The 57,671-nt window shown below is 39.5% G+C and carries 52 protein-coding genes and 1 tRNA gene (2 of these 53 running past the window's edge); 34 read left to right on the top strand and 19 right to left on the bottom strand.

Annotated features, from left to right (window positions below):
• Positions 1-349 carry the 3' portion of an HIT family protein gene (locus GQR39_RS00765; RefSeq protein WP_024590072.1) on the top strand. Its footprint begins 56 nt before the window's first position, so 349 of the gene's 405 nt are visible here — the last part of the coding sequence; its start codon lies off the left edge, out of view; the stop codon is at positions 347-349.
• A gap of 41 nt (positions 350-390) precedes the next feature.
• On the opposite strand, the gene GQR39_RS00760 is transcribed toward GQR39_RS00765, so the two are convergent.
• Positions 391-2,091 carry a Zn-dependent hydrolase gene (locus GQR39_RS00760; protein WP_165734576.1) on the bottom strand — a complete coding sequence of 567 codons (1,701 nt, stop codon included), beginning with the start codon at positions 2,089-2,091 and terminating at the stop codon, positions 391-393.
• Between the two features lie 296 nt (positions 2,092-2,387).
• Here GQR39_RS00760 and GQR39_RS00755 point away from each other — a divergent pair, with 296 nt between their 5' ends.
• Positions 2,388-3,227, top strand: coding sequence for an HDOD domain-containing protein (locus GQR39_RS00755; protein ID WP_024590070.1), 840 nt, complete (start codon positions 2,388-2,390; stop codon positions 3,225-3,227).
• Positions 3,228-3,282: 55 nt separating this feature from the next.
• Here GQR39_RS00755 and GQR39_RS00750 read toward each other — a convergent pair whose 3' ends face one another.
• Complete coding sequence (locus tag GQR39_RS00750) at positions 3,283-4,965, bottom strand: amidohydrolase (RefSeq protein ID WP_165734575.1); 1,683 nt, start codon at positions 4,963-4,965, stop codon at positions 3,283-3,285.
• A gap of 172 nt (positions 4,966-5,137) precedes the next feature.
• Between GQR39_RS00750 and GQR39_RS00745 the strand changes: the two genes are divergently transcribed.
• On the top strand, positions 5,138-5,590 hold the full coding sequence (locus GQR39_RS00745) for an energy transducer TonB (protein ID WP_165734574.1): 453 nt from the start codon (positions 5,138-5,140) through the stop codon (positions 5,588-5,590).
• A gap of 57 nt (positions 5,591-5,647) precedes the next feature.
• Here GQR39_RS00745 and GQR39_RS00740 read toward each other — a convergent pair whose 3' ends face one another.
• The 4 genes from GQR39_RS00740 to GQR39_RS00725 form a co-directional block, all read right to left on the bottom strand.
• Complete coding sequence (locus tag GQR39_RS00740; RefSeq protein WP_007581557.1) at positions 5,648-5,884, bottom strand: calcium-binding protein; 237 nt, start codon at positions 5,882-5,884, stop codon at positions 5,648-5,650.
• Positions 5,885-5,893: 9 nt separating this feature from the next.
• Entirely contained in the window at positions 5,894-6,130 is a 237-nt protein-coding gene (locus GQR39_RS00735; protein ID WP_165734573.1) for an EF-hand domain-containing protein, read from the bottom strand.
• A gap of 187 nt (positions 6,131-6,317) precedes the next feature.
• A complete protein-coding gene (locus GQR39_RS00730; protein WP_007581559.1) occupies positions 6,318-6,545 on the bottom strand; it encodes a hypothetical protein in 228 nt (75 codons plus the stop codon).
• A gap of 24 nt (positions 6,546-6,569) precedes the next feature.
• Positions 6,570-6,803: a cag pathogenicity island protein Cag25 gene (locus tag GQR39_RS00725; protein ID WP_007581561.1), complete on the bottom strand. Its 234-nt coding sequence runs from the start codon at positions 6,801-6,803 to the stop codon at positions 6,570-6,572.
• A 330-nt stretch (positions 6,804-7,133) separates the two neighbouring features.
• On the opposite strand from GQR39_RS00725, the gene GQR39_RS00720 reads away from it, so the two are divergent.
• From GQR39_RS00720 to GQR39_RS00705, 4 genes are read left to right on the top strand one after another with little or no spacing between them, the layout of a single operon-like run.
• Positions 7,134-8,591 carry a HAMP domain-containing sensor histidine kinase gene (locus GQR39_RS00720; RefSeq protein WP_101217525.1) on the top strand — a complete coding sequence of 486 codons (1,458 nt, stop codon included), beginning with the start codon at positions 7,134-7,136 and terminating at the stop codon, positions 8,589-8,591.
• A gap of 1 nt (position 8,592) precedes the next feature.
• Positions 8,593-9,138, top strand: coding sequence for a hypothetical protein (locus tag GQR39_RS00715; protein WP_165734572.1), 546 nt, complete (start codon positions 8,593-8,595; stop codon positions 9,136-9,138).
• Between the two features lie 2 nt (positions 9,139-9,140).
• Complete coding sequence (locus GQR39_RS00710) at positions 9,141-10,490, top strand: sigma 54-interacting transcriptional regulator (RefSeq protein WP_165734571.1); 1,350 nt, start codon at positions 9,141-9,143, stop codon at positions 10,488-10,490.
• An 8-nt stretch (positions 10,491-10,498) separates the two neighbouring features.
• A complete protein-coding gene (locus tag GQR39_RS00705) occupies positions 10,499-10,999 on the top strand; it encodes a DUF1543 domain-containing protein (RefSeq protein ID WP_165734570.1) in 501 nt (166 codons plus the stop codon).
• A 30-nt stretch (positions 11,000-11,029) separates the two neighbouring features.
• Here GQR39_RS00705 and GQR39_RS00700 read toward each other — a convergent pair whose 3' ends face one another.
• A complete protein-coding gene (locus tag GQR39_RS00700) occupies positions 11,030-11,257 on the bottom strand; it encodes a hypothetical protein (RefSeq protein ID WP_007581571.1) in 228 nt (75 codons plus the stop codon).
• Between the two features lie 132 nt (positions 11,258-11,389).
• Here GQR39_RS00700 and GQR39_RS00695 point away from each other — a divergent pair, with 132 nt between their 5' ends.
• A complete protein-coding gene (locus GQR39_RS00695) occupies positions 11,390-12,640 on the top strand; it encodes a multifunctional CCA addition/repair protein (protein WP_165734569.1) in 1,251 nt (416 codons plus the stop codon).
• A 5-nt stretch (positions 12,641-12,645) separates the two neighbouring features.
• On the opposite strand, the gene GQR39_RS00690 is transcribed toward GQR39_RS00695, so the two are convergent.
• From GQR39_RS00690 to pdsR, 3 genes are all read right to left on the bottom strand, one after another.
• On the bottom strand, positions 12,646-12,810 hold the full coding sequence (locus GQR39_RS00690; RefSeq protein WP_007581574.1) for a hypothetical protein: 165 nt from the start codon (positions 12,808-12,810) through the stop codon (positions 12,646-12,648).
• A 273-nt stretch (positions 12,811-13,083) separates the two neighbouring features.
• The gene (pdsS, locus tag GQR39_RS00685) at positions 13,084-15,222 is read right to left on the bottom strand and encodes a proteobacterial dedicated sortase system histidine kinase (protein WP_165734568.1); all 2,139 of its coding nucleotides are present in this window, start codon (positions 15,220-15,222) and stop codon (positions 13,084-13,086) included.
• On the bottom strand, positions 15,222-15,911 hold the full coding sequence (pdsR, locus tag GQR39_RS00680; protein WP_165721075.1) for a proteobacterial dedicated sortase system response regulator: 690 nt from the start codon (positions 15,909-15,911) through the stop codon (positions 15,222-15,224). Before pdsR ends, pdsS begins: the two co-directional genes overlap by 1 nt.
• Positions 15,912-16,115: 204 nt before the next feature.
• Between pdsR and pdsO the strand changes: the two genes are divergently transcribed.
• Genes pdsO through GQR39_RS00665 form a run of 3 tightly spaced genes read left to right on the top strand, consistent with a single transcriptional unit; the run spans position 16,116 to position 19,537 of the window.
• Positions 16,116-16,847, top strand: coding sequence for a sortase-associated OmpA-like protein PdsO (gene pdsO / locus GQR39_RS00675; protein WP_165721074.1), 732 nt, complete (start codon positions 16,116-16,118; stop codon positions 16,845-16,847).
• A 45-nt stretch (positions 16,848-16,892) separates the two neighbouring features.
• Positions 16,893-18,914: a marine proteobacterial sortase target protein gene (locus GQR39_RS00670; protein WP_165734567.1), complete on the top strand. Its 2,022-nt coding sequence runs from the start codon at positions 16,893-16,895 to the stop codon at positions 18,912-18,914.
• A 17-nt stretch (positions 18,915-18,931) separates the two neighbouring features.
• Positions 18,932-19,537, top strand: a complete 606-nt coding sequence (locus GQR39_RS00665; RefSeq protein ID WP_165734566.1) for a class GN sortase — start codon at positions 18,932-18,934, stop codon at positions 19,535-19,537.
• Here the strand turns inward: GQR39_RS00665 and GQR39_RS00660 are convergent.
• Positions 19,432-20,391 (bottom strand): DMT family transporter, encoded by a 960-nt coding sequence (locus GQR39_RS00660; protein ID WP_165734565.1) that lies wholly within the window; start codon positions 20,389-20,391, stop codon positions 19,432-19,434. The two genes, GQR39_RS00665 and GQR39_RS00660, sit on opposite strands and share 106 nt — an antisense overlap.
• Positions 20,392-20,510: 119 nt before the next feature.
• On the opposite strand from GQR39_RS00660, the gene proB reads away from it, so the two are divergent.
• From proB to GQR39_RS00640, 4 genes are all read left to right on the top strand, one after another.
• The gene (gene proB, locus GQR39_RS00655) at positions 20,511-21,614 is read left to right on the top strand and encodes a glutamate 5-kinase (RefSeq protein ID WP_165734564.1); all 1,104 of its coding nucleotides are present in this window, start codon (positions 20,511-20,513) and stop codon (positions 21,612-21,614) included.
• A gap of 116 nt (positions 21,615-21,730) precedes the next feature.
• Positions 21,731-22,090, top strand: coding sequence for a glutaredoxin domain-containing protein (locus tag GQR39_RS00650; protein WP_007581591.1), 360 nt, complete (start codon positions 21,731-21,733; stop codon positions 22,088-22,090).
• Between the two features lie 39 nt (positions 22,091-22,129).
• Positions 22,130-23,614, top strand: a complete 1,485-nt coding sequence (gltX, locus tag GQR39_RS00645) for a glutamate--tRNA ligase (RefSeq protein ID WP_007581594.1) — start codon at positions 22,130-22,132, stop codon at positions 23,612-23,614.
• A gap of 181 nt (positions 23,615-23,795) precedes the next feature.
• The gene (locus GQR39_RS00640; protein WP_021032137.1) at positions 23,796-24,095 is read left to right on the top strand and encodes a hypothetical protein; all 300 of its coding nucleotides are present in this window, start codon (positions 23,796-23,798) and stop codon (positions 24,093-24,095) included.
• Between the two features lie 16 nt (positions 24,096-24,111).
• Here GQR39_RS00640 and GQR39_RS00635 read toward each other — a convergent pair whose 3' ends face one another.
• On the bottom strand, positions 24,112-24,504 hold the full coding sequence (locus GQR39_RS00635) for a hypothetical protein (RefSeq protein WP_024590055.1): 393 nt from the start codon (positions 24,502-24,504) through the stop codon (positions 24,112-24,114).
• 101 nt (positions 24,505-24,605) lie between these two features.
• Positions 24,606-25,487, bottom strand: a complete 882-nt coding sequence (locus GQR39_RS00630; protein WP_165734563.1) for a CPBP family intramembrane glutamic endopeptidase — start codon at positions 25,485-25,487, stop codon at positions 24,606-24,608.
• 112 nt (positions 25,488-25,599) lie between these two features.
• Between GQR39_RS00630 and GQR39_RS00625 the strand changes: the two genes are divergently transcribed.
• From GQR39_RS00625 to GQR39_RS00610, 4 genes are all read left to right on the top strand, one after another.
• Positions 25,600-26,301, top strand: coding sequence for a DUF3581 domain-containing protein (locus GQR39_RS00625; protein WP_165734562.1), 702 nt, complete (start codon positions 25,600-25,602; stop codon positions 26,299-26,301).
• A gap of 187 nt (positions 26,302-26,488) precedes the next feature.
• Positions 26,489-27,736: a DEAD/DEAH box helicase gene (locus GQR39_RS00620; RefSeq protein WP_165734561.1), complete on the top strand. Its 1,248-nt coding sequence runs from the start codon at positions 26,489-26,491 to the stop codon at positions 27,734-27,736.
• Positions 27,737-27,794: 58 nt separating this feature from the next.
• Positions 27,795-28,775 carry a sensor domain-containing diguanylate cyclase gene (locus tag GQR39_RS00615; protein WP_165721069.1) on the top strand — a complete coding sequence of 327 codons (981 nt, stop codon included), beginning with the start codon at positions 27,795-27,797 and terminating at the stop codon, positions 28,773-28,775.
• A gap of 16 nt (positions 28,776-28,791) precedes the next feature.
• The gene (locus tag GQR39_RS00610) at positions 28,792-28,989 is read left to right on the top strand and encodes a hypothetical protein (RefSeq protein WP_165721068.1); all 198 of its coding nucleotides are present in this window, start codon (positions 28,792-28,794) and stop codon (positions 28,987-28,989) included.
• A gap of 116 nt (positions 28,990-29,105) precedes the next feature.
• Here the strand turns inward: GQR39_RS00610 and GQR39_RS00605 are convergent, their stop codons facing one another.
• Positions 29,106-30,062 (bottom strand): methylenetetrahydrofolate reductase, encoded by a 957-nt coding sequence (locus tag GQR39_RS00605; protein WP_024597318.1) that lies wholly within the window; start codon positions 30,060-30,062, stop codon positions 29,106-29,108.
• Positions 30,063-30,321: 259 nt separating this feature from the next.
• Between GQR39_RS00605 and GQR39_RS00600 the strand changes: the two genes are divergently transcribed.
• The 3 genes from GQR39_RS00600 to GQR39_RS00590 all read left to right on the top strand — a co-directional run bounded on the left by GQR39_RS00600 (position 30,322) and on the right by GQR39_RS00590 (position 34,935).
• Positions 30,322-33,204 carry a pitrilysin family protein gene (locus GQR39_RS00600; RefSeq protein WP_165734560.1) on the top strand — a complete coding sequence of 961 codons (2,883 nt, stop codon included), beginning with the start codon at positions 30,322-30,324 and terminating at the stop codon, positions 33,202-33,204.
• Positions 33,205-33,400: 196 nt separating this feature from the next.
• A complete protein-coding gene (gene cysE, locus GQR39_RS00595; protein WP_024606056.1) occupies positions 33,401-34,219 on the top strand; it encodes a serine O-acetyltransferase in 819 nt (272 codons plus the stop codon).
• A gap of 35 nt (positions 34,220-34,254) precedes the next feature.
• Positions 34,255-34,935, top strand: coding sequence for a hypothetical protein (locus GQR39_RS00590; RefSeq protein ID WP_165734559.1), 681 nt, complete (start codon positions 34,255-34,257; stop codon positions 34,933-34,935).
• Here the strand turns inward: GQR39_RS00590 and xseA are convergent.
• On the bottom strand, positions 34,932-36,263 hold the full coding sequence (xseA, locus tag GQR39_RS00585; protein WP_165734558.1) for an exodeoxyribonuclease VII large subunit: 1,332 nt from the start codon (positions 36,261-36,263) through the stop codon (positions 34,932-34,934). The two genes, GQR39_RS00590 and xseA, sit on opposite strands and share 4 nt — an antisense overlap.
• 135 nt (positions 36,264-36,398) lie before the next feature.
• On the opposite strand from xseA, the gene guaB reads away from it, so the two are divergent.
• The 5 genes from guaB to rimI all read left to right on the top strand — a co-directional run bounded on the left by guaB (position 36,399) and on the right by rimI (position 40,767).
• Positions 36,399-37,868 carry an IMP dehydrogenase gene (guaB, locus tag GQR39_RS00580; protein ID WP_002958783.1) on the top strand — a complete coding sequence of 490 codons (1,470 nt, stop codon included), beginning with the start codon at positions 36,399-36,401 and terminating at the stop codon, positions 37,866-37,868.
• Between the two features lie 265 nt (positions 37,869-38,133).
• The gene (gene guaA, locus GQR39_RS00575; protein WP_007581618.1) at positions 38,134-39,711 is read left to right on the top strand and encodes a glutamine-hydrolyzing GMP synthase; all 1,578 of its coding nucleotides are present in this window, start codon (positions 38,134-38,136) and stop codon (positions 39,709-39,711) included.
• A 155-nt stretch (positions 39,712-39,866) separates the two neighbouring features.
• A tRNA-Trp gene (locus GQR39_RS00570) sits at positions 39,867-39,943 on the top strand.
• 64 nt (positions 39,944-40,007) lie between these two features.
• On the top strand, positions 40,008-40,313 hold the full coding sequence (locus GQR39_RS00565; RefSeq protein ID WP_165734557.1) for a hypothetical protein: 306 nt from the start codon (positions 40,008-40,010) through the stop codon (positions 40,311-40,313).
• On the top strand, positions 40,300-40,767 hold the full coding sequence (rimI, locus tag GQR39_RS00560) for a ribosomal protein S18-alanine N-acetyltransferase (RefSeq protein ID WP_007581622.1): 468 nt from the start codon (positions 40,300-40,302) through the stop codon (positions 40,765-40,767). The genes GQR39_RS00565 and rimI overlap by 14 nt, the downstream gene beginning before the upstream one ends.
• A gap of 75 nt (positions 40,768-40,842) precedes the next feature.
• Here rimI and GQR39_RS00555 read toward each other — a convergent pair whose 3' ends face one another.
• Positions 40,843-43,509: an ATP-binding protein gene (locus tag GQR39_RS00555; protein ID WP_165734556.1), complete on the bottom strand. Its 2,667-nt coding sequence runs from the start codon at positions 43,507-43,509 to the stop codon at positions 40,843-40,845.
• Between the two features lie 852 nt (positions 43,510-44,361).
• Between GQR39_RS00555 and prfC the strand changes: the two genes are divergently transcribed.
• From prfC to GQR39_RS00535, 4 genes are all read left to right on the top strand, one after another.
• Positions 44,362-45,951: a peptide chain release factor 3 gene (gene prfC / locus GQR39_RS00550; protein WP_007581628.1), complete on the top strand. Its 1,590-nt coding sequence runs from the start codon at positions 44,362-44,364 to the stop codon at positions 45,949-45,951.
• A 59-nt stretch (positions 45,952-46,010) separates the two neighbouring features.
• Positions 46,011-47,753 (top strand): arginine--tRNA ligase, encoded by a 1,743-nt coding sequence (gene argS / locus GQR39_RS00545; RefSeq protein WP_165734555.1) that lies wholly within the window; start codon positions 46,011-46,013, stop codon positions 47,751-47,753.
• Between the two features lie 534 nt (positions 47,754-48,287).
• A complete protein-coding gene (gene pdxH, locus GQR39_RS00540) occupies positions 48,288-48,926 on the top strand; it encodes a pyridoxamine 5'-phosphate oxidase (RefSeq protein ID WP_096793607.1) in 639 nt (212 codons plus the stop codon).
• A 21-nt stretch (positions 48,927-48,947) separates the two neighbouring features.
• A complete protein-coding gene (locus GQR39_RS00535) occupies positions 48,948-49,715 on the top strand; it encodes a TatD family hydrolase (protein ID WP_165734554.1) in 768 nt (255 codons plus the stop codon).
• Here the strand turns inward: GQR39_RS00535 and GQR39_RS00530 are convergent.
• On the bottom strand, positions 49,682-50,302 hold the full coding sequence (locus GQR39_RS00530; RefSeq protein WP_007581635.1) for an AhpA/YtjB family protein: 621 nt from the start codon (positions 50,300-50,302) through the stop codon (positions 49,682-49,684). The two genes, GQR39_RS00535 and GQR39_RS00530, sit on opposite strands and share 34 nt — an antisense overlap.
• Positions 50,303-50,454: 152 nt before the next feature.
• On the opposite strand from GQR39_RS00530, the gene serB reads away from it, so the two are divergent.
• On the top strand, positions 50,455-51,483 hold the full coding sequence (serB, locus tag GQR39_RS00525; protein WP_165734553.1) for a phosphoserine phosphatase SerB: 1,029 nt from the start codon (positions 50,455-50,457) through the stop codon (positions 51,481-51,483).
• A 20-nt stretch (positions 51,484-51,503) separates the two neighbouring features.
• On the opposite strand, the gene GQR39_RS00520 is transcribed toward serB, so the two are convergent.
• Positions 51,504-53,981 carry a PilZ domain-containing protein gene (locus GQR39_RS00520; RefSeq protein WP_010553175.1) on the bottom strand — a complete coding sequence of 826 codons (2,478 nt, stop codon included), beginning with the start codon at positions 53,979-53,981 and terminating at the stop codon, positions 51,504-51,506.
• A 362-nt stretch (positions 53,982-54,343) separates the two neighbouring features.
• On the opposite strand from GQR39_RS00520, the gene radA reads away from it, so the two are divergent.
• On the top strand, positions 54,344-55,729 hold the full coding sequence (gene radA, locus GQR39_RS00515) for a DNA repair protein RadA (protein ID WP_007581643.1): 1,386 nt from the start codon (positions 54,344-54,346) through the stop codon (positions 55,727-55,729).
• 75 nt (positions 55,730-55,804) lie between these two features.
• Complete coding sequence (locus GQR39_RS00510) at positions 55,805-56,737, top strand: hypothetical protein (RefSeq protein ID WP_165734552.1); 933 nt, start codon at positions 55,805-55,807, stop codon at positions 56,735-56,737.
• Between the two features lie 65 nt (positions 56,738-56,802).
• On the opposite strand, the gene argE is transcribed toward GQR39_RS00510, so the two are convergent.
• A protein-coding gene (gene argE / locus GQR39_RS00505) for an acetylornithine deacetylase (RefSeq protein ID WP_165734551.1) crosses the window boundary here: on the bottom strand, positions 56,803-57,671 show its 3' portion. It continues 292 nt past the right edge of the window; the window shows 869 of its 1,161 coding nt (coding positions 293-1,161); its start codon lies off the right edge, out of view; its stop codon occupies positions 56,803-56,805.

Raw genomic sequence — 57,671 nt, 5'->3', positions numbered from 1 at the left:
TGCCGATTGGCCACTGTGTAAAGTACTTTTATTGAACGACAGCCAATATCCGTGGTTTGTATTAGTGCCTAGGCAGGTTAACTTAAAAGAGATAATTGATTTATCTGAGGATGATCAAATTGTGTATTTAAAAGAGTCAGCCAAGCTAAGTAAATTATTAATGGATGTGTTTAGCCCTGATAAGTTAAATATAGCGGCTTTGGGTAATATGGTGCCGCAATTACATATTCACCATATTGCACGCTTTACTACTGATGCTGCTTGGCCTGCGCCAATTTGGGGTAAGTATCCAGCTGTGCCGTATACAGATGTACAAATTACAGAGTTAAAAAAAGCGCTGCAGTTTTAAGCTGCAACGCTTTTTTAGGGTTTAGCTAAGTTTAACTAAAACTACTTAAGCTCTAGTACTTCTTTACCTTGCTTAAACGTTACATCTACAGGGATATTTGCTTTACTTAGTTTTTCTAAGTCTTCAGCAAGTTCTTCTTTTATATCGCCATGCGTTGCAATTAGTTGATCTACTTTTTCGTAATCGCCATCACCTTGTAAGGTTAAAATTAAGCGAGAAAGCTTGGCCATTGCAATGCTCATTTTTTCCATATTAACGCGGTACAGGCCTTCTTCATTTTTAGAAAAAGCGCCTTCTTGAGCAAAAAAGTTAAAGCGAATCATATTTGCTTTACCATGCGCACTTGATGCTCCAAAACGAACTGAGCGGAATATACCCGCCATGAAGGTCGTGTAATAATCTTCAATAGTTCCTTCTGTAATTTCGCCCTTTTTAAGTAATTGCTCAATCATGTACAGGCCTAAAATGTCGGCTTTACCTTCTTCAAGCGCACTTGCGTGTTCTTGTAATGATTGACGAACAGTACCTTTACCTGTGATTGTATTTTTAATACCTAGCCCGTGAGCGACTTCATGGAACATCGTATTGGCAAAAAATGCATCAAAAGTAATATGTTTACGCTGCTCAGGTACAATTAACTGCTTTGAAATTGGTACTAAAATTTTATCAAATTTAGCACGCATCGCATTTTTAAGTTGCAGGCGACGAGTTCCTTTTTCTAGCTGTACTTGCTCATCGTTTGGTAAGTTAATTGCAATTGTTTTACTACCAGCGTTAGAGTGACCTGCGTAATAAACAACATCATAAGCGTTTAGGTCGGCGTCAGAGCCCGGTACTTCTTGTTTGTACTTAGCATCAACGGGTAAGCCTTTTTGAAGCTCAGGTAAAAATGCGGCAAACTTAGCTAAGCGTTCGCTCCATTTTAAATCTTTAATAAGTACGTAAGATTCATAAGCTGCGCGGTAACCAAATAATTGATCTTCATAGGTTTCAATTGGACCAATAACCACATCTACTGGGTTGTTTTTCATATCCATCCAAGCAAAGTCAGATACTTGGAAGTCATCTTTTTGTAGAGCATCAGCACGCAAGTTTAGATAGTTAGCAAACTCTTTATCGTCAGCAAGTTTGCTAGCTTGACGTAAAAGGTCAGCGGCTTTTGCAAGCTCATTAGCGTATTCTTTTGAATATGGCACGCTGTAAAGCTTACCTTGCTCATCACGCTTAATTACAGAGTAAAGGCCTGTTTTGTCTTCAACATCTGCATTGTTTAACTCTTCTTTGGTTATATCGGCAGGGTAAAACTGTGCGCCAAGAGGTTTTTCTTTATAGCTGGATAAAAACGCTTCATCGCCATTTAAACGATCCCATGGACCGTAGTTAATATCGGCAAATTTACGTACTTTGTCGTCGTTTAGTTTTGCTAAAAAAGCATCTTTATTTTCACCAAAAGATTGTTTCCAAAATAACTCGTCCATTATTTTTGAAGCATCAATAAGCTTTGCAACCATTGCTCGTTGGTTATCGCTTAAGTGCGATAAATCACTTTGTAAGCTAAAGTCGGTGTAAATATCTAAACGTTGATTATTTGCATTAATAAGCTCAGGGCCTAATTGTGCACTGCTTTTTTGAGCAAGCTCTGTGGCTGTGTTGTCGGTAGAAGACGGCGCTTGTTCAGAACATGCACTAAGAAAAACGACACCAGAGAGCATAATTGCTTGGCTAATTTTATTTAAGATCATTATATTGCCTGTTAAAAAGTAAGTTTAATAATTTGTACTGTTTTAGTTAAAAGACTAAATATGTACAAACGCTTCCTTATTGTGAGTGCATTAAAGCAAAACTAAATAGTAAATAGCAAGTATTTGGCGTTGTAAGGCAGGCATGAGCGATAAAGCATTATAAATAAAAATAAACTTCTATAATTTTCTTAACTTTATCGGTAAGTTAGACAATACTAATTATATTACTAATGCGAAAATTAACTGCCTGAGTTTGCAGTTACTTTACAGGCTGAACACAAAAGGACGGCAGCTTTATGTCTACAGAAAACGCTTTATTAACGATTCTAGTCGATAGAATAAATAACGATACGTTGGTTTTACCAACGCTACCTGAAGTAGCGATTAAGGTTCGCCAAGCTGCAGATAACCCTGATGTGAATTTAATGCAAATGTCAGATGTAATCTCACAAGACCCAGCGCTTTCAGCTCGAATGATAAAAGTAGCTAATAGTGCGATTATGGGACGTTCTGTAAAAGTATCTAATTTACAACAAGCAGTGACTCGCATTGGGTTGCGCCAAATTAAAAATATTGCAACAGCTATGGCTATGGAGCAATTATTTGTATCAAACAATGAGCTGATTAAAGGCTACATGGGCAAGGCTTGGCAAAAAACATTAACCGTTGCTAGCCATTCAATAACACTCATGGAGTTTTACTTAAAAAACAATAAACACACTTCATTAAATCGTGATTCAATTACATTAGCTGCGCTTGTTTACAATATTGGTGTATTACCAATCTTAACAGAAGCTGAGCGCCACCCTGAAGTGTTTGCCAACCCAAGCTTTTTAGCGCACGCAATTCAAAAGCTGAGTGGGAAAATTGGCTCGTCGATTATGCAAGCGTGGGAATTTCCTAAAGAGTTTGTTGATGTAGCTCTAAGCTGGGCAGATCCAAGTTACAAACCTGATAAAGTTAGTTACGTAGACTTTATTCGAGTAGGCGCTATTTTAGAGGGAACATTACAGGTTTCTGATAAGTCAGCAGCGCTGCAAACGTATATAGATAAAGGTGTAATACCGTCTATGCAATTATTCACAAGTGATGAATACAACGATATGCTAAAAGATGTGAAAAACATGTTTAGCTAAACATGTTTTATTACACAAACAAAAAGGGTTAACTTGCGTTAACCCTTTTTTAGTTTTATTTTTCGGTGGTATTTTCTGTTTTAGTTTTTTCGTACCGTTTTATTCCTGCTACCCATGTTTGCAGCACGTTTGTTTTGTATATCTCGTCAACAGGCACTTTAAAGTAGTCTTTATCAATTAAAATAAAGTCGGCCCATTTACCTTTTTCTAAACTACCCACCTTAAATTCTTGATGAGCTGCATAGGCGCCACCAAGAGTAAATGCACGTAATGCATCTTCGCGGCTTAGTACTTCACTTGCGCGCCAGCCGTTTTCCGGTAGTTTGTTATGATCCATGCGTGTAATGGCTGAATACAAACCATCAAATGGATTTGCAAGCTCTACAGGGTAATCAGAGCCTGCCGCAACCACCGAACCTTGCTGTAAAAATGTTTGCCAAGCATAGGCACCGCTTAATTGTTTTTCAGTTAAGCGTTGCTCTGCCATATGCATATCAGAAGTGGCATGTACTGGCTGCATTGAAGGGATTATTTTTAACGCTTTAAAGCGAGGGATATCCTCAGGCGTTACAATTTGTGCGTGCTCTATTCGGTTACGTAGTAATATACCGCCCGTTTTTTTAAACACATTTTGATAAGCATCAAGTACTACTTTATTTGCTTTATCGCCAATTGCGTGGGTATTTGCGCTAAAGCCGCTTTTAAAGCTTTGTGTAAAGAGCGCTTCGAGTTTTTCTTGTGTTTCAAGCATTAAACCATGGTGACCAGGTCTGTCTGCATATTCTTCAATCAGAGCAGCTCCGCGAGAGCCAAGTGCGCCATCGGCGTAAACTTTAACACTGCGAATTTCCATAAAGTCATTTTTGTCGTGGTATCGGCCTGCCTTTAACATTGCGCCTAAATCAGGGCTTGCACCACTTAACATTGCCACAATACGTAGCGGTAAATTACCAAGGTCGCCGCGCTCTTTGTAAACCTCCCATGTGGCTTTATCAATACCTGCATCGTGAGTAGAGGTAATGCCTAAACTTAATAAATGCTTACCTGCTGCATCTAGTGAGTCACTTATATCTTGCTTTGAAGGGGCTGGCATATGCTGGGTAATTAGCGATTCTGCTTTATCTACAAAAATACCTGTAGGATTGCCAAATTCGTCTTTAATTATTTCACCGCCTTCAGGGGCTTTTGTTTGGGCGTTAATACCAGCAAGTTCGAGCGCTTTTGAATTAACCCAAATGGCGTGACTATCAACCCGCGAAAGAACCACAGGTCGATCGCTCACTACTTTGTCTAAATCTTTAGCTGTAGGAAAGCGTGTATCAGCCCAAAGCTCTTGGTTCCAACCACGCCCTATAATCCAACCTTGTTTGTTATCGGCAAATACTTTTAGTTTATTTGTTACTTCATCAACCGATGTTGCGCCGCGTACGTCAAGTTGCGATAAATTGTCGCCAAGGCCAATAACGTGCCCATGAGCATCAATTAAGCCAGGTAATAAGGTATTACCGTGCGCGTCAATTAGCTTGGCATCTGGGTAGCTATCTTTAAGTGTTTCGCTACCGAGCTTAACTACCTTGCCATTTTTAATAACGAGGGTAGAAAACTGCTGTACTTCACCTTTGTATAAAGGGGTATAACCATTGGCGTTATAAATTACTTTTGTTTGTGCGAGAGTGTAGCTAGAACTAGCGCAAAGGCTGGCTAGTATGAGTGGTTTGATTATTTTTTTGAGTGGCATAGTTACTTAATTTTTATTGTTAATTTACTTACATTAACAAACTTGATTTTATAATACCAATGAATTGATAGACCTCATTTTAATGTTTTTCTCTATATTGACTGTTTACAAAATAGGTAATTAATGTGATTATTTAGTATGCAAAACAATCAATAAAGCATAAGGAAACGCTATGAAAGCCCTCTATTTATTACTCCCCTTGAGTATGATGCTAACAGCCTGTAGTTCAACGTCTGATAAACAAGTAAGCGATGAAATGCTGAGTTTTATTGATTTATCGAGTCCTGAACTGCGAAGTAAGGCAGGTGAATACTGGGATGTTGTTAAAAGAGTAGAGCCGCGATATCCGATAGAAGCTGCAAAAAGAAGTATTTCAGGTTGTGTTGAGCTTGCTATGTTAATTAATTCACAAGGTGAAGCTCAAGGGTATAAGGTTATCTCGTCTTACCCTGAGGGTGTGTTTGATAATAATGCGGCAGCTGCTGTGGGTTTATGGCGCTGGAAAGCGACAACTGAAAATACGAGTAAGCAACCTATTCTAACTTATCTCAAAATGGATTTTATGGTAAGCCCAAAACCTACTGATGCAGAGTATTTGGCGCATTGCTCTAAAAATAAAGCCTGAACGTAATTAATAGATATAAATATAATAAGCTAGGTGTTTTTTTACCTAGCTATAAAACTACTTACTTGCATATAAGCCATATTCATTTAATGCTAATTTACCGTCTTTGTCACTGTCGTAGCTTGAAAACCGTGACCACAAAGCCGGGTCTATAGCGGTTTCTGAACGTGATAAAAAACCGTCTTTATTCCTGTCTAGCTTTTTAAATTGCTTTGCAATGTCGTTACTTGCAGCAAAACTAAATGCGCTAAAAATACTAAACGCCAGCAGCGTTATATAGCTAATACTTTTCATACAAACCACTTAGTAAAGGTTGTTAGTTAGATAACTTTTAAATTCGACTAGCGAAATTTGGTTATCTTGGTTTTTGTCCCATTTTACAAAGGTGTTTAAAAGTTGTGGTTGGGGATCAAGTTCGTTGTGTGTTAAATAGCCACTTTTGTCACTATTTAGGTGATCAAAGCGCTGCTTTACATCAAGTGCCGCGGCATCAAAACTTAATAGCATTAAAATGCTTATAACAAGGGAAAGTATCTTCATGGTCTTCCTTCCAAAAGATGTATTAAAAGTTCGTGGCTAAAATAAAGTAAAAAGGAAAAAAGCACTTGCCGTAATTTAACTCCCAACATTAAATCCTTTTACACACTCCCTCAGGGATTATGGCAAATGCTTTTAAATTCAGTTTACTTGTAACAAGCTTAAGTAAAGCTTAATCAGTAATTACTCATTAAGGCTTAAAGCTTTCAAATTCTTTTTTTGAGACTTTTTCATCACCGTCTTCATCTAAGTCGGCAAATTGTCTCATTACTTCCTTGTCTTCCTTAGCTTCTACAATTGATATTTGCCCGTCCATATCCTTATCTAAATGGGCAAAGCGCACGTTTGTTGGCGATGCAATTACGGTGGCACTAATTGCTAAAAACATTAATGAAAAAGCGGCTATAAGTTGTTTCATAATCACGTTCCTTATTAAATGAGTTTATTGAATAAATTTTTTGAATTCATCTAGCGACAATTGCCCATCTTGATTAGTATCAATTTGTAAAAAATTTTCGTGTAGAACGGCATCTTCACCTGCTTCGGCTTCACTTAATGTGCCGTTACTGTCTTTATCAAGCTCGTTAAAAGTCGCGTGAACGTCCATTGCGTGTGCGTTAGCGCCTAAAAAGCCTAAAGCTAGTAATGATGAAATTACTAAAATGCGTTTGTTCATAATTATTTCCTTATTGATTAAAGTTATTACTCCTACTACAAAAATGATGCCAAAAATAATTGTTGTTAATTTTCAGCTGTTTATATTTTTAACTTGAAAGGGGTGGGAAGTTTTTACGGGGTTTAATGTAATTTTTGTATGCCTTTTGCAACACTATATAGTGAGATTAAAGGTAGGTTTTAAAAATCAATGGTTTACGTTGTCTCTATTTGGCGACACATTGTTTTTGTAGCGCTGGCTGTTAATCGTATTAAATATAATTGCTGGTTCAGCTAGTGTATAAGGTAAGCACTTAATAATAGAGCGCTTAACTTAAAAGGACTAAACGAAATGCCAGCAACCATAGCTAAAAAATACCATGCAATGCTTAACTGGCGGCCTAATTTAATTGGGCAATTTGCAATGAGTATGCTGCTTTCGTTACTCCCGCTTTCTATAGTGGTGATTGTATTTTTAAATGCGCTTAACAAGCAATTAGCAGTGACTCAAAGTATCGTGAGTAACAACTACCAAGTTACCAAATCGTTTAATACTCTAAAACAAGAACTCAACAGCCTTGAGCGCGCCACTAGGCAAAACTGGGTATTAAAAAGCGAATCGTTAGATAAGCTCATTGTCGATAAATGGCAATCATCCCTGCAAAGTATTGATGAACTTAAATTTGTAAACACGGATAAAGATTACACCCACCAATGGCAACGCTTATATGTCACCTTACAAACAGCGCATGTAGAGCTTGTTGAGCAAAAACAACAGCAAGCGGAGCTATTTGTGCCAGTGAGCGATTTAGTTGCTGAGCTTACTTTATGGTTACGTGATAAAAATGAAGCGCAAATTACCAATAACCAAAATGAGCTTACAAGCCTACAAACTTCATTTATAAACTGGCTGGTGGCACTCATTCCGCTTACTTTAATTGTTGGTGGTGGTTTTTTATGGCGTATAAGTGGGCGACTAAAAGGGTTAACTACGGTTATTGATAAGCTAGGGCAGGGGCATTGGCAGCAAAAAATATCTGTGAAAGGCTCCGCTGAGCTAGTTGAGCTAGGAGAAAAACTCCAATGGGTGCAAGAGCAACTTCACATGCTTGAGCAGCAAAAAGATACCTTTTTACGCCATGTTACCCATGAGCTAAAAACGCCGCTTGCTTCAATGGTCGAAGGCACTGATTTATTAACTGATGAAATAGTAGGCCCAATTACTGCTGAGCAAAAAGCAGTGCTTGAGCTTATTAGCCAATCTATGGTGCGCCTTCGTACAATGATTGACAGCCTGCTGAGTTATAATGCGATTCGCACCAGTAAAGACAGCCTAAGCGAAGTTGAGTTTAGCTATCTTATTAATAAAATTAATAGCCATTTTGAACATCGCTTAAGTGCGCGTCAGCAAGCTCTGCAATGGCAAAATAACTTACCTAATAAACAGCTTGCTTTACCTAGTGAGCTTATTGAGATGATTTTAATTCAGCTTATTTCAAATGGCTTAAAATTTTCACAAGATAAGCAAAGCGTTACTATTAATTTAGCACTTGAGCAAAACCAACTTTGCATTGGTGTGCTTGATAAAGGGTGCGGTATTAAAGAGCAAGAAAAAACTCAAATTTTCAGCGCATTTTATCAAGGTAAACACAGTAAAAATGTTACGCTGCAAGGCAGTGGGCTTGGCTTAACTATTGTGAAAGAATCTGTTGAACAGCTAAGAGGTACACTTACTGTTGAGCATAACGAGCCGCATGGTTGCCGGTTTTCAATTAAAATTCCCATAACAAAAAATCTAGGAGTTAATTAACATGCGCTTGCGTTTAATCGCTATTTTATGTGTGCTCAGTAGCAGCATGGTTATATCAGGTTGTGAAATTACTAATGGGCAAGAAGAGCGTGTGTCAATTACACCTGCACCTGTGGTCGATACCAAAATAGCAAACGACAAAAACAGTAAACCTAGTCCAAAACCCAGACCAAAAATTGAACCAAGCTATCCGCCTGCAGAGCAAGTTATTGCATGGCACGCTAATCAGTGTGGCGGATTTAAATTGGTGCCAAAAAAAGATATTTTTACAGGTGAAAACGATCTTAAACGTTTTTTTAAATTTATGTGCTTAAACATAAATGATGATCCAAATACGGTAATGACTAAGTTGCTAAAACTCGATCTTGCTTACTTTTGGCCAGATGATATAAAGCAATATTTATGGCTTCAAAAGCAGCAAGTGACTATGCAAATAAATGCTAAAAAAGAGCAGCAAGCACTTAATAATAAAATGCAAGAAACCCTCTCATCGTTAGCAACAATTGAGCAGCAGCTTTTACTACGAGAAGAAACTAAGGAGCAGTAACTATGGCAGCAACTAAAGTGCAAGGTGCAAAAGTATTACTCGTTGACGACGACGCTAGCTTATTAAAACTGCTCGCTATTCGTATCGAATCAAAAGGATACGAAGTAACGACCTGTGAAAGCGGCTTAACCGCACTACAAATACTTAAAAGCCAAGTGTTTGACGCCGTAATAACCGACCTACGTATGGATGAAATGGATGGCATGGCACTGCATCGTCAGCTACAAAGCCGCTATCCTGCATTACCTGTCATTATGATGACAGCGCATGGCTCAATTCCTGATGCCGTAGAGGCAACTAAGCAGGGCATTTTTGCATTTATAACTAAACCTGTAGATAAAGATGAGCTATTTGACAGCCTTGCTAAAGCGATAGAAATACATGGTGTTAATGCAGATGAAGCAGCACCTAAAAGTAATATAGTTACGCGCAGTGGTGCAATGCTGCACTTGTTAGAGCAAGTAAAACTACTTGGGCCAACGCAGGTTAATGTATTGATTTCGGGGGCTAGTGGTACTGGTAAAGAGTTACTCGCACAGGCGATTCATCAGCATAGTCATGTAAGCGGTGGTCCTTTCGTTGCAATTAACTGCGGCGCTGTACCGGGTGAGCTTTTAGAGTCTGAATTATTTGGTCATAAAAAAGGCTCGTTTACGGGCGCAATTAAAGATCATCAAGGTTTGTTTCAGCAAGCTGAGGGCGGCACGCTATTTTTAGACGAGATAGGCGATATGCCACTTAACTTGCAGGTTAAGTTACTGCGCGTATTACAAGAAAAAACAATTCGCCCCGTAGGCTTTCAAGAAGAAATAGCGATTGATGTACGTATTGTATCGGCAACACATAAAAATCTTCCTGAAGCTATTTTAAACCAGCAATTTAGAGAAGATTTATACTATCGCTTAAACGTAGTTAATTTAAAATTACCGCCATTGTGTGAGCGCCGCGAAGATATAAGCTTATTAGCACAGCACTTTAGTGCAAGCATTGCTAAGCGCATGAAGCAAACTGAAAAATACTTTGCAAGCGATGCTATGCATGCGCTTGTGCGTTACGACTGGCCAGGTAATATCCGCCAACTACAAAACGTAGTAGAGCAGGTTGTAGCATTAACGCCAAGCGATGTTATTTCAGAGCACTTAGTGTTAGCTGCGCTAAATAGTAATGAAACAAACGTAGAACCATTATCACTAAACGACGCTAAAAAAGAGTTTGAGCGCGACTATGTAATTAACACTTTAAAAATGGCAGGTGGTAACGTAGCCGAAGGCGCTAAGCTTGCAAAGCGCAATCGCTCAGATTTTTATAAGTTGATTAAAAAGCATAATATTGATGTTGATAATTTAGGTTAAGGAAAAGCATGCAGTTATTTATGGTGTATTTAGGTGGCCGGGTTCAAGGTTGCCACATTGAAATGCATGATATTCGTTTTGTTGTAGGGCAAAACATCGAGCAAACTTATACAAAGTTAAAAAGCCAGTGGGTAGGCGACAGAAGTAGTGTTCACATGGATAGCTACATGGCAATTAATCATATTGATGGCTTTAAAGTAGAGATTGTTGATACGTACGTTGAACAAAATAAACAACTCTATTTTGTAAATTTAGGCGCTTACAGAAGTGATTCTATGGCTGAGCAACACGACTTTGCACTGTATGTTGCAAGCAGTAGCCATGAAGCTAAAGAGCGAGCTAAAAGCGATTTGCTAGCAGGGCTTAGCCATATCCATAAAGATGATTTACATGACGTAGACGATTGTTTTGCGATTGATTTACTCGACAGCCAGCTAAACATTAAGCTCACGCCCAGCGGTATATCGCAGCCTATAAAGCCAGACTGGTTTGGCTATCACATACTTTAAATTATAATAAGTAGCTAAAACTAAGCAGGATTAAGAGTCCTGCTCGTTTTGTTCATCCTTTTCGCTTTTAGCCGCCATTTTAAACGCCACAATAACCAATCCAAACATAGCAAACGGCAGTGCTGCTAACATGTATTCAACCACATTACTGTCTTGAAAATTTGCTTGTAGTAAAAAGTGACCCGCCACACACATTAAAATAACCACTAATAAAATGGGTAGTAACATAAGTTCTTTTTTTGATGAATGGTTTTTCATTAATTGTGAGGCTATAGCTGAAAATAATGCGCCATTGTAATGAGCTTACTTAAGCTTGGCAAACACCGCAGAATTTTTTAATTAATGTTATGATTAGTATCAAACAATTTTATTAATGTTTATGGGAATAAAGTGAAAAGTAACTTAAAAAAAGTTTACCTCGTTGGTGGTGCAGTGCGCGACAAACTGCTAAATATAAAATCTAAAGATAACGATTATGTAGTGATTGGTGAAACACCAAAAACGATGGAATCGCTTGGTTTTGTGCCAATAGGTAGCGACTTTCCGGTTTACTTACACCCAAAAACAAAAGAAGAATATGCGCTAGGGCGCACAGAGCGTAAAAGCGGCAAAGGCTATACAGGCTTTGTGGTTGATGCCAGCCCAACGGTAACGCTCGAAGAAGATTTAGCAAGACGCGATTTAACCATAAATTCAATGGCGCTTGATGAACACGGTAATATTATTGACCCGTTTAATGGCCAAGCTGACTTACAAAATAAAACACTGCGCCACACCACTGAGGCATTTGTAGAAGACCCTGTTCGAGTACTGCGTATTGCCCGTTTTTTAGCGCGCTATGGCAGTGATTGGCGTATTCACCCAAGTACGTATGCATTAATGCGCGAGCTTAAAAATAAAGGTGAGCTAAATCATTTAGTACCTGAGCGCGTGTGGCTTGAAACTGAAAAAGCACTGGGTGAAAAGCACCCTGAGCTTTATTTTGAAGCACTGCAAGGCTTAGGTATTTTTCCAGAACTTGAGCGCATGGTTAACGTACCGCAACCGGCAAACCATCATCCTGAAGGTGATGTATTTGTACATACTATGCTGGTACTTAGGCGTGCAGCCGATTTAAATTTTAATTTAGAAACACGTTTTGCTGCACTAACCCATGATTTTGGAAAAGCGCTTAGTTTTAAAAAATATGAAAACCTACGTGGGCACGAACGCGAAGGTGTTGCAGTTATTGAGGCGTTTTGTGAGCGCTTAAAAGTGCCTAACCGTTTTCGCGATGTTGGCGTACTCACCAGTGATAATCACACCCTTTGCCACACGATTGATCAGTTAAGGCCGCAAACCATTCACAAGCTAATAGTGACTAACTTAAATGCGTTGGTACACCCAGAACGTTTTATAGCGTTTACCCAAGCATGCCAATGCGATGCACAAGGGCGTGGTGAAACACTTGTTGATAAGCCATACCCGCAAGCAGCTAAGCTGCGAGCAATTCATACTGAACTGCAAAAAATGGATAAGAAACTGGTAGTGCAAAATGCACTTAAAAATGGCAAAAAAGGCCCTGAAATAGGCGAAGAAGTAAAACTTGCAGAAATAAACTGCATTAAAGCATTTTTAGAACATGAGAAGTCCCAAGCGTAATAAAATTAGACTAAGTAGTGCGATACGCCTTGGTTTTTAGTCGCGTCGTGCTTTCTTAGCTCTTTGTAGTTTGTACTTTTTGGTTTTACATTTTCAGACTCAGGTTTTTTAGAGGGCCTGTATAAGTCAAAAATAAAGTCTAGTTCTTCACGCTCTAGTGATGGTTTCATGAGTATTCCTTCAATTTAATACTTTAATATGATGTAGGGTATGGTCATTCGACTGAATTAAAAGTGAATAGTTACATTTGAAGTTGTACTAAATTGTAATCGGCAGGTTTTACGGGGTGAGTAGAATTCAAGTGTTAATACGTATGTAGTTAAAGTTAATTTTAATGGCTTAATTTAACAAAGAAGATACAGCTTTATTTGATTTATTATGTAATCACCATTTCACTACAGCGTTGTCGTTATAAATAGCATGGTTGTAGATACGACCTTAGCTTAACTATTAACTAACGGCAGCGTTACTGTAAACACTACGCCATCGCCTTGTTCGTTATTTTGCGCTGTTACACTGCCTTTATGGTAATCGCACACCAACCTTACAATATAAAGCCCTAACCCCAAATGTGGCTGTTGCTGCATTTGCTGGCTACGTACCGACACCATAGAGTCAAAAATATGCTCAGTTAATCCTTCGGGTAACGCGGGGCCTGTGTTACTCACTGTTAATATTGCTTTATTTTCGCTCTGCTTAAGGCCTACATTAATAGCCGTATTGGCCTCACTAAACTCCAGCGCGTTGTTAATCAGTTTATCAAGTAGCTGGGCTATAAATTCTGGTGCGCCTTGCATAGGCAATTTTTCTTGGTATAAATCAAGCGTAAATAACTGGTTTGGATAAGTAAGTTGGTAGCCCTGCATACAGCCATTTATTACTTTTTGTAAATCAAATGGCTCGGGTTCATTGCTTTGAATACTTTGCTCAAGGCGGGTAGCTTCGCTCATGGTGGTTATAATTTTACCTAAGCGTTCAACGCCTTCGCTGGCGCGATCGAGGTATTTTTGACTTAGCTCATTTTGTGGCAAACTTTGTAAGTTTTCAAGTGATGAGCGTACTACCGCAACAGGCGTGCGTAGTTCATGCGATAACCGCGACGACATATTTTCTAAGTAATCGGTATAGCCACCAAGTCGGCTCACAATGTTAGAAAAACTGCGCGATAGGTCGCCAATTTCATCGTTAGCGTCACTGTAATTAATACTGCCGGTAACACGCCCTTGTGCATCAATTGCTTGTTCAGCTGTATCGCGCAGTCGCCTAATTCGGTTCGATATACGTGAGGCAAAAAAGAACAAGGTGACAGTACCAATTAGCATCACAGCTAAAATAACGTTAAAGAGTTTTTCGAGCGATTTGTTACGCAGCGTACGTACGCCGTTTGTGGTTTCCTCTGCTATTACCGCGCCAATTACTTGGTCTTGGATCCAAATAGGGTAAGCGGCCGATAAAATAACGGCTTTACTGTCGGGTGTTAATCGCCAAGACGATGCTGGTTGTCCTTTTAATGCTTTCGCTAAATGTGTGCCCTGCATAGAGGCTACATCGTGCAGGGTATCTAAAAACTCATTTTCGGGGCGCGTTAATATTTTATAGTAAATTGGGTGCAAGTAATTTTGCTCAAAGCGCTGCCACCACGTCTCGGGAGCTTGGTTAGCAAGTCCATCAGCCCAAACGCCATCTGCATTTTGAATAGTACCCGATTGTGCAAGTACACGATGATGGTTATCAACCACCCAAATGCGGCTACCACTGTGGCCCATGCCTTTTAAAATACGGCTAATTTCTGGAGAAGGGACTAATACCGAGCCTAAATCGTTTGGGTTATTTAAGTTTGAAGTGGACATTATTTTAGGCTCTAACAATGCCTCTTTATTATCTACATCAACAATGGCAAAGCCAAGTTTGTTGCCCAGCATGTTAATAGGAAAGCGCAGCTCTACGTTATATCCTGATTTGGTACTTTCAAAATAGCCCTGAATTTTTGTAAAAGGGGCTTTGGTATTTGCATCAAACGCATTAACCCAACCATCTTGGCGCGGCGCAATAATGTAAGTATTAAACTGACCGTCTGGCGTTTTTAGGCCAATTTGTAAATAATCGTTATTGGTAATGCTTAAGCTATTTTTAGCGCGATAAATAAGGGTATTGTCGGTGACTTTAAATACGGCGTATAAGTAGTTATCAAATTTTCCCACCATATGATCAAACGATAAGTCACTGGCTTTATGTTTGTTATCTGTTTTTTGTAAGTAGCGTTTGTCGTAATGCCAAAATAACGGCTGGTAGCTGTCCCAATCGTTAAGCTTTCCGTCAAGCTGAATAGGGTTTTTAAGATTATAAGCGTATAAATCGCGGCCTTTTACTACTTGGTCTAAAAAGTTGGTTTGCTCGTCAAATAATGCGGGGCGCTCATGCAATGCGGTAGCAAGTGCTCGAGTGGTGCCTACGAGAGTTTTTTCTTGGCCTTGGCGTAAAAACTTTTCCATTTCCCATACGTACTCGTAGCCAAGCCACGGTAGCAAAAACAAAAAACATGAAAGTAATATAAATTTACTGCGCAGACCAAATCGTAGCATTAGTGTTGTTCCCACCGATAGCCCATGCCATACACGGTATCTATGCAATCAAAGGCGCTGTCGAGTGCTATAAACTTTTTACGAATACGTTTTACGTGTGAAGTAATGGTGCTGTCGTCTACATAAATTTTTGCATCGCTCATTAATTCGTTACGGCTTTTAACATGGCCTGGTCGCTGGGCGAGTGAATGCAGCATCCAAAATTCGGTTACGGTTAAATCAACTAATTGTTGCTGCCAAAATACCTGCATACGTTGTGTGTCGAGCGTTAACTGCCCGCGTGTTATGAGTGCATTTGCATCAGCAGGTTGTTCAAGAGCTTCCATTCGGCGAAATAGCGCACCAATACGCGCAGCCAAGTGAGCCAAGCTTATGTCTTTTGTTAGGTAGTCGTCGGCGCCCATGCGCAGGCCGCATACGGTATCTATTTCGCTATCGCGGGCGGTTAAAAAAATAATAGGCAGTGTTTTAGAAAGCATTCGCAATGTTTGGCACAGTAAAAAACCACCATCTATTTCATGACCTAGACCAATATCAACAATGGCTAAATCGGGCAGAGCATTTTTAAATGCAGCTTCAGCGCAAGCGCGATCGGCAAAGCCACTAACTTGGTAGCCCTGTGCGCTCAGCATTTCTATGTAGTTTTCGCGGATTGAGGGTTCATCTTCAACGATGGCTATTTTTTTCATTTTAATCATTATCCTATTGCCTCTGTTGTGCACTATAACGAAGTTTTTTAGCTAAGTACGCTTAAAAAGGCAATTGCCATTTTTTTGCCACAATTGCTCAGCAGTTTGCCATTTTTGATCCCCTTTATTGCCACTTGAGCTTGTTTTAATACAGCCATCAAAACAAAACATCACAAATTAAAAAGTAAGTTTAAGGATCAAATCATGAAGAAGACATTAATTGCATTAACACTCGTTGCTAGTTTTTGTACTCCAGCAATTGCCTCAACATCTAACACGCCATCAAAAGAAGCCCATAAAGAAACGGCTATTGGGCTAGGTGCAGGCGCTATTATTGGCGGCGTAGTAGGCGGGCCAATAGGTGCGTTTATTGGGGCATTTGCCGGTGGTTTAATAGGTGATTCAAAAGTAGCAGATAACAAAATTGCAGAGCAAGAGCGTGCAATTACGGTTATGAAAGAAAAAACCAGCGATTACCAACACGTGCTTAACCACAATAATATGTTAGAGCAACAGCTAGAAGTGCTTGCCAATCAAAATGAGCAGTTAACTCAAGTTCAAATTAATAACTTATTGGCGATGACGGTGCAATTTAAAACAGGTTCAAGTGTTATTGCCCCGCATTTTGCGCTGCAGTTAGATCAACTCGTTACCTTGTTAAACAACCAATCACAATTCGCACTTGATTTAAGTGGCTTTGCCGATCAACGCGGCGATGAGCAAGCTAACCTTTTACTTTCTAAAGCGCGTGTAAATGCCGTGCAAAGCTATTTAATAAAACACGGTGTGAGCCATAAACGCTTAAGCACGCAGGCATTTGGCGAGCAGCAAACATTGGCTAACAGCAACACGGTGGAAGATAACTTTTTTGATAGACGCGTAACGCTTACCACTCGCTCAATGAATAGTGTAAATGGCCAAACGGCGAGTAACTAAAACTAACTGAATCTAAGTAAAGCTAAGCGTTCGATGGAGTGATTTATGTTTAAATTGAGTAAACCAACCAAAATGCTTACTAAAGTAAGCATTTTTATATTCATAGCGATTGTGCTGTTAGCTAGCTTTAAAAGCCATGCGCAATCACCCAAGTTAGAGCTTTTTGATAGCAATGGTGCGCCAGCAGGCCCAGCAATAATATTAAAAAGCGACGCCAATATGACCTTAACTGGCCTAATTAATCATGTTGTAGTTACGCAAACCTATCAAAACGAAAACCCGTTTGCAGTTAACGCGCGCTACGTTTTTCCATTGCCAGATGAAAGCGCCGTGCACGCCATGACGATGCGTATAGGTGAGCGAGTCATTAAAGGCCAAATTGATAAAAAGGTAGAGGCCGAAAAAAAATACGAGGAGGCTAAAAAAGCAGGTAAGCAAGCGGCCCTGGTACGCCAGCAACGCGCCAATATGTTTATTACGAATGTGGCAAATATTGGTCCTGGTGAGCAAGTGATTATTGAGCTTGAGTATCAAGAAATAATTGACTATAGCAGCGGCACATTTGCTATTAGATTTCCTACGACTATTACACCGCGTTATCACGCGATTAGTGGTGAGGTTGAGGTTAATACTCAAAATCAAGCGCATGTTAATCCGCTCCCAACGGGATGGTTAAGCCCTGTTTACAGCATTCAAAACATCACTCAAAATAGTACTCAAACTGATAACGTACCAAGCAGCCAATTTAGCTTAAACATTGATATAGACGTAGGCTTAGAGCTGGTGGATATCAGTTCTAAATTTCATAATGTTGATGTACAAAACACCGCGTTTGGACAATATAAAATAGCGTTAAATGAGGAAAATGCAGTTAATCGCGACTTTGTACTTGAGTTTAAACAGCTGCAAAAAGAGCAAGCTCAAGCCGCATTTTTTACTCAGCAGTTTGAAAATGGTGACCGATACGGGCTTGCTATGCTAATGCCACCCGGGGATCACTTTACACAAACTCAGCGCTTACCTCGCGAAATGGTATTTGTAGTTGATACGTCAGGCTCTATGCACGGGCAATCTATGGAGCAAGCTAAAAAAGCCTTGTTTTATGCGCTGTCATTACTCGATAGCGACGACAGTTTTAACATTATTGGTTTTGATAACATAGTGACTCCAATGAGCGATAAACCACTTATAGCCAGCGACTTTAATTTACGCCGTGCAGAGCGATTTATTTATAGCCTAGAAGCCGACGGCGGCACAGAAATACAAGGTGCCCTTAATGCCGTACTTGATGGCAGCGAGTTTGATGGTTTTGTACGCCAAGTTGTATTTTTAACTGATGGTAGCGTTAGTAATGAGGATGCATTGTTTAAAAATATTCAAAGTAAATTAGGTGATAGCCGCTTATTTACAGTGGGTATTGGCAGCGCACCTAACAGCTTTTTTATGCGCCGAGCGGCAGATGTCGGTAAGGGCTCATTTACGTTTATAGGCAGCACAAGTGAGGTGCAACCTAAAATGCAGCAGTTGTTTGATAAGCTTGCACATCCGGCTATTACTAATTTGGCGCTAAGCGATGAAAGCGGTAACAACTTAGATTTTTGGCCATCACCACTACCTGATTTATATTTTGGCGAGCCTATTATGGTCGCTATAAAACTTAATAATGCTAAAAGTGTGGTACTTGCTGGGCAAACAGCACAAGGGCCTTTAAGTATTAAATTAAGTACACAAAATAGCTCAAGCGCTCAAGGTATAGCAAAACTGTGGGCGCGCCAAAAAATTAAGTCATTACTTTTATACAACGAGCAAAATACAGTTAAAGATGAAGTACAGGAGCTTGCGCTTACTCATCAATTACTTAGCCCGTTTACTGCTTTTATAGCAATTGAACAAACTCAAATAAAAGAAGTGGCAGAGCAAACGGCGCAAGCTAGTAATGCAGTACCACAAGGTATGGCAATGCGTTTACCACAAACCGATGGGCAAAGTAGGCTGCACATATTATTAGGCTGTATTTTATTATTGGGATTTGGCGCTCTTAAATTTAAACACAGAGCGAATCCCTAAATGAAAAGAGACTTAAAATGAAAAAGTGGCTAAGTGCGGGCTTACTAATCGCTGGGCTTGGATTATTTGGTCACGGTACTTATATGCAGGCAAAAGCGTGGCTTGCTCAAGTATTAATTGAACAAGCATGGCAAGAGGCGCTTAAATCACCCAGTACTAAAGTAAAGCCGTGGTATTACGCCGACAGCTACGTTACTGCAAAGCTTGATTGGCCAAGCCATAATAAAACATTAAGCGTATTGGCTGGAGCGAGTGGTCGTAATTTAGCGTTTGCGCCGAGCCAATTTTTACCCGCAGGGGAGCTTGGCGGAAAAGAATTTGGAAACGAAAAAGGCGCGCTAATAGCAGGGCATAACGACACCCACTTTGCATTTTTACAAAACGCAAAAGTGGGAGAGGCGTTTACTTTGCAACTGCAAAGTGGGGTGATACAAAATTATAAAGTAACGGGGATTGAGGTTATTCATCAATCTCAACATGACTTTTTACAAACACCTGGATTGTACTTGCTTACCTGTTACCCTTTTGATTCGCTTGCCTCGGGTACTGATTTAAGGTTGCTTGTATCTGCGCAAATGTCTTCGCCCGATTCACTAAGCGGTATATCAACCACAAGTTCTTGATGGCGCTGGCTTACCATTACACCAATAAATACCACAAATATACTCAGCCATTGCCATACGTTGAGCACTTCGCCCAAAATAATAGCTGACAAAATAAGTGTAAAAATAGGAATTAAATTAGAGTACGCAGCCGCGGTTAATACCGATACTTTGCTAATAGCATAATTGTACATGCCGTAGCCGCCAAGGGTTACACACGAACCTAAATACAAAATGCTCATAAGCGCGGTTAAGTCGTGTTGGTTTTCGCTTGGTAGGTCGATAAAAAACAAAAACGGTGCAAAAAACAAGCTGCCGCTAATACCTTGAAGTGCAATTAAAGTAAGGGGGGAGTAGCGATTAGCTAAGTGTTTAATACTTACGGTATAAAATGCAGCGCACACCATAGCCATCAGCTCTAAAAAGTTACCTAGTAACGGATTAGGTGCTTGGTCGGTACTTGGTGAAAGAAGCGTAAGTAAAATACTGCCGCCAATACATAGCGTAAAGCCAACAACAATGGCTTTGCTTATGTATTCTTTAAGTAATAAAAAGGCAAGCAGCGCAATAATTATAGGCAAGCACGACACAATAACACCCGCCTGCGAGGCTGATGTATATTCCATTGCATGACCTTCAAATAAAAAGTACAAGCAAGGCTCAGCAAGCGACATACCCACTAAATACTTCCAATCACCTTTTAAATACTCAAACCGAATAACGTAGCGCCACAAACAAAGCGACAAAACTAACGTGGTGAGCATGCGTAAAAATATCACCAATGCAGGGTCGTAAATAGCAATGGCGTATTTAAGCGCTATAAAAGAGCTGCCCCATAAAAAGGTGGCAATAATTAAACATAAACTGGCAGGCATAAAGAGTAATTTACATAATTTAATAAAATCAGATCCTAGCATGAATATTTTTAACTTGTTCAAAAATACCGAGCTGGTATAAATTAATTCATCTTTAATTAATCAGTAGTAAAAAGCACATGCAAAGGGAACAGGTAATAGTTGTAAAGCTTGGTACAAGCGTACTAACTGGCGGCACCGATAAGCTAGACAAAGCGCATATGGTTGAATTAGTACGCCAATGCTGCGAGCTTAAAAAACAAGGCCACCAGGTTATTTTAGTATCGAGCGGCGCGGTTGCTGCTGGGCGCGAACAACTATTAAAACCCTGTGGCAGAAGCTTAATTGATAAACAAATGCTTGCTGCAATTGGACAAGGTCAACTTATTCATATTTGGCAGAGCTTGTTTGCTTTATATGGGGTAAATGTGGGGCAAATGCTGCTTACTCGCGCTGATGTAGACGACAGAGAGCGCTACCTTAATGCCCGCGATACACTCAATGCATTATTAAATTACGACGTTGTACCCATCATTAACGAAAATGACGCAGTCGCTACCAGCGAAATAAAAGTAGGCGACAACGATAATTTATCGGCACTTGTCGCTATTTTGGCTAATGCTAATAAGTTACTGCTACTTACCGATCAAGAAGGGTTATTTACCAGCGATCCGCGCACAAACGCCGATGCCACCCTCATTGGTGAAGTAACACATATAAATGATGAGCTGCGACAACTTGCTGGTGGCAGTGGTACAAATTTAGGCACCGGCGGTATGGCGACTAAACTGCAGGCCGCCGACATTGCAAGGCGCGCAGGTGTTGAAGTTATTATTGCTAAAGGCGCAGGTAAAAACGTTATTTTAAAATGCATGAGTGACGAGTTACCAGGCACGCGTTTTTTAAAACTCACCGCTCCAAAAGATGGCCGTAAAAAATGGTTACTAGCCGGGCCTAAAAGTACCGGCCAAATTGTTATAGATGCAGGTGCTATTACAGCGCTGCAAAATAAAGGCGCAAGCTTACTTGCTAAAGGCGTTACTAATGCATTTGGACGTTTTGAACGCGGTGATTTAATTGATTTAATAGATAATAAAAATCAAGTAATTGCACGGGGCTTAACGCGCTTTAGTAGCACCGAGGTAAATAAAATAAAGGGTGCGCATTCTAGTCAAATAGGCCAATTACTCGATTACGATAGTGGCGCAGAAGTACTTCATAGGGATGATATGGTCTTGCTATAGAAGCACTTTTAGTAAATTAAATTACTTGAGTGTAATTCTCGCAGTATTACACTTTTTTGATTGTAAATTTGTGCTAAAATCTGGCTCCTTAAATTGTTGTAAGCAGAGCACAGAACATGAAATTAGTTCGTTGGTTTTTAGGTTGTATAATCTTATTCTTTAATTTTGTATTTACTCCTCGCAGTAAAAAGCGTGCAAGCGACGAGCAAGCACAGCTTGATCAGCAAACCTCACAATTTAAACTGTATCAATTTAAAGCATGCCCGTTTTGTGTAAAAGTACGTCGCGCCATTAAACGCGAAGGCTTAAACATAGAAACGCGTGATGCAAAAGACAATGAGCAATATCGTCAAGAGCTACTAGAACAAGGCGGCAAAGTTAAAGTGCCTTGCCTGCGTATAGAGCAAAACGGCCAAGTACAATGGCTGTACGAATCAAACGATATTATTGCTTACTTAAACAAAGTAGCTGCATAAACCACTTTTATTATCTCACTTATTTAAAGAGAATATACCATGACAATTCGCACCCGTGTTGCCCCGTCGCCAACTGGTGACCCGCATCTTGGCACCGCTTATATCGCCTTATTTAACTACTGTTTTGCTAAACAACAAGGCGGTGAATTTGTACTTCGTATAGAAGATACAGACCAAGTACGTAGCACGCCAGAGTCTGAACTTGCGATTATGGATAGCCTACGTTGGTTAGGGCTTGAGTGGGATCATGGTCCTGATGTGGGTGGCGAATTTGGTCCTTACCGTCAATCTGAGCGTAGCGATTTATATAAAAAATACGCGCATCAGTTAGTTGATGATGGTAAAGCGTTTTACTGCTTTGCAACAAGCGAAGAGCTTGATCAAATGCGTGAAGAGCAAATGGCAGAAGGCCTACGCCCTAAATATGACGGTCGTGGTTTAAACCATACAGATGAAGAAATTAAAGCAAACTTAGCTGAAGGCAAACCTTACGTTATACGTATGAAAATCCCAAGCGAAGGCACATTTAAGTTTAACGACTACTTACGTGATGAAATTGAGATCCCGTGGGAAAACGTAGACATGCAAGTGCTTTTAAAAGCGGATGGCTTTCCAACGTACTTTTTAGCGAACGTAGTTGACGACCACCATATGGAAATTAGTCATATTTTCCGTGGTGAAGAGTGGATTAACTCAGCACCTAAGTTATTAAAACTGTATGAAGATTTTGGTTGGGAAGCACCAGTACTTGGTCACTTACCATTACTACGTAACCCAGATAAATCAAAGCTGTCTAAGCGTAAAAACCCAACGTCTATTAACTACTATAAAGAAATGGGTTACCTGCCAGAAGCCGTGCTTAACTACTTAGGCCGTATGGGTTGGTCAATGCCAGATGAGCGTGAAAAGTTCACGTTAAACGAGATGATTGAAAACTTCGACATGAAGCGCGTATCGCTTGGTGGTCCAGTATTCGACGTAGATAAATTAAGCTGGTTAAACGGCATGTGGATCCGCGAAAACCTAACCGACGAGCAGTTAATTCAGCGCTTTGTTGATTGGAAGTTTAACGGCGAAATGCTCGCTAAAATATTACCAGAAGTTAAAACACGTATTAATACGCTGTCGGATATGGTTGAGCTAGCAGGGCACTTTGTAGGCGGAATTCCAACTTACGATCCTGCGTTATTAACAGCCGGCAAAGCAGACGAAAACGTAATTCGCCAAGCGCTACAATTTTTTGTATGGCAGCTTGAAGGCTTGCGTAGCTTTGAAAAGCCCGCTATTTTTGCAATCGCAAAAGAAGTTGCAACATTCCATGAGCTAAAAATTAAAGACTTTTTAGAGCCAATATTTGTCGCAATTACTGGCAAAACATCAAGTACGTCAGTGCTTGATGCAATGGAAATTTTAGGCTCTGACTTATCACGTGCTCGTTTACGTGTAGCGCTTGCTCATTTAGGTATTTCTAAAAAGCAGGCTAAAAATATAGAACGTGCGTACCGCGAATACCCAAGCGCATAGTATTTAATAATAACGGCTCAATAGTTAGTTGTTAAAAGTATTAAAAGCCGAGCTTTATTAAGCTCGGCTTTTTTGTTTCAGGCTGTTTAGCTATATGACATCGTATTTTGATATTGTTTAGCCTAAGCATTCATAATTTACTAAATGCTACAATGCGGCATATAAACTCATGGGAGGCAGTATGATTGCAACCGTTAAAAACAAAGCTATTTTTAGCAGTAATACATTTTCGATAAACCTTGTTACCTACCCAACTAATCACAGCGTAATGAACCATATTGACCCTGTGCAGCAAGGGCGCTATTACAAGCTCAACTTTGTATTAGAAAAACCTAAAGCGGGTGGGGTATTTAAATGTTCAAAATGCATTATAAATTTATTTAATCGCGTGTATTTATTCAGACCCGATAAGTACGAACACAGCGTATCTAAAATCGAGTCTGGAAAGCGTGTGCTACTGAGCTTTGCGCTTAATATATAATTTGCACTTTTACTTATTAATAGTCGTAGGCCTGTCCGGTGCATAAAACAGATAAGTCGCAGTACGATACAGAGGTTTCACTACAGGAATTAATAGTAAAAGCATTCCCGCCCCTGCGCATAGCATCAGCTTTAAGTAAATCAATCGCGTTTGATTTAGAGCGATTGTAACTTGCATTATTGCTGCCCATACCGTCGCCATCACAGCTTTCACCTTCTATTCGGCCTAAAAGTGTTGCGCCACTTTCGTGTGCTTCTTGGTCGCTATAAAATTGCTGTAAATCTCTTTTATTAACGTAGGTGCCAATTTCTTGAGATAAAACGCCGTTGTCTATATCTGTATGATAAGTCATGCTTGAACAACCAGTTATTGTGGCGAGCACAGTTATTGTTGCTATAAAACGTAGCATATTCATTAATCCTTTAATTTATTTAAAGTAGTAAATTACTAACAAAATCAAATGCTGGCAATGTTTACTGCTGAGTAAATTGTTAGCATTTGTAAATGTATTTAGATTTTACTGAGCATAGGGTAAGTAAACAAAAAGAAGTGACAAACATTAACCAACCAATGGCATAAAATAGCCCACTCTAAGCGCTGCGTTTTATAAAAAACATAGCCGTATCCTAAGCCTGCAATAAACGAAACCAATACATAGTTAATTCCTCCAGCAAAATGTGCCAAAGCAAAAATACCTGCAGTAATTACAGGGGCAAGTATTGCTAAACGGGTCGGTGTAATTATTTTGCTAAGCTTAGTTTGAAGTAAACCTCGAAATAAAGCTTCCTCGGCAACACAGGTAAATAAAAGATTAATAACAATAAAGGCCAACCAAAAGTCCGGCACTTTTGGGTTAAAGCTTACAAGTCCAAGCATTAAAGCCGCAGTGAGCGTAGCTAAAACAGCAGCAGTAATTATTAAAATGGGTTGTTTAACGTTTAATGGGCCCGCTTTATTAGAGTCTGTTTGTAAAGGCTTTTTATTTGAATCTAAGTTTGAAAAAAAGTAAGCACAAAGAAATAACCCAGCCATAGCTTTATCAAAGTTAGCATAAAGGGTAAAAGTAATCGCATCGCTTGTAATACGCTCGTTTATAACAATGGGGAGGTTATTAAAACCAGGCACCCAATGAAGTGCTAATGCCAATGAGGAAACTATAAAAACAGTACTTAATATAGCGCGTATTATTGCCCGCTTTGTATTTAGCACACTGTAGTATAAAACAACGTAAAGCCCAGTACTGAGCAGTGCATATAAATTTATGTAACCTTGAAAATACGCACTTACAACACCTAAAGCTAGTAAGTAGTGCCAAAGGGGTTGCCGCATTATTGATATTTTGCAGTACGGAAAAACACATATAATTGATAGCGCTAATAAATAAAAAGTCATTGTTTTTTATTGCTCTGTTTTATTTAGCCATTAATCTAACAGATTCGACCTCTCAATATTTTTTTTCTGGTAATATAGATAGGTTATAAGCAGTTTAAGCAGTGAACAAACTATGTTAAGTCCTTTTTTTCAGCAGCATGCTGATTATGTTTCTATCTCTCGTGAGCAGGGTTGTCGATTCGCTAAATGCGTTGCTGACGATTACAATCCACTTCACGACAAAGATGCCAAAAAGTTTTGCGCGCCAGGAGACTTACTTTTTTCATTGGTACTAGACCGCTACGGTATTAGTGAACAAATGGAATTTACTTTTGCTGGTATGGTTGATGAAAACACCAAACTTAATTTTCCTGAGGGAGCTGATGAGTTTGATGTTACCAATGGCGAAAAAGTAATTTTAAAGGTAAAGCGCAGCGGTAAAACCAGCCAATGCCCAGCATTAACTAATAGTCTTATAAAAAATTATGTTGAGTTTTCTGGTACTACTTTTCCGCATGTAATTATTCCATTAATGGGCAAGCAAGAGGTAATGATAAACCCTGCTCGTCCGATGGTGATTTACGAATCAATGCTTATCAATCTTGATAATCTTGATATTACAGAACCAGAACTTGAGTTTGCAGAGCCTAGTTTTGAGTATGCCGGTAAGCGCGGAAAAATCACACTACGTTTTAACCTGATAGAAAACGGCGTTAAAGTGGGTAGTGGTGAAAAGCACATGGTGGTTTCGGGTATTCGCGAATACTGCCAAGCAACAGTTGATGATTTAATCGCGTTTTACAACGAACGTAAAGCGACACTAAAGCCAGCTTAAAGCTACAGAAAATTATAAAAGGCGCTAAATACAACTGTTATTTAGCGCCTTTTTTATTGGTTTTTTATTGTTTTAGCGCTAAAGCGAAAGTGAGTAACTACGATTAAATACTTTTCTGGACTGGTTAATTTACGCAGTACAGTAATATGCGTACAATAGCGCTCTTTGTTATTTTAAAGCTAAGCCTATGTCTGCCACTACGTTCTCATCACTTAATCTCGACCCGTTATTATTAACAGCGATTGAGCAAAATAATTACACTCAACCTACCGCAATTCAGATTAAAACCATTCCGCCTATTTTAGCCGGAAGTGATGTAATGGGCAGTGCACAAACAGGCACAGGTAAAACAGCTGCTTTTGTTTTACCGCTGTTACATAAGCTTTTAAATACACCTAAAAAAGATGAACCAGGCGTTGCTCGTGTTGTAATTTTAACGCCAACCCGTGAGCTTGCTCAGCAAGTATTTGCAAGCTTTGAAAAGTACGCACAAGGCACTAACATTAATGGTGCTTTAGCGTATGGCGGCGTAAGTATTGGTCCACAAATAAAAGCACTTAAAACAGCCCAAGTTATAGTGGCAACACCTGGGCGTTTACTTGATCATATAGTTAAAGGCAGTGTGGTGCTTTCAAGCGTAGACTCCTTAGTGTTTGACGAAGCTGACCGCATGCTTGATATGGGTTTTATTGATGAAATTAGACGTATATTGCGCCATATTCCAGGCGATCGCCAAACCTTACTATTTTCAGCTACGTTTGATGACAGCGTGTTTGAGCTCAGTAAAAAGTTATTAAAAAACCCAGAGCTAATTGAAGTTGATAAACGTAACTCAGCAGCCGTTGAAGTAGAACAAGTTATTTACGCTGTAGATGAGGATCGTAAGCGCGAGCTTGTATCGCACATGATTGGCATGAAAAACTGGCGCCAAGTGCTTATTTTTACTCGCACAAAACAAATGGCTGATCAGCTCGCTAAAGAAATGTGTAAAGACGGTTTAAAAACCGAGTCAATCCATGGCGACAAATCACAAGGCGCGCGCGACCGCGCACTACAAAACTTTAAAGATGGTATTACGCGCGTACTTGTTGCAACCGATGTAGCTGCGCGTGGTTTAGATATTTCAACACTTAGATACGTAATTAACTTTGAACTACCGTACATTGCCGAGGATTACGTGCACCGTATTGGCCGTACAGGTCGTGCTGGCGAACAAGGACTTGCTATGTCGCTGGTAAGTCTTGATGAGCAATGGCTGCTAGAAGAAATTGAAGTACTACTCGATACGCGTTTAACGCCGCAGTGGTTAGAAGGTTACGAGCCAGATCCTAATAAAAAGCCAAAAGATAATCGTAAAAATACTAACAAGTCGCGAAAAGATCGCGATAAAAAACGCATCACCGGTAAAAGAGAGCCAAGTAGACGTCGCAAATAATAGCTTTTACTTTGCTTTTTTGCCTATACTGGAGCTACTAAGCAGCCGAGGTAAAGCAATGTTTGAAATTGATCAATGGGCATTTTCTGGTATTGATGGCCAAATATCTTTGCATAAATGGCAAAAAACAATTGATCTTATAACGGGGCTTTTTTCAGCCCCGTCTGGTTATATAGTTCAGGCAACAAGCAAAGGCTATCGCGTTGTTATTAGAAGTAACGAGGGTGGCTCTAACTTTGAGACCAACCCTATACTCCCTCCTCAAACTCCTCTGTTTTGTCGCCACGTAGCTGAAACTAACAATACATTATATGTTAATGATGCAAGTAATAACGATACATGGAATACCCTGTCAGAAGTCGTTGAAGACGGTGTTGAATCCTACCTAGGTTTACCCATTCATTGGCCTGAAGGCGAAGTGTTTGGCACGTTATGTTTAAAAGACACTAAAATAACAAGCTATACCGATGAATATTTTGAACTCATAGAACAACTACGTGATTTGATTGAAGACGACCTAGCGCTTGTGTATAGCTATGAGCAAATGCGCGAAATAGCCATGTTAGACTCATTAACGAATATTTATAATCGCCGAGCACTTAACTTATTAGCCCAGCAAAAACTTAACTTAGCGCTACGTTTAGGCTTTGACGTATGTTGTTTGTTTATCGATATAAACGACTTTAAAAAATTAAACGACACCTGCGGACATGAAGTGGGCGACAAAGCCTTAATTATATTGGCAGATACGCTAAAAACGCATTTAAGAGATGCCGATATAGTAGGGCGTTTAGGTGGCGATGAGTTTGTTGCAGTAATGCAAGTAAGCGATAAAAGCAAGATTAACTACATCATGGATAAAATTTCGACTGAGTATTCAAAAGCCTTACTCAAAGAAGACGTTTGCGATTTATCGCTTAGTATTGGTTATAGTTTTACTAATAAACAAAAGCAGCCCTTTGAAGCGCTATTAAATGATGCAGACCACGCAATGTATAAAAATAAACAAGCGTATAAGCTCGCTAAAAAGGCACAATAATAAAAGGAGGTTCGTCATGACTCATGCCACACAAACTTGGCTGGTTTTTTCTGCGATAGGTTTTATTTTTTCCTTAGCAATAATAAGCTTATTTGAAACGTTCCCTAGCATTAGATTTATATCTAATGAGGGAATAATTTTTGGTGTTATGTGCTCCTTTATGGGGTTTGCCTTAAAAAGGCTTGAGAGTAATAACCAAAAACACCTTCAATAAATAGCTTAAGCTGCAAATCTTTACTTGTATTTATTAATTAATTTTTCAAAGAACGGACATAAAAAAGCAAGCCATGAGGCTTGCCAAGAAGGTGTTAATTAGCTCTAACCTAGCTTTTAAGCTATTAGCTTTTCCGCAAGGTTCAATTCCATAATGGCTTTTAATAAACGGTATAAATTAATTGACGCGTCAATTTCTTCTTTACGGTTTGTTAAGCTTTCAATATTTAAGCCCAGCGGTACATCTAAATGCGCACAGCTTTTAAGTATTAAGTCGAGGTTTTCGCGGCAAATACGGACTGATTCGCTTAATGTATTGTCTGCATCAAGCATGCGCCATTTAGTTGCCTCCGGCACTGAGATACCCAACCATTGCATAAACTCTAAGGTTTTTTCGCCGCCGCACGGGGTAAACGTTAATATAATACGTTGAGGTGTAATCCCTTGTGCTTTACATGTACGTGCGTAGCTAGTAATTAACTCTATAGTAGCTTGTGCATCGTAAACAGCTTGCGATATAAAAAACTGACAACCTTGTGCTGTTTTTTCTATTAATCGTTCGTGCTCATTTCGTTTACTTGAATGGCGCTCGGCAATCGTAACGCCACCTAAAAAGAAATCATCTGACTGCTCAGCCAATGCTTTATAAGCATCTGGTAGGCTTAGCTTTATATCGCCTATCGATGATGGGCTACCTACTAAAACAACATTTTGTAAATCGTAGTCGTTTTTAGTTTCACTTAGCCAATCTTTAAATTCGCCTACGCCACGCTGCGCCACACTTTTATAAGTAATCACATCTTGTGCAGATAAATTACGAAGTAAATGGCTGTATTCACGCGGATCAACGGTTTGTTTAAACGCAAATGGGCGGTCTTGGTTAGTTCGGCTGCTTTCGTCTTGAATGTCGTAAATTATCACGCCGTCGTATTCAATTTCGTGTAAGCGACCTAATAGCTTTTCTGCAATGGTTTTTAATTGCGCTTTATCGGTGCCAATTTTAGGCGGGGTAGTACCAATAAGATAAACACCTTGGTTGGTGTCCACTATCTTCTCTTTTAGTGATAAAGCCATAATCCTCATTCCAGCTAAGTTTGTTTTGATGGATTTAATATAGCAGCCATTTAGACGTCTAGATAGATTTATTTAATGAAAGTTTTTCAACTAACATGATGTTTTTTCATAGTGCTTGTTCCCATAATTTATAATTGACACAGTTGTTTACATAATAAATTCCCTTGGGGCTCTTATATTTATTGGCTTTGGGGCATAATCAAGGGTGAGTTAGTAATACATCTGACAACAAATTTGCTCAATTTAAAAAGGGACAACAATGAAATTTAAATTATTAGCAACCAGCTTAGCGGTATCGCTGGCTTTAACGGGTTGCGCAATGCAACAAAATCAAAGCACGCAAACAACAGCACAACAAGAACAAGTAAATAAAGCTGATGACCGTGTTTTTTCACAAGATTACTTAATTGAAGAGCTAGAAAACGGCTTACGTGTCATGGTTGTTAAAACCGATTACCCTGATGTCGTGTCGCTGCAAATTCCGGTATCGGTTGGATCGCGTAACGAAGTTGAAGAGGGCAAAACAGGCTTTGCTCACTTTTTTGAACACATGATGTTTAAAGGCTCACAAAAATACCCTGAAGATGTGTACTCAGACATATTAAAAAATTCAGGTGTTGATAACCGCGCTTATACAACAAACGATTTTACAAACTACCATTTAAACTTTTCAAAGCAGCATCTTGATAAAGTACTTGAGCTTGAAGCTGATATTTTTCAAAACTTAACTTACACCGAAGAGCAATTTAGAACCGAAGCACAAACGGTAAAAGGTGAGTACTTAAAAAACAACGCGAGTCCAATTCGTAAATTATTAAGCGCTGTACGCGAAGAAGCGTTTGATAAGCACACGTATAAACACACCACTATGGGCTTTTTTAAAGACATAGAAGCCATGCCTGATCAAATGACCTATGGTAAAGAGTTTTTTGCTAAGTTTTATAAGCCTGAGTATGTGTCACTTGTTATTGTGGGCGATGTAGACCCACAAGCAACAATGGCAATGGTTAAAAAGCATTGGGGTAGCTGGAAAAAGGGTAACTATGTTGCTGACATTAAAGCAGAACCTGCTCAACAAGCACCAAAATATTTGCACCAGCAAGATGAAGCGCTACCAGGGCATTGGTTACTTGTATCGTACAAAGGCGCTGCGTGGGAGCCTGCTAAAAAAGACAGAGCGGCACTTGATTTAATCTCACAGCTTTATTTTTCTAGTAATTCAGATTTATATCAAGAGCTAGTGGTCGACAAACAAATTGCCAGCCAAATGTTTACTTATAACCCTGAGACTAAAGATCCGGGTTTATTACACGTATTTGTTAAAGTAGAAAACGCAGATGATTTAGCCACTGCGCGCGATGCCATTAACCGAACTTATGCAAAAGCACGCACTGAGCTTGTTGATGAGCAAAAGCTCAGTGATTTAAAATCGAACCTCAAGTACAGCTTTATTAATGGCTTAGATTCGTCGCAAGCGATTGCATCAACCCTTGCCAGCTACATGCATTTTGAGCGCGATCCTGAGGTTATAAACCAGCTGTATAAATCGGCAGATAACATTACCAGCGCAGATATTAAAGCCGTTGCTAATAAATACTTTACTGATAACGCACGTACCACATTAACGATGTCGGCACTTGATAAAGCCCCAGGTTTCGAGCAAGAAGTTGATTTAAATGCGCTTACTGCAAAGCTTGAACAATCACCTGCGGCACCTGTATTTAAAGTACTTGATAAAACCAATAGCTCGCCATTAATTGATGTTAACTTTTTATTCAATACCGGTGCGGCTGCCGACCCACAAGGCAAAAAAGGTGTTGCTGCGTTAACTGCGGCTATGCTTGCACAAGGTGGCTCAGAGGCGACAAGCTATAAAGATATTCAAAAAGCACTTTATCCGCTTGCGGGTAGCTTTGGCTATCAAATAGATAAAGAAATGCTGTCGTTCCAAGGGCGTATCCATAAAGATAATGCGGCGCAGTGGTATACATTTGTGAGCGATCAATTACTAAACCCAGGTTTTAGAGACGATGACTTTAAGCGCCTTAAAAAAGAAATGATCGACGGTATTAAATCAGGCTTAAAAGCATCTAACGATGAAGAGCTAGGTAAAGAAGTGCTCTACAGTGCACTTTACAAAAATCACCCTTACGAAAGCTACAACTATGGTGATATTTCGGATTTAGAAGCGTTGACCCTTGATGATGTTAAAGCGTTTTATAACAGCGAGCTTACGCAATCTAAACTCACGGTTGGTTTAATTGGGGCTGTACCTGCAAAGCTTAAAGCTAAAATGATGAGCGATTTTGCAACGCTACCAAAAGGTGAGCAAAGCCGTTTAAGTATTCCTGATGCACCAGCGCTTAAAGGTCATCATGCAACGATTGTAGAAAAATCGGCGCAATCGACTGCGGTATCGTTTGGTTTTCCTATTGATACAATAAGAAGTAGCGAAGACTGGACAGCCCTTTGGCTTGTGCGTTCGTACTTTGGTGAACACCGTAGTTCTAACAGCTTTTTATATGAGCGCATTCGTGAAACTCGCGGTATGAACTATGGCGATTATGCATACATTGAATACTTTCCACGTGGTATGTTTCAAACCAAGCCTGATGCAAACCTAGGGCGCTCTGAGCAAATATTTCAAGTGTGGTTACGCCCACTTCGCTCTAATAACGATGCGCACTTTGCAACTCGTACAGCCTTATTTGAGCTTGATAAGCTAATTAAAAATGGTATGAGCGAAGATGACTTTGAAGCAACGCGTAACTTTTTAATTAACTTTGTGCCGCAAATGGTCGCAAGTCAAAATCGCCAATTAGGTTACGCGCTTGATAGCGAATTTTACAACACAGATAGCTTTGTAAGTTACGTAACTTACAAACTTAAAACGCTAACGCTTGCTGATGTAAATCGCGTTATTAAAGAAAACTTACAAACAGACAATGTTCACTATGTATTTATTACTGGTGACGGCGCTGATATGCAAAAACGTTTGGCATCGCAGCAAACATCGCCAATGATTTACAACACGAATAAACCTGCCGAATTAGTGGCTGAAGATAAAGTGATTGCTGATTACAAATTAGCAATTCCTGCTAAAAATATTGAAGTGATGAAAGTCGATAAAGTATTTCAATAATTTAAGTGGTTTTTAAGCGTTAAAATAATGCCTCGGTGCTATAAGCACCGAGGCATTTTTATTATTTAATAATGAAATTTAATAAACAGTTATACCTAATAACCAGAACAAATAACTAAGGGATTAACACCTTAGGCTTTAAATCCGTTAGACTTGGGAAAAGGCTATTTTATATCAACTAAGGCAGTGCAGTATTATGCGACATGCAATTTGGCAACAGCTTCGCGACGAAGCTAACGATGTAGTAAAACGTGAACCATTATTAGCAAGTCATGTTTATTCATGTATTTTGAATCATGATTGTTTAGGTTCGGCATTGAGCTTTATTGTTGCTAATAAGTTGGCTGATGCGGTGGTATCTGCATTCACTATCCGAGAGCTGTTTGACCAAGCATTTGTAAAATGTGACCGTATGCTATCTTTTGTGGCTGAAGATATTAAAGCGGTAAAAGACCGCGATCCTGCATCAGAAACCTATCTTACGGTTATATTAAATTTAAAAGGTTTTCATGCTATTCAGGCGCACCGTTTGGCTAATTGCTTGTGGCAACAAAACCGCAAAGAGTTAGCACGCTTTATTCAAAGCCGTAACTCTGAAGTGTTTGGGGTCGATATTCACCCAGCATGTAAAGTAGGTAAAGGCATTATGTTTGACCATGCCACAGGTATTGTTATTGGTGAAACAGCAGTAATTGAAGATAATGTATCAATTTTGCAATCTGTAACGCTTGGCGGTACAGGTAATGAGCAGGGCGATCGTCATCCTAAAATTAGAGCGGGTGTATTAATTGGCGCTGGCGCTAAAGTGCTTGGTAATATTGAAGTAGGTGAGGGCGCACGAATTGGTGCGGGCTCAGTTGTACTTAGCAATGTTCCACCACACACAACCGCTGTTGGCGTACCCGCTAAAATTATTGGTCGACCGGATTGTGAGTGTCCGGCGCAAAGTATGAACCAAAACTTTTTAGCAAATCCTGAGCCTGAAAACGAATCGCACACGAGTGCAATGCTATAAGTAATTAAAAATAATAAAACTTAAAAGGAATTAACATGAACAAGAATAGTTTATTGGCTCTAGGGATTGGGTTTATTGCGGGTGTAGGTTTAACTTGGAGCTACTTTAACGCAGCTTCAAGTCATCCAGAATCTGTTAAGTCGCAGCCAAGTTATGAAAAACAGCAAAAGCTTCATACTGAACAACAAAGTAATGAAGTATTAAGTAATGCAGACTCTGCAGTGCCTGAGCAAGTCGCTAGTATAGAGCCCGCTGAAGACACGCCTCCAACCTATTCAGAAACCCAAATGCTTGATGAACTACCTTTAGAAGAGCAAGTCACTCAGCTTAAGCAGCAACTTGCTGAGCAGAAAGCGACAGTTAAAAGCATTTTAAAGCAAATGAGAGGTCCTTCAGATTTTGAGAAGATCTTACGTGATAAATTTGAAAAGCAAACGCGCGACGAAGAATGGGCTTATCGTACTGAAATGGCATTACAAGATTTTTTATTAACAGCTGATTTGGCAATTATGCCTGATATTGTTAGCGCAAAATGTAAAACAACGGTATGTGAATTTGAACTAGCCGCGCCCGCTGATAACGATACATTTGGCAGTGCTCAATGGCGAGAGCTAAACGACAAGTTGATGAAGCAGGAATTTTGGCAGCAATTTAAAAGCACTACCTCTACATCTAGCGATAGCGAGCTTAAATTGTTGCTAAGTACCGAGCTTTAAGTAACCTGTGATTCTATAGAGCCATCAACGAGCTCTGTAATTAAAACATCGCCTGTTTTAATTTTATCCACAGATTTAACTACTTTCCCTTGCTGTGTTTTAGTGATGCTATAGCCGCGCGCTAAAACATTAAGCGGACTTACTGAATCTAACCTGCTTGCTTGCAGTGCTAAGCTATTATTCGCTTGCTGTAACTGATGTTGTATAGCTTGGTTTAGCCTAGCTTGTAATTGCGAAAGTTGATGGCTTGCTGTAGCGAGTTTTTTATCGGGTGATTGGCGCATTAAACGCGGCGTTAAGTTATTGAGTGTGCGTTCTTGCTGGTATAAACGATTACGCATCGCCTGTTGTAGCGCAATGCTTAGCTCATCCAAACGTTGTGATTTTTGATTAAGCTGATTACGCGGATGACATAAATTAAGGCGGTGTTGTAACTGCGTTGCTAGTGCGCGCTTGTCGGCAATGCCGTGCTTAAACGCGTTAGATAAACGATTAACTAATTGCGTTACTTTGTTGTGTAACTCTTGCGTATTTGGGCTTACAAGCTCAGCTGCGGCTGATGGAGTCGCTGCACGAACATCAGCAACGTAATCGCTAATAGTGGTATCTATTTCGTGGCCTACCGCACTTACTATCGGTAATTCACTTTTGAAAATAGCGCGGGCGAGCTGTTCGTGATTAAAACACCATAAATCTTCAAGTGATCCGCCGCCTCGCCCTAAAATAAGTACGTCTACTTCATCACGAGCATTAGCTAATTCAATTTGGTTAATTAAATGCACGTGCGCTTCTTTGCCTTGTACCATAGCAGGGTAAATGATGACTTCTAGCTGCGGTGCACGGCGTTTGAGTACCGTTAAAATATCTTTTATAGCAGCGCCGGTTGCTGAGGTAATAACACCAATGCGATTAATATTTTGGGGTAATGGCTGTTTGTGAGCAGAGCTAAATAATCCTTCGGCGGCTAAACGCATTTTAAGCGCATCAAATTCTTGTTTTAGCTGACCTTCGCCTGCGGGTTCCATATGCTCAACAATAAGCTGGTAGTCACCGCGAGGTTCATAAAGCGATACACGCGCTTTTACTGTAACTTGTGCGCCATTTACAGGGCGGTAGCTTTGGTTGCGATTATTGCCTCGCCACATTGCGGCTTTAATTTGTGCTTTATCGTCTTTTAACGAAAAGTACCAATGTCCAGATGCAGGGGTAATAAAGTTAGAAATTTCGCCCGTGAGCACTAAAGATGCAAAACCTTGCTCAAGGATTGTGCGAATTTCTCTATTAAGGCGTGAAACGGTGTAAACCGCCTGCGAAGGCTTCGAAAACATAAAAAACAACCTAAAACTATTTATTACACTACTTTATCACAAATATTTGCGAAATATTATTTACTCATGCCAACAACGCTGTTAAAATTTGGCCGCAATTCCTTATCTTAGATCCACATGTGAGAAGTTGCCAAAATGCTTAGAATCGCTAAAGAAGCTCTTACCTTTGATGACGTACTTTTAGTACCTGGTCATTCTACTGTTTTGCCACACACGGCAAATATTTCAACTCGCTTAACGCGTGGTATCAAACTTAACTTGCCGCTTATTTCAGCATCTATGGATACTGTTACAGAAGCTCGTTTAGCTATTGCCCTTGCGCAAGAAGGTGGTCTTGGTTTTATTCATAAAAACATGACTATTGAAGAACAAGCGAAAAACGTACGTAAAGTTAAAACCTACGAAGCAGGTATTGTTTCATACCCTGTAACGGTTACTGCCGATTTAACAATTGCAGATGCAATTGAGCTTTCGCACGAAAAAGGTTTTTCAGGCTTTCCGGTTACCGATAGCAATAATGTGCTTGTAGGCATTGTTACTAGTCGTGATATGCGTTTTGAAACTAAGCTTGAACAGCCTGTTTCTACCGTTATGACTAAAAAAGAAAAGCTTGTTACCGTTAAAGAAGGCGCAGCACGCGAAGAAATTTTAGGCTTAATGCACGAACACCGCATTGAAAAAATCCTTGTTGTTGATGATGAATTTAAACTTAAAGGCATGATCACAGTAAAAGATTACCAAAAAGCCCAAGACAAACCTGACGCATGTAAAGACGACCAAGGTCGTTTACGTGTAGGTGCTGCTGTAAGTGTTGGTGCAGGTACTGATGAGCGTATTGCTGCATTAGTAGAAGCGGGTATTGATGTTTTACTTATCGATACATCGCATGGTCACTCTCAAGGTGTTATTGACCGTGTTACTAAAACGCGTAAAGAGTACCCAGATTTACAAATTATTGCAGGCAACATAGCAACAGCTGAAGGTGCGATTGCACTTGCTGATGCGGGAGCGGATGCAGTTAAAGTAGGTATCGGCCCAGGTTCTATTTGTACTACACGTATTGTTACCGGTTGTGGCGTTCCACAAATTACCGCTATTTCAGATGCTGTTGAAGGCTTAAAAGGTCGCGACATTCCTGTTATTGCTGATGGTGGCATTCGTTTTTCTGGTGATATTGTTAAAGCACTTGTTGCTGGTGCATCGTGTGTAATGGTGGGTTCACTTCTTGCTGGTACTGAAGAAGCACCAGGTGAAGTTGAATTATACCAAGGCCGTTATTACAAATCTTACCGTGGTATGGGCTCATTGGGCGCGATGGATCAAAAAGAAGGTTCATCAGATCGTTACTTCCAAAAATCAAACGAAGCAGACAAGTTAGTACCTGAAGGTATTGAAGGTCGCGTAGCTTATAAAGGTCCAATTGCAACGATTATTCATCAGCAAGTGGGCGGCCTACGAAGCGCTATGGGCTTAACGGGTTGTGCAACAATTGAAGAGCTAAATACAAAACCACAGTTTGTACGCGTTACTTCAGCGGGTATGGGTGAGTCGCACGTTCATGATGTGCAAATCACTAAAGAAGCACCTAATTACCGCTTAGGTTAAGCAGCGTAATTAATTTAATATACTGGGCTTGCTTTGCAAGCCCTCTTTTTAGTCGTTTATATAAATACCAATTGCATTAATAAAGTGGTCAATTATTGCGACAGATAAATGGCTCAATAACGAGGCAAAAATTTCGATTTTTAGTTTCTTCTAAATAAGAAGTTTTTAACGTGGTTAGAGAGTTATTTAGCCTGCAAGAATTAGTAATGTTTAATAAAATTGGTATTCAAAGCGGCATTTAGCATCAGACTTTACGAGATACTCCATGAGCAAAGATATTCACGATTCACGAATTCTCATTTTAGACTTTGGTTCACAATACACTCAATTAATCGCCCGTCGTGTGCGTGAAATTGGTGTTTACTGTGAACTTTGGGCATGGGATGTGACTGAAGAGCAAATCCGCGAGTTCAACCCACAAGGTATTATTCTTTCTGGTGGTCCAGAATCAACAACACTTGAAAACAGCCCGCGCGCTCCTGAGTATGTATTTAATGCAGGCGTGCCTGTGCTAGGTATTTGCTACGGTATGCAAACAATGGCAGCTCAACTTGGCGGAAGTGTACACAGCTCTGATAAAAAAGAGTTTGGTTACGCACAAGTAGAAAAAGTAGGCAACTGTGCATTATTTGATGCAATTGAAGACAGCATTACCGATGGCGGCAACGGCATACTCGACGTATGGATGAGCCATGGCGACAAAGTAATGGATATTCCAGCTGGTTTTGCAACAACAGCTAAAACATCTACTTGTCCACATGCTGCAATGTCTAACGAAGAAAAACGTTTTTACGGTGTACAGTTTCACCCAGAAGTAACACACACGCACCAAGGTCAGCGCTTATTAGAGCGTTTTGCTATTGATATTTGTGGCTGTGAAAAATTGTGGACTGCTGCAAAAATTATCGATGATGCTATCGAGCGTATTAAAGAAACAGTTGGCGATGACGAAGTTATTTTAGGCCTCTCTGGTGGTGTTGATTCATCGGTTGTGGCTATGCTTATTCACCGTGCAATTGGCGAAAGACTAACATGTGTATTTGTTGATAATGGTTTACTTCGTTTAAACGAAGGCCAACAAGTAATGGACATGTTTGGTAATAAATTTGGCTTAAATATTGTTAAAGTTGAAGCTGAAGAGCAGTTTTTAAATGATCTAGCGGGTAAGTCAGACCCAGAAGATAAACGTAAAGCCATTGGTCATACGTTTATTAATGTATTTGATGAGCAAGCCAAAAAGCTTAAAAATGCAAAATGGTTAGCGCAAGGTACAATTTATCCTGATGTAATTGAATCAGCGGCATCTGCAACTGGTAAAGCGCATGTTATTAAATCTCACCACAATGTGGGCGGATTACCAGATGACATGAAAATGGGCCTTGTTGAGCCATTACGTGAATTATTCAAAGATGAAGTACGTAAAATTGGCCTAGAACTAGGTTTACCGTACGACATGCTTTACCGTCATCCTTTCCCTGGACCAGGTTTAGGTGTGCGTGTACTTGGTGAAATCAAAAAAGAATACTGTGATTTATTACGTCGCGCTGATGCGATTTTCATCGAAGAGCTTCACAAAGCTGATCTTTACCATAAAGTAAGCCAAGCGTTTACTGTATTCTTACCTGTTAAATCGGTAGGGGTTATGGGCGATGCACGTAAGTATGATTGGGTTGTATCACTTCGTTGTGTGGAAACAATCGACTTTATGACAGCGCGCTGGTCACATTTACCTTATGAGTTTTTAGGTGTGGTATCAAACCGTATCATTAATGAAATAGATGGTATTTCTCGTGTTGTTTACGATATTTCAGGTAAACCACCTGCAACTATCGAATGGGAATAATTAATTTTAGTTTTAATTAACTAAGTTTAAGTGATTAAAAAACGGTGAATTAGCATGCTAATTCGCCGTTTTGTTTATTTAAAAAGCAGTTAAACTAAAAGAGTGATTTTTCTCTTTACCTTTGGCGAAACTTCTCTATAATTCGTCGTCATTGCAGGGGCGTAGTTCCAATTGGTAGAACAGCGGTCTCCAAAACCGATGGTTGGGAGTTCGAATCTCTCCGCCCCTGCCATTTCTTCTTTACATCGTTTTTATTACTTCTTATATTGTTCAAATGTCTAATCTACTGAGTTGTTATGCATCCACGTTACGCAGCTATTTTTGATATAGAAAATCTTGAACTCAATCTACATTATTGTCCTCAAGCAAATGATCAAGCTAATGCTTTATCGCAAAGCACGATAGCTAGTCCTTTAACGCTAAATGAGCAACTACTTGCAGACATTAAACTCAGTGCAGAGCCTATTATTATAAATAGCGTTGTACAGGGCAGTGAGATGCAATTAAACGACAATAAGCTTACATTGCCAACCCCACAGCTCAACGCCTCTGAGAAGCGTGCTTTATGGGCTTTAATGAGTAAACACCTTGATAAACTTTAAATCAGTAGATGAAACTGCAATACCTCAATTAATGGCCATCGAAACAGCGTGTCATAGCCATCCGTGGACTTTAAATACAATGGGTTCATGTATAGGTGGACGCTACTTTAATGTTGCCGCATTTGATGAGGCAAGCATGATTGGTTTTTATATTGGTGAAAAAGCAGGGCCTGATTTTACACTTATGGATATTTGTGTAACACCAAGTCACCAGGGTAAGGGTATTGCAAGGCAGTTGTTAGCGCAGTTTATTGAATATGGTGAGCAGCAAAATGCTGAAAACCTCTTTTTAGAAGTACGCGAATCAAATACGCGTGCTATTGCGCTGTACGAGCGCGCAGGCTTTGCTGAGATGTCAGTGCGTAAAAACTACTACCCAAGTGATAACCCTGCTAAAAATGGCTTTGAAGACGCTATTTTAATGGGTATGGCGCTAGGTTTAAACTTTTCATAATTAAAGTCGGTAATTAGCATTTAAAATATAGAGCCGCTAAAGTACTGCATTTGTACCGTTTTGTAACTTTGCTTTTTAGGTTACTTTGTCGCTAATTGCTTGCTCAATGGCTGCTATTAAATCATTTACCAGCTCGTCTCTTGGTACTTTATTGTTACTTTTTAAGTTCTCTTCAAGTGCCGCAGCGCTATGGTAAATTTCATCAAAGTTAAAGCATCCAGAACTGCCTTTAACACTGTGCGCTATACCTCTTAATGCTTCCCAATCATCACAATGCTGCAAAGCTTTAACTTCTTCTAAATATGTAGGTAAGTTAGCTAAGTAATTATCGGCAATTTGCTGAAACTTTTCGCTCTTTAATAGGCTATCCCATTTATTTTGATTATCTTTTTCAAGATGCAGGTAGCTTACGAGTACGTTTTCCAGAGCATCTTTATCAATGGGTTTAGCCAGTGCTTTGTCGCAACCAGCTTCTAGATAAGTGCCTATATCATGGTTCATTACATTGGCAGTAAGGGCAATGATAGGGCCATTATACGCTGCATGACGAAGCATTTTAGTCGCTTCTAATCCGCCCATTACAGGCATTTGCATATCCATAATAATAAGTTGGTAGTCGTTTACGAGCGCCATTTCTACAGCTTGTGCGCCATTACTGGCAATATCGGGTTCAAGGCCCCAGGTTTGCAGTAATAATTTAATTAATAGTTGGTTATCTGGGTTATCCTCAGCCACTAATATATTGGCGTCGAAGCTATTGGTTGCAAACGATAAGAGAGGGTCTTTCTCTGGTATTAACTGGCTGTCTTGCGTTAAAAACTCAAGCATGGGTTGATCATCAGATAGCTGACATGCCACCCTAATTGTAACTCGGCTACCTACACCCACTTCACTTTCAAGGTTTACATCGCCACCAAGTAACAGTGCTAAGTTTTTAGAAATACACAACCCAAGACCTGTACCACCAAAACGACGTGTAGTTGTGGCATCGGCTTGTTCAAACGGCTTAAATACACGTTCTATTTGATGCTCAGACATACCAATACCAGTATCTTTAATTACAAACTCTAGCTTTTGACTTGCTTGTAAATAATGCACACAAATAGACACGCTGCCATTTTCGGTAAATTTAACAGCGTTATTAGCAATGTTTATAAGTATTTGTTTTAAGCGGGTCACATCACTATAAATGGTGCGGGGTAGCGGCAGTTGATAGTCGATATTAAGGGTTAATTGTTTTTCTTGTGCCAGTGGTTGAATAATTGATTCAATGTCGTGCACAAGCTGCACTACGTTTAACGCTGACAAATCAACAGCCAGCTTTTCAGCTTCAATTTTAGATAAATCGAGTATGTTATTTATTAACTCTAGTAAGTGTTTTGAATTACGTAAAATAGTGCTTAGGTGTTGTTTGTCATTCGCTACTTTATCGTTGTGTAGTAACTGCTCTGTAAAGCCCATAATGGCCGTGAGCGGCGTGCGTATTTCGTGACTCATGTTAGCTAAAAAACGACTCTTAAGTTGATTAGCTTGCTCAGCTTGGCCAATAGCTAACTCAAGTTGGCTGTTCATAGTTTCAAGTGCTTGGGTACGACTTTCCACTTTATCTTCAAGGTGGTGTTTGTATTCTTCAAGCTGTTGTTGGTAGTGCCTTATTTGATTAACCATGTGGTTAAAGTCGTTAAATAAAACACCTACTTCATCATTTGTATGAGCTGGTAAGTGCACCGACAAATCGCCATCACCAACACGATGACTCGCAGCCCCGAGTAACTCAATTGGGTTAAGTAATAAATTGCGGACCACTACAAAAATTAATATTGGCAGGGTGATCACCGAAATAATAACAATTAAGCCTGTTATTAAACTTATGGCTTTGCCTGATTGATAAAGCACCCCTTTGGGAATGGTCGATACGTAATAATATCCGCCGGGCATTTGCACTGCAAAAATCATTCGCTCTATTTTGTCTATGCTTGAGAGTTCAATAGTTGAAAGCATGCCGATATCAGCGAGGTCGTGCACTTGATTAAGTTCGTACTCGCTTATGTATTGGCCACGCATATTGTAATCGGAGCTAAATAAAATTTTCCCGTCTTTAGTCAACATTAAATTAAGCGTGTTGTTATATGGCGCTTCTAAAATACTAGAGTTTAGTATTGAAGGTTCTATATGTATTACAATAAAACCAAGCTGCTGTGGTCGTTTTAAATAGTAATCAACACTATAAATTCGTTGAATAAAATACAAACTAGTGGTGCCATCATCCTTTTGAATCATAAATTGCTGTTTACTTAAATTACTTTGCAATACTTGATTAAAAAACGGGTAGCTTTTAGGCGCTGTTGTTAGGTTGTTAGAGTAGTAGGCATCGCTTTTCCCACTGGCTGAAACTAAATTAATGCTAATTATATCGGGATAAGCCTCACTGTAACTGGCAAATACATCCATAAGCGCGCCAAGTTTTCGGGTGTAATTACCGTTGGCACGAATGTCGTTTGCTAAAAAATCACTAAGTACTGGCGAGGTTGAAAGTAGTTTTGCAGTAGAGTGAAAAGAGTCGATATAGTTAAATATTTTTTGCTGTTGTTGCTCAACAAAACGGCTCATTATTAAATCAGCTTGTTTTTGTGTTGAATTAGTTACATTGGTGAGTGTAAAGCCACCTAAAAATAGCAGCGGTAGAATAACAAGGGGTGTTATATACCATAATAATCTAATACTTAACTTACTGGTTTTCATGACCAAACGACTTATCCTCCATGCAATCTGCCAATAATATGCGTTACGACTTTATTACACAAGCTTGTGGCGGTCTTGGTGGTTAAATTACAATCAGTAGTTGCATGGTATTTAGCTCTGTATTGGTGTTTTTTTATTTTATTAAGTTATTTTAATTTAATAAGTTACATGCTTATAACCGTTATTTTATTGTTCAAAAAAGTTTACATAAATTTACATCTTTTAAAGTCATTTTTTTAAAGATAAATGCTATCACTTAAAATTGAATTTTCTAATTTACTCTCAGTTATAAATACCAGTGGGTTAACGCAGGGCTGTTAGCCGGGCCACTAGGTTATATTCTCAAGCAAGGCTTAAAAATTCTAATGGTGTGCAGAGGCTTGGTGTATTGTGTGCTGATCCTATTTATTTGGCTTATTACTGATTTTTTTGTACCTCATTTGCAGTTAGGCTTCCCAAAATCCATATTAATAAAAAAGATCAGCTAATAACCAACCATTGATTGTTTATAAGGCCAAGATCAGCGAAAATAGTCTTCAATTACGATTAACATAACGGATCGCATGTGAAGGGCCAATTTAGGGCTTTTCTGATGGTGTGTTGAGCTTTCGAGGTTGCTCTATACCAATTTTATTAAAACAAGATCGTTCTAGCGTATTAAATAACTCACTAACTACGTTAAAAATTATTCATAGAGAATAAGTCTATGTGATAATTTCGCCTTGTTATTGCGCTATTTTATTATCGCTATAATAGAACGCTAATTTAATGCAATTGGTATTATTTAAGCCTTGAAAGCTCAGCATACTTAAAGTGGATAATATCCGTATACAAACTAAAAGAACTTTTTTAATGGCAGATCAAAATCTCCTTAGCGAAATTAATAAACGACGAACCTTTGCTATCATCTCTCACCCAGATGCTGGTAAAACAACCATTACCGAAAAAGTATTGTTATTCGGACAAGCTATTCAAAGAGCTGGTACTGTAAAAGGTCGTGGCTCTAACCAGCATGCAAAATCTGACTGGATGGAAATGGAAAAAGAGCGTGGTATATCTGTTACTACCTCTGTAATGCAGTTTCCGTATAACAATGCGCTTGTTAATTTACTTGATACGCCAGGACACGAAGACTTCTCGGAAGATACTTACCGCACATTAACCGCGGTAGATTCGTGTTTAATGGTTATTGATGCGGCAAAGGGTGTAGAAGATCGTACCCGTAAGCTAATGGAAGTTACACGCCTGCGTACAACGCCAATTGTTACGTTTATGAATAAATGTGACCGTGAAATTCGCGACCCAATGGAAGTGCTTGACGAAGTTGAAACAGAGCTAAATATTGCCTGTGCACCCATTACTTGGCCAATTGGCTGTGGTAAAGAGTTCAAAGGTGTTTATCACATTCATAATGACGAAGCTGTTTTATACAAAACAGGTCAGGGTCATAAAATTCAAGAAGTTCGTACCATTAAAGGTCTTGATAACCCAGAACTTGATATTGCCATTGGTGAAGATTTAGCTGCGCAATTACGCGATGAGCTTGAGCTTGTTATTGGCGCATCAAACGAATTTGATTTAGATCTGTTTTTAGCAGGTGAGCTTTCGCCAGTTTATTACGGTACCGCACTTGGTAACTTTGGTGTTGACCACGTTTTAGATGGTTTAACTAAATGGGCACCAACGCCACTGCCTCGTGAAACCGAAGACAGACTTATTGTTGCAACTGAAGAAAACTTTACTGGTTTTGTATTTAAAATTCAGGCCAACATGGACCCTAAACACCGTGACCGTATTGCATTTATGCGTATTGTATCGGGTAAGTACAGCCAAGGCATGAAAATGAATCACGTGCGAATTGGCAAGCAAGTGAGCATTTCTGATGCGGTAACCTTTATGGCGGGCGATCGTGAGCGCGCAGCTGACGCTTACGCGGGCGATATTATTGGTTTGCATAACCACGGTACCATTCAAATTGGTGATACGTTCACACAAGGCGAAAAACTTAAATTTAGCGGTATCCCTAACTTTGCGCCTGAATTATTCCGCCGTATTCGTCTACGCGATCCGCTTAAGCAAAAGCAATTATTAAAAGGCTTAGTACAGCTTTCTGAAGAAGGTGCTGTGCAAGTATTTAGACCGCTTATAAACAACGATTTAATTGTGGGCGCGGTAGGTGTACTTCAGTTTGATGTAGTTGTAGCGCGCTTAAAAGCCGAATATAACGTAGATGCTATTTACGAAGGTGTAAACGTAAATACAGCGCGTTGGGTAAGCAGCGACGATGTGAAAAAGTTTGAAGACTTTAAGCGCAAGTGCGAAAGTAATTTAGCACTCGATGGTGGCGATAACTTAACTTACATTGCGCCGAGCCGTGTAAATCTTAATTTATCAGTAGAGCGTTACCCAGAAGTGACATTTAACCACACTCGCGAAAACTAGAATCGACTGACTACAGTTAACTGAAAGCCTGCTTTGGCGGGCTTACAAAGGTAAAAAATATGAATATTCGTACTATTTTAATCGAAAAAGCCATTGCCGCTATGGCGGGCGCAGGCTTACCTGAAGATACAAACCCAGCAGTAACACAAAGCACACGTCCACAATTTGGTGATTACCAAATTAATGCAGCAATGGGCGCGGCTAAAAAAATGAAAAGCAACCCACGTGAGCTTGCGCAAAAAATTATAGATAACCTTGATGTAAGCGATATTGCTCAAAAGACTGAAATTGCTGGCCCAGGTTTTATTAATATTCATTTAAAGCCTGAGTTTTTAGCTCAAAGCGTACAAGCCGCTAACAGTGATGCAAAGCTTGCTGTAAATGAGCATGCTAACCCGCAAAAAGTGGTTGTTGACTATTCATCACCAAACCTTGCTAAAGAAATGCACGTAGGCCATTTACGTTCAACCATTATTGGTGACTCAATTGTGCGTGCGCTTGAATTTAGAGGCGATACGGTTGTACGTCAAAATCACATGGGTGATTGGGGCACGCAATTTGGTATGTTAATCGCGCATTTAGAAGATCAAATTAGCCAAGGTGTTGATTTAGATTCTGTAGCGCTTGCTGATTTAGAAACCTTTTACCGCGATGCTAAAAAACGCTTTGACGACGAAGAAGGCTTTGCTGATAAAGCACGTAATTACGTTGTTAAATTACAAGGCGGCGATGCGCATTGTGAAAAACTTTGGAAACTGTTTATAGCTACCTCAGTTAAGCATTCTGAAGAAGTATACAAGCGTTTAAATGTAACACTTACTCAAGCCGATATTATGGCTGAAAGCGCATACAACGCAGAACTTAACGATATTATTAGCCTACTTAAAGATAAAAATATTGCAGTAGAGTCGCAAGGCGCGCAAGTTGTGTTTTTAGATGAGCTTGCCAACAAAGATGGCGAGCCATCTGCGTTTATCGTACAAAAATCTGGCGGTGGTTTTTTATATGCAACAACCGATTTAGCGGCATGTGATTACCGTTCAAATAAATTAGGTGCTGATCGTATCTTAATTTTTGTAGATGCACGTCAAAACCTACACTTTAATCAAGTAGAGCTTACAGCGCGTAAAGCAGGTTTATTACGAGACGAAACAAGTTACGAGTTTTGCCCGTTTGGCACCATGATGGGCGCCGATAACAAACCATTTAAAACACGTACTGGCGGCACAGTAAAACTTGCTGACTTATTGGAAGAATCAATTAACCGTGCAGCTGCAAAACTAGCTGAACGTGAATCGGATTTAAGTGATAGCGATCGCAACGAGATTGCACGTAAAGTAGGTATTGGCGCAGTTAAATACGCGGACCTTTCTAAGCACCGTACCAGCGATTACATTTTTAACTGGGACAGCATGCTAAGCTTTGAAGGCGCAACCGCTCCTTATTTACAATATGCTTATACACGTATACGCAGTATTTTCCGTAAGTCAGGCGTTGATGCAGCTACATTAAATTCAGATGTTGCAATTATTGAGCCTCAAGAAAAAGCACTAGCACTTAAGCTACTACAGCTTGAAGAAGTACTTGATTTAATGATCAGCGAAGCAACACCGCACGTACTATGTGGTTACTTATATGAGCTAGCAAGCTTATACATGACATTTTACGAAGCCTGCCCAGTACTTAAAGAGGGCGTAGAGCCAAGCGTGCGCGATAGCCGTTTAGTGTTGTGTAATTTGGTTTCTAAAACTCTTGAAACGGGATTAGATTTGCTAGGCATTGAAGTTATGGAGCAAATGTAATCACCGTCGTATTTTAACCTAATACTGCGTTATCCACCCCAACTTACCCTAATCACATACAAACCGTATGCTCATAGGGATAAGTCGGGTTGGATGCCTTGTCTTAGGCTAAACTACTTAGGTGAACCGTCTGCTGCGTGTAGTTCGCTTTGACTGCGTTGTCGTGCTTTTTTAGCCTAAGTCACATACTAAATGTATGCTCCTTGGCATAAAAAAGCACTCCGTCTTGTCAGCACTTCTACACTTGCAGATATCTGAGTTGTGTAGTTTACGTTGTAGGTTGGGTTGAGTGAAACGAAACCCAACGATACGCCTGAGACTCTATGTTTATTGCTATCGAATGCACCTGAGGCTCTGTGTTTATTGCTATCGATAAACCTGAGACTCTATGTTTACTGCTATCGAATACACTCGAGACTCGGTGTTATTGCTATCGCATGCACCTGAATCTTAATATTTGTTACTACTCAACATCCATTGTTTTAAGCTCGCTACTCTAAGCTCTTTTCTAAGGCTTTATTTAAAGGACTTGTTATGAAACTCGAAGATATTCGCCGTGAATACCTGCAGGACGCGTTAAGCGAAGATAACTTGCAAGATGATCCGTTTAAGCAGTTTGAAACATGGCTTGAGCATGCGGTAGCAAGCAAACTACCCGATCCAACAGCAATGGTCGTAGCAACTGTTGATGAAACCGGTCAGCCTTCACAGCGTATTGTGCTTTTAAAGCATTTGGATGATAACGGTTTTGTATTTTTTACCAATACAGGTTCGCGTAAAGCGCAAGAGCTTAAAGGTAATAACAAAATATCACTGCACTTTCCGTGGCACCACATGGAACGCCAAGTTATTGTATATGGCGAGGCTAAACCATTGCCTACCTCTGCTGTGGCAAAGTACTTTTTATCTCGTCCTAAAGAAAGCCAATTAGCGGCGTGGGCGTCAGCGCAAAGTCGTCCGGTGTCATCACGTAAAGTACTCATGGAAACCTTCGCCAACATGAAAAATAAGTTTGCTAAAGGTGAAATACCACTTCCTGATTTTTGGGGCGGATATTGTGTAGTGCCCACTAAAATTGAGTTTTGGCAAGGTGGGGCGCATCGTTTGCATGACCGTTTTATGTATCAGCGCCAAGCAGATAACAGCTGGCAAATTACACGCTTAAACCCTTAATAAATAGATGAGTAAGTAACCGTGCAATTTATTGACTCTCATTGCCACCTCGACTTTAGCGAGTTTGATTCGAATCGTGAATCGCTCATAAACGAGTGTGTAGCAAAGGGAGTTAATCAGTTTGTTGTGCCGGGTATTACGCTTGCTCAATCACATACTCTCATAAAACTCAAAGCAACTTACCCAAGTATAAAAATAGCCGCAGGGCTACATCCTTACTTTTTAGAGCAACATAACGAATCGCACATAGAAGCGTTATTTGAATTCGCGACTGCAAATAAGCATCAGTTGGTAGCTATTGGGGAGTGCGGGCTTGATCGAAGTATTGAAAACCTTCCTAAACAAACTTATTTATTTGAGCAGCAAATAGGGCTTTCTAATGAGCTTAACTTACCGCTCATTGTGCATCATAGGCAAAGCCATGATTTAATTGCGCAATCGTTTAAGCGGTGTAAGCCAAAAAACGGGGGAGTGATTCATGCCTTTTCGGGCTCACTTCAACAAGCGCAGTACTATATTAAGCAGGGTTTTAAGCTTGGCATAGGCGGCGTTATTACCTATGATCGCGCAGTTAAAACACGCGCTGTTATTGCTGCTATTGAGCCAGAGCACTTAGTGCTTGAAACCGACTCACCTTCAATGCCGTTAAGCGGTCATCAAGGTGAAGTTAACACGCCATTACATATACCTGATGTATTTAACGCGTTATGTGATTTAAAGCCACATAGTGAAAGAGGGACGCTTGCAAAGCAGCTTTACGATTCTTGTTCAGATGTTTTTTGCATGTAGCGATTTACCTGCCAACGTTTTAATCCACGCCCTAACTGCCACGTAAAAATACATGCAATCACTAGCATTAATAGTACCTGTCGACCTAAGTCATGAAAATGATTATGGCTGTCGGATATTGCGGCGCGAGTTAAATAAGTAACAGACACAAAGCCTATAGGGCGGTCATCATCGCTTATCACGGGTTCCATAAAAGGTGTTTTTAGTTTACTAATACCCGGTGTAGAGTCAGGGAGTTGTCCATAAATATGATGTGACTGCCAATTGTCACTGCTAGCAATTAAAATGCCTTGTTGATCATAAATAGTCGCAGAAAGTACAAATTCATCTTTACTTATATCGTTACAAATGGCGTTGAGCTGTGGTTTGTTTTTTTCAATAAGCGGTGTTTTAACATTTAAAGCCATAAACTGAGTGAGGCTTTTTGCCGTGCTATCGGCACTATCATAAAGTAACTGATGACTCTGAAAACTACTATTAACACCTACCCAGCTTAGTAATACAAAACAACCAGCCGCTAGTATTAAGCGAACAAGTCGTTTTCTTTGAGAAGCCGTAATAGGGTTTTTAATATGGTTATTTTTCATAGTCACCGTTTATGCTACTGACAGCATTTTGATTTGATGTTACAACTACACTAACTATAACCTTAAACCCCACCTGATGGCGAATTTAGTGTTGAGAATACCAGTTATGATATGCCAATTATCAGGAAAATAAAAATAAACACGGAGATTCCATGTCGCAAATCAACATGGCACAGCAAGCTGCTGAGCAACCATTACAACACTTAACTCTAAATAAATGGTTTAGCTATAGTGGTGGTGTATTTACACCTCTTGATTATATACCAAACAAAGCATTAGGGTTATTTAGCATCGCATTTGCGGGTGATTTTGAAGAAAAACACATTGTTAGCATTATTGATTTTTTAGCTACGCATAACCAAACAGTCAGTGCTATATGTCAATATCAACCAGATTTAGGGTTAGCTCCAGCACTGTGTTTTTACGCGCAAAACTCCGATCAAGCTATAAACCCGTTAGTACTACAAGAGTTTTCAAACACCCTAGATTGTCAATTAGTGCAAGTTTCTACTGCGCCTAATTTATATGAGCCTGGTTTATTGGTTATGGATATGGATTCAACTGCAATAACTATTGAGTGCATAGACGAAATAGCACGCCTTGCGGATGTTTACGACGAAGTAGCCTCTGTAACCGCACTTGCAATGGCGGGTAAACTTGATTTTAGCGAGAGTTTAAATCAGCGCGTAGCTAAACTGGCTGGTATTGAAAAAAGCTTAATTGAAGAACTAAAAAGTGCATTGCCACTCATGCCGGGTATTAAAGTGCTGTGTCAAATTCTAAAACAGCATGACTGGTATTTAGCAATTGCATCAGGTGGTTTTGTACCGTTTGCAGAGCGCGTTCAAGAGCTTATTAATTTAGATGAAGTGCACGCTAATGTACTCGAATTTAAAGACGATAAACTAACAGGTAAAGTACTGGGTACAATTGTAGATGCACAACAAAAAGCAATTATTCTAGAGTCGTTACAACATAAACTAGGGCTTGAGAAGTCTCAAACAGTTGCTATTGGCGATGGCGCAAACGATTTAGTAATGATGGCTAAAGCTGGCCTAGGTGTAGCAGTGCATGGCAAACCTAAAGTAGTTGAGCAAGCACAAGCGGCTATTTGTGAAGGGTCATTATTGCAATTGCTGTATATGTTGGCTATTCCGTTAGATAAAGAGCCCGCTCTTTAAAGTTGTTTAAGTTAAACCGCTTAGCGTAAGCGGTTTAACCAAATTAGTTTACGGCGGCCCATTTGTTCAACTTGCTCTTTTTTAAGCTCTAAATGGCTTAGAGCTTCTTCAGTTATATCTACTACGTCCCCCACGCCTGCAACAGCCCATAATGCTTCTTCTAAATCTTTTGCTTTATGCATTGCATATTGGCTTACGTATTTAAGCTCATTAGATAGGTAGTCAGTATCGGGGCGACCTGTGCGCGAAATATACAAACGCATCACAAATATAAGTTGTGATGTAATGCCTTTACTAATTTGTTTATAAAAGCTTGAGTAGTCTTCACCTAAAGCGCATTGGCTAACAATAGCTTCTTCAATTTTACCCTTACGAGGGTCGAAATTAATAGCGAGTGTAAAAGCAAGCGGTGCATCTTGGCGACTGCGATCTTTAATATTAGGCGTTATTACATTAATAATTTGCTCTTCGGTAAGAATACTCGAAAAGTCAGTTTTGTTACCTAATAAGCCAAAGTTTTGCAAAATAACATGCATAGGACTGGCGTATAAGCCATAACCAATTGCACCTGTTTTAAAGTGTGCAGCTTCTTTGTGTAAATACAGCGGAAATTGGCATACACTTTTTGTAACCATATTTCTAAGTGCGGTAGATAAGCCTTCTACTTTTGGCGCTTCTTCAGATACTTTAAGTTTGTCTTTATTCCCTTCTATTAACTGAGTGAAAAAAGTCACGCCAGCATGGGGTAAATCAGCAACACGATTCGCTTTTAGGTTAATAGTAGTGAATGACTTACTAATGGCCATTATTTCGTACTTTAGTTCGCTAAGTTTATGCTTTTTAGTTATTTTTTGAAGCTCAGGAAATGTTAAAAGTACTATATCACCTTTTTTAAATGTGACTGGTTGCTCGCACTCTAATTGCAAACCCATTACAGAAAAGTCACGTGTATAACCGTTAAATACTTCATCATTAATAGTGACGCTAACCGGTGTTTTATAAAGGTAGCGCTTATGCGAGCGTAAATTTACGTATTCAAGTGGCACAATATCTAAATAAGGTGGCGTTTTATGTTTTGCGTGGCCAAAATGTTTAAGCTGATTTACTAACGCTTTATCAAAAGTAAGTTGTTTATAATCTGCTTGCTCTGTTTTATTGCCAATACTTGTAAGTACAACAATATATTTAACGTCTTTTATAAGGCCTTTAACTCGAGGGGAAGGCGGCTTGTTGAGTTTTTCAATATTAGCGCCAGCACTATTAGGTAATGAAAGCGGTATAAAAGAATCATCTGGATGACTTGGCATTATTTGTATTTTAAAGCACTGCCAACTTTCTTTTTGGCTACCAAAACCTAAAAATAGATCACGTAATTTAGGGTTATTATTTAGCTCAGTTCGTGTCGCAGAGTAATAGTAAATTTTACCCGATGATATATGTGTAAATGTATAGAGGTAATCTTCTTTGACCGCGGTAATTTGGGTTAGTAATTGTGTAATGCGCTGATGATTGAGTATATTGTACAAACACGGTGTTTTTCTTTCATCGGTAAAATAGCGCTGGATAAAAATATTATTTTCAGTAGTAAGGCTAAGGCTTGGGTAATACTGTTCATCTTTTTTGCTTAAAAATACATATAAAGACGTTACACGAGGGATGTAGTATTGCTCATACCCCTTTGATACTACAGCATCGAGCGTGTTATCTAAATTTACTTTATAACGACGTTTATTACCGTGAATAAAGCTTTCTAAAAAGTCATTAAAGGCATCGTTATTTTCGATATAAGTGCGTTTTAAGCGAATGTGGTTGTATTCACGAGAGATATTTTCAACGGCAACAACCTCGTATTGAATACCGTTTTTTAGGCCAAGTTCAAAGTCTTGTTCAAGGCCTACCAAGCGCATTGCTATTAGTTCACCTTTTTTTATAGAGTAGCGCGTTGCAAGCTTAACTTTACAACCGCTTAAAGATATATCTGAGGTGCTAGCAGCAATGTTCTTTTTATCTTTGTAATCAATAGTTACTTTTATTGAGTAATTCATCCGTTCTTCACGGCGGCTCTCGTAAGAGGCAAACTTAATTACTTCAGTGCTTAAGTTACTTTCTGATTCTTGTAGTTCTGATTTTTCGGCGGCTTGTTTTTGTAATACGCGGTGGTTATTTTCTGTATTCATTACGGCTTCGTAAACGGCTAGGGTATATTCACCATGCTGTTTAAGTGCTTTTTCAAACACTTCAATGGCTGTGTCATCCATAAAGTGCTGTTTACCGTTATGCTCATACGGTTTTACTTGGCCCGTCACTAATCCACGAAGATCAACAAAGCGTGCCACTGGCTGAGATAAGCGTGACATTTCCATTTTCATCAAAAATTGCTCAGGTTTGGTTAACCCAGCGGTTTTTGATTTGAAAATCAGGTCAAATTTAGCATTGCCTAAATATGTTTTTAACTCATTCACGAGGTCTTCGTGTTTGAGCATTATGTCATCAGCCATTTATAAAACCATCACCGTCTAATTGAAAAAGTAGGTATACTGTTAAGTCCATTTATTAGAAGTTCAATAAACGTTAAATCGCGCTATGTTATTAATATAGGTACAATTATTTTAGTTACTACTGTTTAGCTCTTGTTATTATGTGTTATATGCCATTTTGTTGGCAAGTTACTTTAAACTATTTCAAAGCAAAAAGTATGCCCTAAATTATAGCTAAAAAGAAACATCATGTGTATTTAATGATTGTGACGCTAGATTTTTACGCAGGCAAGAGTTTGTTGCTAAGTAAATGCTTGAAGTGGCAAAATAAGTTATTAACAGTAAATGTTTTTAAAATTAGAGAATCGTAGATAAGGTTATAAATGACTAAAGCGGCAAAAATAGAGTTTGTGTGTACAGAATGTGGCATGAACTACCCACGTTGGCAGGGTCAATGCCGCTGCGGTGCGTGGAACACATTAGCAGAATTTAAACCTTCAGCAGGGCAGAGTAAAAAAGCGTCAGTTCGAGCAAGTGTAGGTGGTTATGCTGGCGGTGCTGGTGGCGGCTCTAAAAAAATTAATGATATTGCTACGTCAGAGGCAGAAAAACAGCTGACAGAAATTGGCGAGCTCGATCGTGTACTAAGCGGTGGTGTAACTACCGGCTCTGTTAATATAATTTCGGGTGATCCAGGTGCTGGTAAAACAACCTTGCTATCTGACTTAGTGGCGAGAATGTCACAACGTATGCCGTCACTTTACTGTACGGCCGAGGAGTCATTATCGCAGTTTAAAAACAGGGTAAATCGTTTAAAGTTAAACTATAACCCTGACGAGCTTTATTTACTTTCAGAAACCAGTGTTGAAACCATCATTGAAGAGCTCGAGAAAAATAAAATTAAGTTTGCTGTTATTGACTCTATTCAAGCGGTTGTAACCGAAACGGCAAATGGTAGCCCAGGTTCCCCTTCGCAAGTAAAAAGCGCCGCCCAAGCATTGACTCAATACTGTAAGCAAAATGATGTAACCATGTTCATTATTGCTCATGTAAATAAAAATAACGAAATAGCAGGTCCTCAAACACTTGTACATATTGTCGATGCGCTTTTACACATAGACACCAACGATGGGCAAATTCGAACCCTTAGGGCAAATAAAAACCGCTTTGGTGATATAGATACCGTTGGCATTTTTAAAATGTGCGAACGTGGGATGTTAAGCGTTGATAACCCGAGCGAAATTTTCTTGTCGGGTTCAACCACTGACTCGCCAGGCTCTACAATTACCTGTATCCGTAAAGGGAATCGAAATTTACTACTTGAGATTCAATGTTTAACTACCGAAACCGAGGCGGAATTTCCGCAGCGTGTTTGCGTTGGTTTAAACATGAACCGCATAAAAATGCTGACTGGCATATTACGAAAACACACTAAAACCAAAATATTCCACGATACGTTTTTTAATATTGTGGGTGGCCTAAGAATAGATGAAACAGAAACTTGTATTGATTTAGCATTAGTAACCGCGTTACTTAGCAGCTTAAACGAATTTGTTGTGCCTCGTACCACGTGTATTATGGGTGAGCTTAGCTTAAATGGCGATGTACGCCCAATTGACAGTGGCGTACCACGTGTTAAAGAAGCGGCACAACATGGTTTTACAGAAATATATATTCCATTTCGTAATTACCATAAGTCGATGGAAGGGCTGGGCGCTAAAATTACCCCAGTTAAAACAGTACATGAGTTGCTTAGTTTAATTAATTAATACTTACGGGTGTTAATGTGTAATGTTACTCTTAATAAAACTCGGTTTACACAAAGAATAGAATAAGGAAATAACATGAAAAAGTTAGTAATAGTTGCAGCGATTGTAGCTGCGGGCGTTGGTGGCGTGAGCTATGCAAATTATGTAGCTACACAAGAAGTGCGTGCAGAAGTAGATAAGCAACTTGCTTTAGTAAGCGAGCAAACTGGCGCTACATTTAAATATGCTGGTTTATCGGCAAGTGTTATTTCAAAAAGCGTAGAAATAACAAACATGGAAGTAATAAGCCCAGAGGGCGACAATGTTGCTAATATTCAAAGCATTGAAATAACTGGTTACGAGCCAGATAAAATATCACCGCATACATCATTTGATGTAAAAAGCTTTCAGTTTGATAAAGACTTTGTTTCAAAATTACCTGCTGATACAAACGAAATGCTCGCGTCGGCAAGTTACGACTTACATTCATCACTTGATTACGATGAAGAGTCTGGCAATAGTGATGTAGTAGTTAAGCTTGATGCAAAAGACATTGTTAGTTTTAATATGGATATGGGCTTGGCTAATTCAAAAGCATTAATGGATGCTTCATTAGCGATTAGTAAAGCGCAGCAAGAAGCGGGTAACCAGCCACTTACTTATGAGCAAGAGTTACAGCAGCAAACACTTGTTATGCAAGCAATGAGTAAGTTAGAGCCGCGCAATGTTAGCTTTGCCTTAAATAACCAAGGTAAGTTAAAAGATTTACTATCAAGCGAGCTTGAAAAGCAAGGCATGACGCTAGAGCAGATGGAAATGACGCTAGAGCAGCAGTTACAACAGGCTCCTGTAACTGAAAATATTGCAGAGGCTTTAACAAGCTTTGCTAAAGGTTTAAATTCATTCAGTGTGTCTGCAAAGCTACCTGAAGGTAAAACTATGATGGAAATTAACCAACAAGTTATGATGCTAGTAGGGCAACCTGAAGAGCTAGTTAAGTTTATTAACTTAGAAGTTAAAGGTGATTAAGCCTTAGTTTTGTATTAATAAAGGCGCCAATTGGCGCCTTTATTATTTTGTGTTGTTATAAGCAGTTAGTAACTCTGATTACTAAAGCAGTTTGCTTTTATGATATTGGTGATTATTTGTTGTGATGGTTTTATTTTTTCCATCGCTAAAAACTCATCAGGCTGATGCGCTTGGTTAATTGAGCCTGGGCCCATTACGATTGTTTCACAACCGAGTTGCTGGATAAACGGCGCTTCAGTGCAATAATTTACCGCGACCGCTTTTTGCCCTGCTATTTTTTCAGCCATTTTAACTAAAGCACTGTCGGTGCTACCACTAAATGCCGGGATTGGTTCATGTAAATCAATAACGCTCACCGCATTTGGGTATTGCTGATTTATCTCTTTTGTTGCATCAAGCACTAATGCTTGTAGTTCTTGTACACTTAAACCTGGTAATGGGCGCATATCTATATGCATTTCACAGCAACCACAAATTCTATTCGCATTATCGCCACCATGAATATTACCTAAGTTTAATGTTGGATAAGGAATCTCAAAGTGATTTATTGAATACTTATGCTTTAATTGCTCTTTTAAGATCATCAATTTTGTAATCACTTTATGCATTACTTCAATGGCGTTAAGGCCACGTTCGGGATCTGAGCTATGCCCAGAGCGACCAACCACTCTTATTGCTGTACTCATATGGCCCTTGTGCATAAATACTGGCGTCATATCAGTAGGTTCGCCAATTATACAACGCGCAGGTTTTAAATTAGGGTGCTTACATATTTGCTGTGCACCTGCCATAGTTGTTTCTTCATCGGCAGTGGCGAGTATTAAAATAGGTTGAGTTTGCTGCTTTTCATCAAGTTCACTAATTGCTTGTAATACAAAAGCAAAAAAACCTTTCATATCAATGCTTCCTAGCCCGTACAATTTATTGTCGAGTT

The organism is Pseudoalteromonas sp. C8 (assembly GCF_011378685.1).
GTDB classification, from domain to species: Bacteria; Pseudomonadota; Gammaproteobacteria; order Enterobacterales; family Alteromonadaceae; genus Pseudoalteromonas; species Pseudoalteromonas arctica.
This window is presented reverse-complemented; position numbering and strand designations above follow the sequence as displayed.

Coding starts and splice junctions, on each gene's coding strand:
- GQR39_RS00635 (WP_024590055.1), bottom strand. CDS start 24,504: ATGCTACGTTTTATAGCAACAATAACTGTGCTCGCCACAATAACTGGT.
- GQR39_RS00705 (WP_165734570.1), top strand. CDS start 10,499: ATGCAGTTATTTATGGTGTATTTAGGTGGCCGGGTTCAAGGTTGCCAC.
- proB (WP_165734564.1), top strand. CDS start 20,511: ATGCAAAGGGAACAGGTAATAGTTGTAAAGCTTGGTACAAGCGTACTA.
- radA (WP_007581643.1), top strand. CDS start 54,344: ATGACTAAAGCGGCAAAAATAGAGTTTGTGTGTACAGAATGTGGCATG.
- GQR39_RS00700 (WP_007581571.1), bottom strand. CDS start 11,257: ATGAAAAACCATTCATCAAAAAAAGAACTTATGTTACTACCCATTTTA.
- GQR39_RS00730 (WP_007581559.1), bottom strand. CDS start 6,545: ATGAAACAACTTATAGCCGCTTTTTCATTAATGTTTTTAGCAATTAGT.
- GQR39_RS00715 (WP_165734572.1), top strand. CDS start 8,593: ATGCGCTTGCGTTTAATCGCTATTTTATGTGTGCTCAGTAGCAGCATG.
- GQR39_RS00745 (WP_165734574.1), top strand. CDS start 5,138: ATGAAAGCCCTCTATTTATTACTCCCCTTGAGTATGATGCTAACAGCC.
- GQR39_RS00555 (WP_165734556.1), bottom strand. CDS start 43,509: ATGAAAACCAGTAAGTTAAGTATTAGATTATTATGGTATATAACACCC.
- GQR39_RS00740 (WP_007581557.1), bottom strand. CDS start 5,884: ATGAAAAGTATTAGCTATATAACGCTGCTGGCGTTTAGTATTTTTAGC.
- GQR39_RS00610 (WP_165721068.1), top strand. CDS start 28,792: ATGACTCATGCCACACAAACTTGGCTGGTTTTTTCTGCGATAGGTTTT.
- GQR39_RS00590 (WP_165734559.1), top strand. CDS start 34,255: ATGAACAAGAATAGTTTATTGGCTCTAGGGATTGGGTTTATTGCGGGT.
- guaB (WP_002958783.1), top strand. CDS start 36,399: ATGCTTAGAATCGCTAAAGAAGCTCTTACCTTTGATGACGTACTTTTA.
- guaA (WP_007581618.1), top strand. CDS start 38,134: ATGAGCAAAGATATTCACGATTCACGAATTCTCATTTTAGACTTTGGT.
- GQR39_RS00725 (WP_007581561.1), bottom strand. CDS start 6,803: ATGAACAAACGCATTTTAGTAATTTCATCATTACTAGCTTTAGGCTTT.
- gltX (WP_007581594.1), top strand. CDS start 22,130: ATGACAATTCGCACCCGTGTTGCCCCGTCGCCAACTGGTGACCCGCAT.
- GQR39_RS00605 (WP_024597318.1), bottom strand. CDS start 30,062: ATGGCTTTATCACTAAAAGAGAAGATAGTGGACACCAACCAAGGTGTT.
- GQR39_RS00630 (WP_165734563.1), bottom strand. CDS start 25,487: ATGACTTTTTATTTATTAGCGCTATCAATTATATGTGTTTTTCCGTAC.
- pdxH (WP_096793607.1), top strand. CDS start 48,288: ATGAAACTCGAAGATATTCGCCGTGAATACCTGCAGGACGCGTTAAGC.
- pdsR (WP_165721075.1), bottom strand. CDS start 15,911: ATGAAAAAAATAGCCATCGTTGAAGATGAACCCTCAATCCGCGAAAAC.
- GQR39_RS00750 (WP_165734575.1), bottom strand. CDS start 4,965: ATGCCACTCAAAAAAATAATCAAACCACTCATACTAGCCAGCCTTTGC.
- GQR39_RS00735 (WP_165734573.1), bottom strand. CDS start 6,130: ATGAAGATACTTTCCCTTGTTATAAGCATTTTAATGCTATTAAGTTTT.
- argS (WP_165734555.1), top strand. CDS start 46,011: ATGAATATTCGTACTATTTTAATCGAAAAAGCCATTGCCGCTATGGCG.
- GQR39_RS00640 (WP_021032137.1), top strand. CDS start 23,796: ATGATTGCAACCGTTAAAAACAAAGCTATTTTTAGCAGTAATACATTT.
- GQR39_RS00615 (WP_165721069.1), top strand. CDS start 27,795: ATGTTTGAAATTGATCAATGGGCATTTTCTGGTATTGATGGCCAAATA.
- GQR39_RS00565 (WP_165734557.1), top strand. CDS start 40,008: ATGCATCCACGTTACGCAGCTATTTTTGATATAGAAAATCTTGAACTC.
- GQR39_RS00760 (WP_165734576.1), bottom strand. CDS start 2,091: ATGATCTTAAATAAAATTAGCCAAGCAATTATGCTCTCTGGTGTCGTT.
- GQR39_RS00720 (WP_101217525.1), top strand. CDS start 7,134: ATGCCAGCAACCATAGCTAAAAAATACCATGCAATGCTTAACTGGCGG.
- xseA (WP_165734558.1), bottom strand. CDS start 36,263: ATGTTTTCGAAGCCTTCGCAGGCGGTTTACACCGTTTCACGCCTTAAT.
- prfC (WP_007581628.1), top strand. CDS start 44,362: ATGGCAGATCAAAATCTCCTTAGCGAAATTAATAAACGACGAACCTTT.
- pdsO (WP_165721074.1), top strand. CDS start 16,116: ATGAAGAAGACATTAATTGCATTAACACTCGTTGCTAGTTTTTGTACT.
- GQR39_RS00690 (WP_007581574.1), bottom strand. CDS start 12,810: ATGAAACCATCACTAGAGCGTGAAGAACTAGACTTTATTTTTGACTTA.
- GQR39_RS00670 (WP_165734567.1), top strand. CDS start 16,893: ATGTTTAAATTGAGTAAACCAACCAAAATGCTTACTAAAGTAAGCATT.
- GQR39_RS00755 (WP_024590070.1), top strand. CDS start 2,388: ATGTCTACAGAAAACGCTTTATTAACGATTCTAGTCGATAGAATAAAT.
- GQR39_RS00665 (WP_165734566.1), top strand. CDS start 18,932: ATGAAAAAGTGGCTAAGTGCGGGCTTACTAATCGCTGGGCTTGGATTA.
- GQR39_RS00625 (WP_165734562.1), top strand. CDS start 25,600: ATGTTAAGTCCTTTTTTTCAGCAGCATGCTGATTATGTTTCTATCTCT.
- GQR39_RS00660 (WP_165734565.1), bottom strand. CDS start 20,391: ATGCCTGCCAGTTTATGTTTAATTATTGCCACCTTTTTATGGGGCAGC.
- GQR39_RS00650 (WP_007581591.1), top strand. CDS start 21,731: ATGAAATTAGTTCGTTGGTTTTTAGGTTGTATAATCTTATTCTTTAAT.
- GQR39_RS00600 (WP_165734560.1), top strand. CDS start 30,322: ATGAAATTTAAATTATTAGCAACCAGCTTAGCGGTATCGCTGGCTTTA.
- GQR39_RS00510 (WP_165734552.1), top strand. CDS start 55,805: ATGAAAAAGTTAGTAATAGTTGCAGCGATTGTAGCTGCGGGCGTTGGT.
- GQR39_RS00530 (WP_007581635.1), bottom strand. CDS start 50,302: ATGAAAAATAACCATATTAAAAACCCTATTACGGCTTCTCAAAGAAAA.
- serB (WP_165734553.1), top strand. CDS start 50,455: ATGTCGCAAATCAACATGGCACAGCAAGCTGCTGAGCAACCATTACAA.
- pdsS (WP_165734568.1), bottom strand. CDS start 15,222: ATGCTACGATTTGGTCTGCGCAGTAAATTTATATTACTTTCATGTTTT.
- cysE (WP_024606056.1), top strand. CDS start 33,401: ATGCGACATGCAATTTGGCAACAGCTTCGCGACGAAGCTAACGATGTA.
- GQR39_RS00620 (WP_165734561.1), top strand. CDS start 26,489: ATGTCTGCCACTACGTTCTCATCACTTAATCTCGACCCGTTATTATTA.
- GQR39_RS00710 (WP_165734571.1), top strand. CDS start 9,141: ATGGCAGCAACTAAAGTGCAAGGTGCAAAAGTATTACTCGTTGACGAC.
- GQR39_RS00520 (WP_010553175.1), bottom strand. CDS start 53,981: ATGGCTGATGACATAATGCTCAAACACGAAGACCTCGTGAATGAGTTA.